The 56,314-nt window shown below is 72.8% G+C and carries 53 protein-coding genes; 22 read left to right on the top strand and 31 right to left on the bottom strand.

Translation table 11 applies throughout. The annotated features are described in order from the left end of the window. Window positions 1–82 precede the first annotated feature (82 nt). The gene (locus GA0074696_RS12620; RefSeq protein ID WP_088961291.1) at window positions 83–742 is read left to right on the top strand and encodes a C39 family peptidase; all 660 of its coding nucleotides are present in this window, start codon (window positions 83–85) and stop codon (window positions 740–742) included. A 66-nt stretch (window positions 743–808) separates the two neighbouring features. On the opposite strand, the gene GA0074696_RS12615 is transcribed toward GA0074696_RS12620, so the two are convergent. After that, window positions 809–1,465: a DedA family protein gene (locus GA0074696_RS12615; RefSeq protein ID WP_088961290.1), complete on the bottom strand. Its 657-nt coding sequence runs from the start codon at window positions 1,463–1,465 to the stop codon at window positions 809–811. Between the two features lie 125 nt (window positions 1,466–1,590). Next, entirely contained in the window at window positions 1,591–1,950 is a 360-nt protein-coding gene (locus GA0074696_RS12610; RefSeq protein WP_088961289.1) for a VOC family protein, read from the bottom strand. A gap of 160 nt (window positions 1,951–2,110) precedes the next feature. Here GA0074696_RS12610 and GA0074696_RS12605 point away from each other — a divergent pair, with 160 nt between their 5' ends. The 3 genes from GA0074696_RS12605 to GA0074696_RS12595 all read left to right on the top strand — a co-directional run bounded on the left by GA0074696_RS12605 (window position 2,111) and on the right by GA0074696_RS12595 (window position 5,697). Further along, on the top strand, window positions 2,111–4,960 hold the full coding sequence (locus GA0074696_RS12605; protein WP_088961288.1) for an aconitate hydratase: 2,850 nt from the start codon (window positions 2,111–2,113) through the stop codon (window positions 4,958–4,960). A gap of 120 nt (window positions 4,961–5,080) precedes the next feature. After that, window positions 5,081–5,326, top strand: coding sequence for a type II toxin-antitoxin system Phd/YefM family antitoxin (locus tag GA0074696_RS12600; RefSeq protein WP_088961287.1), 246 nt, complete (start codon window positions 5,081–5,083; stop codon window positions 5,324–5,326). Next, the gene (locus GA0074696_RS12595; protein WP_088961286.1) at window positions 5,323–5,697 is read left to right on the top strand and encodes a type II toxin-antitoxin system VapC family toxin; all 375 of its coding nucleotides are present in this window, start codon (window positions 5,323–5,325) and stop codon (window positions 5,695–5,697) included. The genes GA0074696_RS12600 and GA0074696_RS12595 overlap by 4 nt, the downstream gene beginning before the upstream one ends. A gap of 246 nt (window positions 5,698–5,943) precedes the next feature. Here the strand turns inward: GA0074696_RS12595 and GA0074696_RS12590 are convergent, their stop codons facing one another. From GA0074696_RS12590 to GA0074696_RS12560, 8 genes are all read right to left on the bottom strand, one after another. Next, on the bottom strand, window positions 5,944–6,546 hold the full coding sequence (locus tag GA0074696_RS12590; protein ID WP_088961285.1) for a GTP-binding protein: 603 nt from the start codon (window positions 6,544–6,546) through the stop codon (window positions 5,944–5,946). Continuing rightward, window positions 6,527–6,910 carry a DUF742 domain-containing protein gene (locus GA0074696_RS12585; protein ID WP_088961284.1) on the bottom strand — a complete coding sequence of 128 codons (384 nt, stop codon included), beginning with the start codon at window positions 6,908–6,910 and terminating at the stop codon, window positions 6,527–6,529. Before GA0074696_RS12585 ends, GA0074696_RS12590 begins: the two co-directional genes overlap by 20 nt. A gap of 5 nt (window positions 6,911–6,915) precedes the next feature. Then, the gene (locus GA0074696_RS12580; RefSeq protein WP_088961283.1) at window positions 6,916–7,338 is read right to left on the bottom strand and encodes a roadblock/LC7 domain-containing protein; all 423 of its coding nucleotides are present in this window, start codon (window positions 7,336–7,338) and stop codon (window positions 6,916–6,918) included. An 86-nt stretch (window positions 7,339–7,424) separates the two neighbouring features. After that, on the bottom strand, window positions 7,425–10,007 hold the full coding sequence (locus GA0074696_RS12575) for a sensor histidine kinase (RefSeq protein ID WP_088961282.1): 2,583 nt from the start codon (window positions 10,005–10,007) through the stop codon (window positions 7,425–7,427). Between the two features lie 90 nt (window positions 10,008–10,097). Then, a complete protein-coding gene (locus GA0074696_RS12570; protein ID WP_231925343.1) occupies window positions 10,098–11,711 on the bottom strand; it encodes a prenyltransferase/squalene oxidase repeat-containing protein in 1,614 nt (537 codons plus the stop codon). Then, entirely contained in the window at window positions 11,708–12,610 is a 903-nt protein-coding gene (locus GA0074696_RS31775) for a terpene synthase family protein (RefSeq protein WP_231925342.1), read from the bottom strand. The genes GA0074696_RS12570 and GA0074696_RS31775 overlap by 4 nt, the downstream gene beginning before the upstream one ends. 5 nt (window positions 12,611–12,615) lie before the next feature. Next, window positions 12,616–13,998 (bottom strand): cytochrome P450, encoded by a 1,383-nt coding sequence (locus GA0074696_RS12565; protein WP_088961280.1) that lies wholly within the window; start codon window positions 13,996–13,998, stop codon window positions 12,616–12,618. Between the two features lie 179 nt (window positions 13,999–14,177). Further along, window positions 14,178–15,098 carry a GNAT family N-acetyltransferase gene (locus tag GA0074696_RS12560; protein ID WP_088961279.1) on the bottom strand — a complete coding sequence of 307 codons (921 nt, stop codon included), beginning with the start codon at window positions 15,096–15,098 and terminating at the stop codon, window positions 14,178–14,180. 84 nt (window positions 15,099–15,182) lie between these two features. Here GA0074696_RS12560 and GA0074696_RS12555 point away from each other — a divergent pair, with 84 nt between their 5' ends. Further along, complete coding sequence (locus GA0074696_RS12555; protein ID WP_088961278.1) at window positions 15,183–15,431, top strand: DUF2630 family protein; 249 nt, start codon at window positions 15,183–15,185, stop codon at window positions 15,429–15,431. A gap of 82 nt (window positions 15,432–15,513) precedes the next feature. Here the strand turns inward: GA0074696_RS12555 and GA0074696_RS12550 are convergent, their stop codons facing one another. From GA0074696_RS12550 to GA0074696_RS12540, 3 genes are all read right to left on the bottom strand, one after another. Next, window positions 15,514–16,443 (bottom strand): serine protein kinase RIO, encoded by a 930-nt coding sequence (locus tag GA0074696_RS12550; protein WP_088961277.1) that lies wholly within the window; start codon window positions 16,441–16,443, stop codon window positions 15,514–15,516. 186 nt (window positions 16,444–16,629) lie between these two features. Continuing rightward, window positions 16,630–17,274, bottom strand: coding sequence for an HAD family hydrolase (locus GA0074696_RS12545; protein WP_088961276.1), 645 nt, complete (start codon window positions 17,272–17,274; stop codon window positions 16,630–16,632). Window positions 17,275–17,333: 59 nt separating this feature from the next. Then, window positions 17,334–18,206, bottom strand: coding sequence for a carbon-nitrogen hydrolase family protein (locus tag GA0074696_RS12540; RefSeq protein ID WP_088961275.1), 873 nt, complete (start codon window positions 18,204–18,206; stop codon window positions 17,334–17,336). A 104-nt stretch (window positions 18,207–18,310) separates the two neighbouring features. Here GA0074696_RS12540 and GA0074696_RS12535 point away from each other — a divergent pair, with 104 nt between their 5' ends. From GA0074696_RS12535 to mug, 6 genes are all read left to right on the top strand, one after another. Next, window positions 18,311–18,883 (top strand): TetR/AcrR family transcriptional regulator, encoded by a 573-nt coding sequence (locus tag GA0074696_RS12535; protein ID WP_088961274.1) that lies wholly within the window; start codon window positions 18,311–18,313, stop codon window positions 18,881–18,883. 108 nt (window positions 18,884–18,991) lie between these two features. Then, window positions 18,992–19,897 (top strand): TIGR04222 domain-containing membrane protein, encoded by a 906-nt coding sequence (locus GA0074696_RS12530; protein WP_088964521.1) that lies wholly within the window; start codon window positions 18,992–18,994, stop codon window positions 19,895–19,897. Then, window positions 19,894–20,712 carry a DUF692 domain-containing protein gene (locus GA0074696_RS12525; protein WP_088964520.1) on the top strand — a complete coding sequence of 273 codons (819 nt, stop codon included), beginning with the start codon at window positions 19,894–19,896 and terminating at the stop codon, window positions 20,710–20,712. Before GA0074696_RS12530 ends, GA0074696_RS12525 begins: the two co-directional genes overlap by 4 nt. After that, window positions 20,709–21,194, top strand: coding sequence for a hypothetical protein (locus GA0074696_RS12520; protein ID WP_088961273.1), 486 nt, complete (start codon window positions 20,709–20,711; stop codon window positions 21,192–21,194). Before GA0074696_RS12525 ends, GA0074696_RS12520 begins: the two co-directional genes overlap by 4 nt. A 47-nt stretch (window positions 21,195–21,241) precedes the next feature. Continuing rightward, window positions 21,242–22,003 carry an SDR family oxidoreductase gene (locus GA0074696_RS12515; RefSeq protein WP_088961272.1) on the top strand — a complete coding sequence of 254 codons (762 nt, stop codon included), beginning with the start codon at window positions 21,242–21,244 and terminating at the stop codon, window positions 22,001–22,003. A 194-nt stretch (window positions 22,004–22,197) separates the two neighbouring features. Beyond that, window positions 22,198–22,743: a G/U mismatch-specific DNA glycosylase gene (gene mug, locus GA0074696_RS12510; RefSeq protein ID WP_088961271.1), complete on the top strand. Its 546-nt coding sequence runs from the start codon at window positions 22,198–22,200 to the stop codon at window positions 22,741–22,743. A gap of 14 nt (window positions 22,744–22,757) precedes the next feature. On the opposite strand, the gene GA0074696_RS12505 is transcribed toward mug, so the two are convergent. From GA0074696_RS12505 to GA0074696_RS12495, 3 genes are all read right to left on the bottom strand, one after another. Then, window positions 22,758–24,737, bottom strand: coding sequence for an ABC transporter ATP-binding protein (locus GA0074696_RS12505; protein WP_172894624.1), 1,980 nt, complete (start codon window positions 24,735–24,737; stop codon window positions 22,758–22,760). A gap of 114 nt (window positions 24,738–24,851) precedes the next feature. After that, complete coding sequence (locus GA0074696_RS12500; RefSeq protein WP_088961269.1) at window positions 24,852–25,619, bottom strand: enoyl-CoA hydratase/isomerase family protein; 768 nt, start codon at window positions 25,617–25,619, stop codon at window positions 24,852–24,854. Between the two features lie 46 nt (window positions 25,620–25,665). After that, window positions 25,666–25,893 (bottom strand): helix-turn-helix domain-containing protein, encoded by a 228-nt coding sequence (locus tag GA0074696_RS12495; RefSeq protein WP_007462679.1) that lies wholly within the window; start codon window positions 25,891–25,893, stop codon window positions 25,666–25,668. Window positions 25,894–26,103: 210 nt separating this feature from the next. On the opposite strand from GA0074696_RS12495, the gene GA0074696_RS12490 reads away from it, so the two are divergent. Beyond that, window positions 26,104–26,706: a cadmium resistance transporter gene (locus GA0074696_RS12490; protein ID WP_231925341.1), complete on the top strand. Its 603-nt coding sequence runs from the start codon at window positions 26,104–26,106 to the stop codon at window positions 26,704–26,706. Window positions 26,707–26,798: 92 nt separating this feature from the next. On the opposite strand, the gene GA0074696_RS12485 is transcribed toward GA0074696_RS12490, so the two are convergent. Continuing rightward, window positions 26,799–28,403 (bottom strand): ABC-F family ATP-binding cassette domain-containing protein, encoded by a 1,605-nt coding sequence (locus tag GA0074696_RS12485; RefSeq protein ID WP_088961267.1) that lies wholly within the window; start codon window positions 28,401–28,403, stop codon window positions 26,799–26,801. A 244-nt stretch (window positions 28,404–28,647) separates the two neighbouring features. Between GA0074696_RS12485 and ypfJ the strand changes: the two genes are divergently transcribed. Then, window positions 28,648–29,562: a KPN_02809 family neutral zinc metallopeptidase gene (gene ypfJ, locus GA0074696_RS12480; protein WP_088964519.1), complete on the top strand. Its 915-nt coding sequence runs from the start codon at window positions 28,648–28,650 to the stop codon at window positions 29,560–29,562. Between the two features lie 113 nt (window positions 29,563–29,675). Here the strand turns inward: ypfJ and GA0074696_RS12475 are convergent, their stop codons facing one another. Beyond that, entirely contained in the window at window positions 29,676–30,362 is a 687-nt protein-coding gene (locus tag GA0074696_RS12475; protein ID WP_088961266.1) for a TMEM175 family protein, read from the bottom strand. A gap of 109 nt (window positions 30,363–30,471) precedes the next feature. Further along, complete coding sequence (locus GA0074696_RS12470) at window positions 30,472–31,131, bottom strand: acVLRF1 family peptidyl-tRNA hydrolase (RefSeq protein ID WP_088961265.1); 660 nt, start codon at window positions 31,129–31,131, stop codon at window positions 30,472–30,474. Between the two features lie 129 nt (window positions 31,132–31,260). Here GA0074696_RS12470 and GA0074696_RS12465 point away from each other — a divergent pair, with 129 nt between their 5' ends. After that, the gene (locus tag GA0074696_RS12465) at window positions 31,261–34,539 is read left to right on the top strand and encodes a penicillin acylase family protein (protein ID WP_088961264.1); all 3,279 of its coding nucleotides are present in this window, start codon (window positions 31,261–31,263) and stop codon (window positions 34,537–34,539) included. Window positions 34,540–34,549: 10 nt separating this feature from the next. Here GA0074696_RS12465 and GA0074696_RS12460 read toward each other — a convergent pair whose 3' ends face one another. Continuing rightward, entirely contained in the window at window positions 34,550–35,173 is a 624-nt protein-coding gene (locus GA0074696_RS12460; protein ID WP_088961263.1) for a LysE family transporter, read from the bottom strand. 329 nt (window positions 35,174–35,502) lie between these two features. Here GA0074696_RS12460 and GA0074696_RS12455 point away from each other — a divergent pair, with 329 nt between their 5' ends. Next, the gene (locus tag GA0074696_RS12455; RefSeq protein WP_407940607.1) at window positions 35,503–36,633 is read left to right on the top strand and encodes an IS30 family transposase; all 1,131 of its coding nucleotides are present in this window, start codon (window positions 35,503–35,505) and stop codon (window positions 36,631–36,633) included. 72 nt (window positions 36,634–36,705) lie between these two features. Here the strand turns inward: GA0074696_RS12455 and GA0074696_RS12450 are convergent, their stop codons facing one another. The 8 genes from GA0074696_RS12450 to GA0074696_RS12415 all read right to left on the bottom strand — a co-directional run bounded on the left by GA0074696_RS12450 (window position 36,706) and on the right by GA0074696_RS12415 (window position 43,495). Further along, window positions 36,706–37,140: a metal-sulfur cluster assembly factor gene (locus GA0074696_RS12450; RefSeq protein ID WP_088961261.1), complete on the bottom strand. Its 435-nt coding sequence runs from the start codon at window positions 37,138–37,140 to the stop codon at window positions 36,706–36,708. A gap of 76 nt (window positions 37,141–37,216) precedes the next feature. Then, on the bottom strand, window positions 37,217–37,690 hold the full coding sequence (gene sufU, locus GA0074696_RS12445) for a Fe-S cluster assembly sulfur transfer protein SufU (protein ID WP_088961260.1): 474 nt from the start codon (window positions 37,688–37,690) through the stop codon (window positions 37,217–37,219). Then, the gene (locus tag GA0074696_RS12440; RefSeq protein WP_088961259.1) at window positions 37,690–38,994 is read right to left on the bottom strand and encodes a cysteine desulfurase; all 1,305 of its coding nucleotides are present in this window, start codon (window positions 38,992–38,994) and stop codon (window positions 37,690–37,692) included. The genes sufU and GA0074696_RS12440 overlap by 1 nt, the downstream gene beginning before the upstream one ends. A 19-nt stretch (window positions 38,995–39,013) precedes the next feature. Continuing rightward, window positions 39,014–39,787, bottom strand: a complete 774-nt coding sequence (sufC, locus tag GA0074696_RS12435; protein ID WP_088961258.1) for a Fe-S cluster assembly ATPase SufC — start codon at window positions 39,785–39,787, stop codon at window positions 39,014–39,016. Beyond that, window positions 39,787–40,113, bottom strand: coding sequence for a non-heme iron oxygenase ferredoxin subunit (locus tag GA0074696_RS12430; protein WP_088961257.1), 327 nt, complete (start codon window positions 40,111–40,113; stop codon window positions 39,787–39,789). The genes sufC and GA0074696_RS12430 overlap by 1 nt, the downstream gene beginning before the upstream one ends. After that, window positions 40,113–41,255, bottom strand: a complete 1,143-nt coding sequence (gene sufD / locus GA0074696_RS12425) for a Fe-S cluster assembly protein SufD (protein ID WP_088961256.1) — start codon at window positions 41,253–41,255, stop codon at window positions 40,113–40,115. The genes GA0074696_RS12430 and sufD overlap by 1 nt, the downstream gene beginning before the upstream one ends. Window positions 41,256–41,345: 90 nt before the next feature. Next, window positions 41,346–42,776 carry a Fe-S cluster assembly protein SufB gene (gene sufB, locus GA0074696_RS12420; protein ID WP_088961255.1) on the bottom strand — a complete coding sequence of 477 codons (1,431 nt, stop codon included), beginning with the start codon at window positions 42,774–42,776 and terminating at the stop codon, window positions 41,346–41,348. After that, window positions 42,773–43,495 carry a helix-turn-helix transcriptional regulator gene (locus GA0074696_RS12415; protein ID WP_088964518.1) on the bottom strand — a complete coding sequence of 241 codons (723 nt, stop codon included), beginning with the start codon at window positions 43,493–43,495 and terminating at the stop codon, window positions 42,773–42,775. The genes sufB and GA0074696_RS12415 overlap by 4 nt, the downstream gene beginning before the upstream one ends. A 128-nt stretch (window positions 43,496–43,623) precedes the next feature. Here GA0074696_RS12415 and GA0074696_RS12410 point away from each other — a divergent pair, with 128 nt between their 5' ends. Both GA0074696_RS12410 and GA0074696_RS12405 read left to right on the top strand, forming a co-directional pair. Next, on the top strand, window positions 43,624–44,580 hold the full coding sequence (locus GA0074696_RS12410; RefSeq protein ID WP_172894270.1) for a COX15/CtaA family protein: 957 nt from the start codon (window positions 43,624–43,626) through the stop codon (window positions 44,578–44,580). 254 nt (window positions 44,581–44,834) lie between these two features. After that, window positions 44,835–45,677, top strand: a complete 843-nt coding sequence (locus tag GA0074696_RS12405; RefSeq protein ID WP_157745753.1) for an IS5 family transposase — start codon at window positions 44,835–44,837, stop codon at window positions 45,675–45,677. A gap of 136 nt (window positions 45,678–45,813) precedes the next feature. On the opposite strand, the gene GA0074696_RS12400 is transcribed toward GA0074696_RS12405, so the two are convergent. The 3 genes from GA0074696_RS12400 to GA0074696_RS12390 form a co-directional block, all read right to left on the bottom strand. Further along, entirely contained in the window at window positions 45,814–46,728 is a 915-nt protein-coding gene (locus tag GA0074696_RS12400) for an ATP-grasp domain-containing protein (RefSeq protein WP_088961253.1), read from the bottom strand. Between the two features lie 6 nt (window positions 46,729–46,734). After that, window positions 46,735–47,067, bottom strand: coding sequence for a hypothetical protein (locus GA0074696_RS12395; protein ID WP_088961252.1), 333 nt, complete (start codon window positions 47,065–47,067; stop codon window positions 46,735–46,737). Between the two features lie 271 nt (window positions 47,068–47,338). Continuing rightward, window positions 47,339–48,292 (bottom strand): heme o synthase, encoded by a 954-nt coding sequence (locus GA0074696_RS12390; RefSeq protein WP_088961251.1) that lies wholly within the window; start codon window positions 48,290–48,292, stop codon window positions 47,339–47,341. A gap of 265 nt (window positions 48,293–48,557) precedes the next feature. On the opposite strand from GA0074696_RS12390, the gene tkt reads away from it, so the two are divergent. From tkt to GA0074696_RS12365, 5 genes are all read left to right on the top strand, one after another. Further along, complete coding sequence (gene tkt, locus GA0074696_RS12385) at window positions 48,558–50,696, top strand: transketolase (protein ID WP_088961250.1); 2,139 nt, start codon at window positions 48,558–48,560, stop codon at window positions 50,694–50,696. A 14-nt stretch (window positions 50,697–50,710) separates the two neighbouring features. Beyond that, the gene (gene tal, locus GA0074696_RS12380) at window positions 50,711–51,916 is read left to right on the top strand and encodes a transaldolase (protein ID WP_088961249.1); all 1,206 of its coding nucleotides are present in this window, start codon (window positions 50,711–50,713) and stop codon (window positions 51,914–51,916) included. Between the two features lie 72 nt (window positions 51,917–51,988). Continuing rightward, complete coding sequence (locus GA0074696_RS12375) at window positions 51,989–53,638, top strand: glucose-6-phosphate isomerase (RefSeq protein ID WP_088961248.1); 1,650 nt, start codon at window positions 51,989–51,991, stop codon at window positions 53,636–53,638. A gap of 2 nt (window positions 53,639–53,640) precedes the next feature. Then, entirely contained in the window at window positions 53,641–55,191 is a 1,551-nt protein-coding gene (zwf, locus tag GA0074696_RS12370; protein ID WP_088961247.1) for a glucose-6-phosphate dehydrogenase, read from the top strand. Between the two features lie 61 nt (window positions 55,192–55,252). Beyond that, the gene (locus GA0074696_RS12365; protein ID WP_088961246.1) at window positions 55,253–56,269 is read left to right on the top strand and encodes a glucose-6-phosphate dehydrogenase assembly protein OpcA; all 1,017 of its coding nucleotides are present in this window, start codon (window positions 55,253–55,255) and stop codon (window positions 56,267–56,269) included. Window positions 56,270–56,314: the final 45 nt, after the last annotated feature.

Genomic DNA, 56,314 nt, shown 5'->3' with positions numbered 1-56,314 from the left:
CCTCTTCTTTGACTTCCTTGCAACGCGCCCTGCCGTCCCCCGGCGGTGTGCGTGTGTCCCCCGATCGAAAGGTGCACCCCTCATGCGTACCGATCTGATCCGCAAGACCGCCCTGACCTTCGCTGGTGTTGCCGCCACCGCCGGTGGGATCGCCGGCCCGGCCCTCGCCGCGCACGCCGCCCCCACCCAGGCCACCACCACCGTGCAGGCCGACCGCAAGTCGCACGGTGAGCGGGAGCTCAACGTGCGCTACCAGGCCCAGCCGAACTTCTACTACTGCGGCCCCGCCGCCACCCGCAACGCCCTCTCCGTACAGGGCAAGGACATCGACGTCGACGCCATGGCCAAGGAGATGGGCACCACCGAGGACGGCACCAACAGCATCAACGACATCACCCCGGTACTGAACAAGGAAACCGGCAAGAAGAACGCCTACCGCTCGGTGGAGATCCGCGACAGCAAGGCCGACCGCAAGCAGACCGACAAGCTGCGCACCGACATCGTCCGCACCATCGACGACGGCCGCGCCGTGGTCGCCAACATCGCCGGCACCACCACCGACACCGACGGCACCACCCACTCCTTCGAAGGCGGGCACTACATCAGCGTCATCGGCTACCGCGACGGCGGCAACACCGTCACCATCGCCGACTCCGCCAACCCCGAGCAGGCCTCCTACCGGATCACCGTCGACAACCTCGCCGACTGGATCGCCACCCGCGGCTACTCCGCCGCCTCCTGACCCACCAACGACAAGGGCCGGCCCCACCCGGGGCCGGCCCTTTCGTCGTCTCTGGTGGGACCGGGGTCAGCCGTCGCGGCCGGCCCGGACCGGCTCGGCCGGCTCCGACGCGGGGTCCTGGTCCAGGTGCCGGGCCCGGCGCCGCAGCCACCAGGTGCTGCCCAGCCCAGCCAGCACCGCGAGGACCAGGCCGGCCCAGGAGATGTCCTTGAGCCAGTGCTCGGCGGCCCGGCCGACGGTGTAGAGCAGGTAGGTCGTGCCGAAGGCCCAGACCAGGCCGCCGGCCGCGTTGGCGACCAGGAACCGGCGGTACGGCACGTGCAGCGCGCCCGCGAGGGGCCCGGCCAGGATGCGCAGCAACGCGACGAAGCGGCCGAAGAAGACCGCCCAGACGCCGTGCCGGGCGAAGCTCTGCTCGGCCCGGGCGAGCTGTGTGGGGCCGAGATGTCGGGGGAAGCGCCGCCCCAACCGGGCCAGCAGCGGACGGCCGCCGCGCCGGCCCACCGCGTACCCGATGGAGTCGCCGAGGATGGCGCCGAACGCGGCGGCGCCGGCCACCCACTCCGGCTCGACCACCCCGGCGGCGGCCAGCAGGGCCGAGCTGACCAGCACGATCTCGCCGGGGAGCGGGACACCCATGCTCTCGACACCGATCACCCCGGCGACGATCAGATAGACCGCGACCGGGGGCAGCGCGGAGAGCCAGTGCTGTACGTCGACCACCCGCCACCCCTTCCGATCCGACCTCGAACCCTACCCCCGCCGCCGTGGCCGGGTGGGGTGCTCGGCGGCTCGGCCGCCCCGCTCACCCCCGTGGGAACGGAACGGCCGGCGCGGACCGGCGGCGGTCAGCCGGGGATCGGGGCGACGAACTCCAGCCGGTTGCCGTGCGGGTCCTCGGTGTGGAAGCGCCGCATCCCGGGCAGCTCGTCGTCACCCCAGGTGACCGGGTGTCCGGCGGCGGCCAGCCGGGCGGCGAGGTCGTCCAGGTCGGGGCGGAGCAGGGCCGGGTGCGCCTTGCGGGCGGGGCGGAAGGTGTCCTCGACGCCCAGGTGCAGCTCCGCGCCGTACCCGGTGAACCAGCAACCACCGCGGGCGGCGAGGGCCGGCGGTTTGGGCTTCTCGACCAGGCCGAGCAGGCCGGCGTAAAAGGCCCGGGAGGCGTCCTCGGAGCCGCGTGGGCAGGCGAGCAGGACGTGATGGATCATGGTGGCACCTCCTCGTCCCGAACCTTGGCACGAGGTTGCGCGAATAGCAAGACGGACGTACGGTTTTGTTGATGACGAGAATCGGCGGTAAGTGTCACCTAACCTGGGCGGCGCTCCGGCCGGTGCGACAGACTGCTCAGGACTACTCACGGTCGCTGGTGTGAAGGAGTACGACGTGGCGAGCCTCGACACCTTCGGTGCGAAGACCCAGCTACGCGTCGGAGACGCGAGCTACGAGATTTTCAGGATTGACAAGGTGGCGGGCCACGACCGGCTGCCCTACAGCTTGAAGGTCCTGCTGGAGAACCTGCTGCGGACCGAGGACGGCGCGAACATCACCGCCGACCACATCCGCCAGCTCGGCGGCTGGGACTCGACCGCCGACCCCAGCGTGGAGATCCAGTTCACCCCGGCGCGGGTGCTCATGCAGGACTTCACCGGCGTGCCCTGCGTCGTGGACCTGGCCACCATGCGGGAGGCCGTCCGCGACCTCGGCGGCGACGCCACCAAGGTCAACCCGCTCGCCCCGGCCGAGCTGGTCATCGACCACTCCGTCATCGCCGACCTGTTCGGCCGCGAGGACGCCTTCGCGCGCAACGTCGAGCTGGAGTACGAGCGCAACAAGGAGCGCTACCAGTTCCTGCGCTGGGGCCAGACCGCGTTCAACGAGTTCAAGGTCGTCCCGCCGGGCACCGGCATCGTGCACCAGGTCAACATCGAGTACCTGGCCCGCACGGTGATGGAGCGCAACGGCCAGGCGTACCCGGACACCGTGGTCGGCACCGACTCGCACACCACCATGGTCAACGGCCTGGGCGTGCTGGGCTGGGGCGTCGGCGGCATCGAGGCCGAGGCCGCGATGCTCGGCCAGCCGGTCAGCATGCTGATCCCCCGGGTCGTCGGCTTCAAGCTGCACGGCGAGATGCCGGCCGGCACCACCGCCACCGACCTGGTGCTGACCATCACCGAGATGCTGCGCAAGCACGGCGTGGTCGGCAAGTTCGTCGAGTTCTACGGCCCCGGCGTGAGCGCCGTGCCGCTGGCCAACCGCGCCACCATCGGCAACATGTCCCCGGAGTACGGCTCCACCGTCGCGATCTTCCCGATCGACGCCGAGACCGTCCGCTACCTGGAGCTGACCGGCCGCGACGCCGCGCAGGTCGCACTCGTCGAGGCGTACGCCAAGGAGCAGGGCCTCTGGCACGACCCGAACCACGAGCCGGAGTACTCGGAGCGGCTGGAGCTCGACCTGGGCACCATCGAGCCGTCCCTGGCCGGCCCGAAGCGTCCGCAGGACCGGGTGCCGCTGGGCAGCGCCAAGACCCTGTTCCGCTCCGCGCTGACCGACTACGTCGCCGACGACTCCGGTGAGCGTGACCTCAAGCCGGGCGTCGCCCGCGAGCAGCTGCCGCGCGGCGCCAACGGCCCGGCCGACGAGGCCAGCGCCGAGTCCTTCCCGGCCAGCGACCCGCCGGCCAACGAGTTCAGCGACCCGGCCGACGAGCCGCGCGACCTGGAGACCGCCGCGGCCGGCGCCGGCGGGCGCGCCACCAACCCGGTCCGGGTGACCAGCGCCGACGGCGTCGAGTACGAGCTGGACCACGGCGCGGTGGTGATCGCCGCGATCACCTCCTGCACCAACACCTCCAACCCGCAGGTGATGATCGGCGCGGCGCTGCTCGCCCGCAACGCGGTCGACAAGGGCCTGGCCCGCAAGCCGTGGGTCAAGACAACCCTGGCGCCGGGCTCCAAGGTCGTCATGGACTACTACGACCGCGCCGGCCTCACGCCCTACCTGGACAAGCTCGGCTTCAACCTGGTCGGCTACGGCTGCACCACCTGCATCGGCAACTCCGGCCCGCTGCCGGAGGAGGTCTCCGCCGCGGTCAACGAGGGCGACCTCGCCGTCGTCTCGGTGCTCTCCGGCAACCGGAACTTCGAGGGCCGGATCAACCCGGACGTCAAGATGAACTACCTGGCGTCCCCGCCGCTGGTGGTCGCGTACGCGCTCGCCGGCACGATGGACATCGACCTGGCCAACGAGCCGCTCGGCGAGGACAGCCAGGGCAACCCCGTCTTCCTGCGCGACATCTGGCCGAACAGCGCCGAGATCCAGGACGTCATCGCCCAGGCGATCGGCGCCACCGGCTTCAGCGCCGCGTACGCCGACGTCTTCGCCGGCGACGAGCGCTGGCAGTCGCTGCCCACCCCGACCGGTGACACCTTCGCCTGGGCCGACGACTCCACCTACGTCCGCAAGCCCCCGTACTTCGAGGGGATGCGGCAGGAGCCGAGCCCGGTCACCGACATCGCCGACGCCCGGGTGCTGGCCAAGCTGGGTGACTCGGTGACCACCGACCACATCTCGCCGGCCGGCTCGATCAAGGCCGACTCCCCCGCCGGTAAGTACCTCGCCGAGCACGGCGTGCCGCGCCACGAGTTCAACTCGTACGGCTCGCGCCGGGGCAACCACGAGGTGATGATCCGGGGCACCTTCGCCAACATCCGGCTGCGCAACCAGCTGGTCCCGGGCGTCGAGGGCGGCTTCACGGTCAACCACCTGACCGGCGAGCAGACCTCGATCTACGACGCCTCGATGGCGTACCAGGAGGCGGGCGTCCCGCTGGTCATCCTGGCCGGCAAGGAGTACGGCTCCGGCTCGTCGCGCGACTGGGCAGCCAAGGGCACCATGCTGCTCGGCGTCAAGGCGGTCATCGCCGAGTCGTACGAGCGGATCCACCGCTCCAACCTGATCGGCATGGGCGTGCTGCCGCTGCAGTTCCCGGTGGACACCACCGCGGAGTCGCTCGGCCTCGCCGGGACGGAGACCTTCTCCGTCACCGGCGTGACCGCGCTCAACGACGGCGACACCCCGCGCACCGTGAAGGTCACCACCGACACCGGCGTGGAGTTCGACGCCGTGGTCCGGATCGACACCCCGGGTGAGGCGGACTACTACCGGCACGGCGGCATCCTGCAGTACGTGCTGCGCCGGATGATCGCGAGCTGACGTCGTACCGCCGAAGGGCCGTTCCCCGCACTCGCGGGGAACGGCCCTTCGCCGACTCCGCTGGCGGGTGCTCGCCCTCAAGCCGGCAGCGGGCTAGCCTGTCAGCTAGGGAGGTGTCCGGTGTCAGGTGAGGCTGCGGAACAGTTCAACATTCATGACGCCGAGACGAACCTGTCGCGGATCATCGAGCGGGTGGAGCACGGCGAAGAGATCGTCATCAGCCGTGCCGGCACTCCGGTCGCCAAGGTCATCCCGCTACGCGCGAGGCGCCGCAGTGGGCGGGGATCACTGCGCGGCCGGGTGACGCTGCCCGCAGACTGGGACTCCGACGAGGTGAACGAGGCGATCGCCCGGGACTTCGGATGAGGCTGCTGCTGGACACCCACGTGGTGCTGTGGTGGCTCACCGACGACCCCACCTTCTCGGACGAGCTCAAGGACCGCATCGACGTGGAGTCCGAGGTTTACGCCAGCCCGGTCACGGTCTGGGAAATCGCCATCAAGCAGTCACTGGGGAAGCTTCCCGGTCCAGTCGACCTCGCCGAGCAAGTCCGGGACGCGGACTTGCGGGAGCTGCCCATCCGCCACCACCACGCCGTGGCCGCCGGGCGGCTCCCACCGATCCACCGCGATCCGTTCGACCGCATGCTGATCGCGCAGGCGCAGTGCGAGGGGCTCACCCTGATGACGCGTGATGCACACATTCAGAAGTACGACGTGCCTGTCCTGGTGGCTTGACTCGGCGACGGCCGGCCGCGCTCGCGGCGGACCCCTCGACCAGCACGAACAGCTCACGCTTGGTGGTCGCGAGACCCCGGGTTCGAGCTGGTAGCCCTCGATCCAGGTCCACCCGTGGGATGGATGCCGGTCGCACATCTCGCGAATCACGCGGACGATGATCGGTGCCACGAACTGTGGAGAGCGTGTCGCCGTATCCGGTAGCTGGACACCGCGACACGCCGCAAAAGGTGTCGATCGCGCGGGTCAGTCCTCCCGGCGGCGGGCCTCCCGGGTCTTCATGGCGTGCTCCATGAGCGTGACCAGCACGTCCCGGCTGGACTCCCGCTGCCGGGCGTCGCAGAGCAGCACCGGCACGCCCGGGTCCAGGTTGAGCGCGGCCTGCACCTCGTCCAGCTGGTAGCGCCGGGCGTCCTCGAAGCAGTTCACCGCCACCACGAACGGGGTGCCCCGCTCCTCGAAGTAGTCGATCGAGGGGAAGCAGTCGGCCAGCCGGCGGGTGTCCGCCAGCACCACCGCCCCGATCGCGCCCAGGGCCAGCTCGTCCCAGACGAACCAGAACCGGTCCTGACCGGGGGTGCCGAAGAGGTAGAGCACCAGGTCGTCGCTGATGGTGATCCGGCCGAAGTCCATCGCCACCGTAGTGGTGGTCTTGTCCTCCACGCCGGACAGGTCGTCGACCCCGATGCCCGTCTCGGTCAGCACCTCCTCGGTCCGCAGCGGCCTGGTCTCGCTCACCGAGCCGACCATGGTGGTCTTGCCCGCGCCGAAGCCGCCGGCGATCAGAATCTTGATCGCGGTGGGCAGCGGCGGCGCTCCCGCCGGCCGGTCAGAGTGCCCGTAGTCCATTGATCACCGCCTTAAAGACGCTCTCGTCAGGTAGGCCGGCGCCGCCGCGCGGCGGCCGCACCATCACCAGTTCGCGGGCCACCAGGTCGCCCAGGAGGACCCGGACAGTCCCCACCGGCAGGTCCAGATGGGCGGCGACCTCCGCCACGGACTGCATCCGCTGGCAGAGCGCGACGATCGCCAGGTGCTCCGGGCCCAGGCCGGACTCCGCGCCGGCGTCGGCGCGGGTCGCCGTCACCAGGGAGATGAGGTCGAACGTGCCGGTGACCGGGCGGGCCCGGCCGCGGGTGACCGCGTACGGCCGGACCACCGGCCCGGCGTGGTCGTCCACCCACCTGTCCTCGGAACCGCCCTCGGCCCTCATCGCCGCTACTTCCCGCCGGCCGGCTGGTCGAGCCCCCGGGTCGGCGACGCGACGAACTTGCCCACCCGGGTTACCAGCATCGCCATCTCGTAGGCGATCAGGCCGACGTCGGCGTCCTCGGCGGCGAGCACCGCCAGGCAGGCGTTGCGCCCGGCCGCCGTGACGAACAGGAACGACGACTGCATCTCGATGATGGTCTGCTGGACCTGCCCGCCGCCGAACCGCTTGCCCGCGCCCCGGGCCAGGCTCTGGATCCCGGCCGCCATCGCCGCCAGGTGCTCACCGTCGTCCCGGCTCAGCCCCCGCGACGAGGCCATCAGCAGGCCGTCGGAGGAGAGCGCCACGGCGTGTTCGGCCTGCTTCACCCGGCCGACCAGATCGTCCAGCAGCCACGTCAGGTCGGCACTCGAAGCCGTCTTCTGCCCCACTCGTCGTCCTCTTCTCCCCCGGCTGGTGTCGCCGTACGTCGGTGTTGCCGTGTCCCGTCGCGCGGTCGCTTCTCCTCGCGCCGCCGTCAGGTCGCCTGACCGTCCCCGTTCTCCGGCCCGTCGCCGGGCCGCGCACCGGTGGCGGCACCTCCCAGCAGGCGGGCGGCATCGGTCCGGCCACGCCGGGTGCCCGTCTGGTAGGAGCTCATCATCCTGCGCACCTGCTCCGGCGGGCGCGCGGCCTGCTCGTCGGCGTCGCCGTCCTCCGCCGCCTGCTCGCCGCGCAGCTCCGGCACGATGTTCGCCTGCCGTACCCGCACCGGCAGGCCGGAATCCGTCACCCGGTCGTCCGTGCCGGCGGGCGCCCGGTCGTCCGTGCCGGCGGGCGTCCGGTCCTCGGTGGCCGCGTTCGGCACGGCCGCGTCGCCCGGCGTCGGGACGGACGCGGGCCGCTGCGGCGCGGCGGGCCGGGCCACCGTGGCCGGCAGGCCGGTCGGCACGGTGGGACCGGTCAGGGCACCCTGGCCAGGCCGGGTCCGCGACCGGCTGGGTAGCCCCGACGCGGACGGCGACGGCACGATCCCAGCCCGGACCGGCACCGGCGGAGTGTCCACCGGATCGCCGTCCGCGGCGGTGTCGCTGTCGGCTGCCGGGACCCCGACCGTTGGCGCGCCCTCGCCGGCGGCGACCGGCGGGACCGACCCGGTGCCGACCGGCGGGATCGACCCGGTGTGGACCGGCGGGACCGACCCGGTGCCGACCGGGAAGCCGCCGGAGGTGTTCGGGTCCTGGCCGGTCTCCACCAGGTCCAGGGGGATCAGCACCACCGCCGTGGTGCCGCCGTACGCGGACTCCTTGAGCTGCACCTTCACGCCGTGCCGCTCGGTCAGCCGGCTGACCACGTACAGGCCGAGCCGGGAGGCGTTGGCCAGGTTCAGCTCGGAGCGGTCCACGATGCGGTGGTTGGCGGCGGCCAGATCCTCCTCGGTCATGCCGAGGCCCCGGTCCTCGATCTCGATGGCGAAGCCGTTGGCCACCAGCTGGCCCCGCACCTCCACCGAGGTGTGCGGCGGCGAGAAGCTGAGCCCGTTCTCGACCAGCTCGGCCAGCAGGTGGATGACGTCACCGACCGCCCGGCCGGCGAGCGAGACGGAACCCAGCGGCAGCACGTTGACCCGGGTGTAGTCCTCGACCTCGGCGACCGCGCCGCGTACCACGTCCACCATGGGCACGTTGCGCCGCCAGGCACGACCGGGGGTCGAGCCGGAGAGCACGATCAGGTTCTCGGCGTTGCGCCGCATCCGGGTGGCCAGGTGGTCCACCCGGAACAGGTCCTCCAGCTCCTCGGCGTCGTGCTCCCGGCGCTCCATCGAGTCGAGCAGGGTGAGCTGACGGTGGACCAGCGCCTGGGTGCGCCGGGCCAGGCTGAGGAACACCTCGCGGACGTTGCGGCGCAGCTCGGCCTGCTCCACCGCGGTGCGCACGGCGGTCTCCTGCACCACGTTGAAGGCCTTGCCCACCTGGCCGATCTCGTCGTCGCCGAACTCCAGCGGCGGTGCCTCCGTGGCGACGTCGACCTGCTCGCCGTGGCCGAGCCGCTCCACCACCCCGGGCAGCCGCTCGTTGGCCAGCCGGAAGGCGGCCTCGCGCAGTCGTTCCAGCTGGCGGACCAGGGCGCGGGCGGTGGTGATCGAGACGACCACCGAGGCGATGACGGCGATCAGGCCGAGGCCGGCGGCGAGCACCATCCGGATGATCACCCAGATCGCCACCGGGGTGGCCCGCTCGACCAGCGCGTCGCCGCTGGCCAGGACCGCGGCCTCCTGCTCCTGCAACGCCGGAGCGATGGCGCTCTGCCAGTCGTCGGCATCCACGGGCAGGGGCGCGTTCGGGCGGCCGTCGCGGACCAGGCGGTCCTCCAGGGACCGCAGCCGGACGAAGGCCTCCCCCTCGGTCATCCGGGCGTACCGTTCGCGGTCGGCGTCGGGCAGCTCGGCCAGCGCCTCGCCGGCGAGGAACCGTTGCGCGCCGACCAGCCGGGCGAACTGGGCGTACTCCCGGTCGTTGATCCGGCCGGCGGCGGCCACCCCGGCGAACAGGGCGTCCTCCTGGGACATCAGTTCGCGCACCCGGACCAGCTGGGTGAGGGTGGCGGTGTCCTTGGCGATCTGCTCGTCGTCGAGTTTGCCCAGCGACGCGTACACCCGGAAGAGCGAGTCGAGGACCCCGGTGTACGCCTCGGCGGCGCCGGCCCGATCGACGGCGCGGGTGGCCACCGCGTCCCGCACCGGGCCCAGCGCGTCGAGCCGGGTGACCACCTCGTCGATCCGCGTCACCAGCTCGTCGCTGGAGGCGAGCCGGGCCCGCGAGCTGCGGGCCGCCTCGGCGAACTCCGCGGCGCGTTCCTCGCTGCGCCGGCGCTGCTCGCGCAGCTGCTGCGCCTGCTCCTGGCTGGGCCGGCCGAGATAGGCCACCGACATCCGGCGTTCCTGCTGCAGCTCGGTGCGCAGCGACTCGCTCGGCTCGGCGACCTGCGCGTCGAGCGTCTGCACGCCGAGCACGTTGAGACCGTCGCGCAGGGTCACCCAGGCCGCGAAAGCCCAGAGGGCGGCCAGCGAGACCAGCAGGGCCACAACCTTGGTGCGCAGACTTGCACTGCGGGAACCCATCACACCCGTCCCTCGCCGGTCCTGATTCACGTTTCGGATTGGCCGAAAGCGCGACGCCGGCCCCGGCGCACGCTAGCAGTGTCCGGAAGTTCACTCAAGCAGTGCAGACCAGGCGTCTGTCGGGGTATGGGCGCCGCCGCGCAGCCGGTCGCCAGCCGCCTTGCGCGCGGCGATCACGGCCGCCCGTACGATCTGTCCAGGATGGTACAGGTCCTTGTCGTGCCACAGTGGAGGGGAGTCGCGCTCACCGTCCAGCACGGACAGTCGACCGGCCGCTGCCGCCACGGCCGCGTCGAGGGAGGGCGAGGGCCGCCCCGCCAGGAGCACGAGCAGGCCGTACGCGGTCTCCTCCGCCGTGCCGGCCCACCGCCCCCAGGAGCCGTCGGGCTGCTGGCTGTCGAGCACCCAGCCGACCGCCCGCTCCACCGCCGGCCGAGCCGACGGACCGCCGTGGTCGCGCAGGGCGAGCACCGCACAGCAGGTGGCGTAGTAGGGCGAGGCGTGCCAGCGGTCGGACCACCGGCCGTCGGCCTCCTGCCGGTCGAGCAGCCAGCCGGTGAGCCGGTGCACCACCGCCGCCGCCCGGCGGCCACCGTCGCCGAGTTGCCGGCCCAGCGCCTCCAGCACGTGCGCGTTGGTGGTCACCGACGCGCCGTTCTCCCCCTGCCAGGTGCAGAAGTGCTCCCCGGTGTCGTACCCGGCCAGGCACCCCGGGTCGGCCGGCTGGCCCAGCCGCGCCAGCGCGTACAGGGTGACCGCGGTGGTGTCGGCGTCGGTGGGCAGGCCCGGCCCGGTGGCGGCGCCGTCCGGGCCCAGCGCGGCCCGCAGCTCGGCGAGGATCCCGGCCGGCACCGACCGGGGTACGCCGACCCGGGCCAGCGTGGCGAGCACCCAGGAGCGTTCGAAGACGGTGATCGGGGTGGCGCAGGGCACCGGCCCCCCGTGGTCGGCGATCGCCTGGCGCAGGTAGTCCACGCTCGCCGGTGGGCTCCCGTCCGGGCCGCCGAGCCAGGCGGCGGTGGCGGCCGGGGAGGCGCCGACCGCGCCCGACCCGGTGGGGGTCACGGTGGGCAGCCGCCGCGCCGCCGGGCCGAGGACCTCCAACGCGTGCAGCAGCTTCGGCGGCATCGGGCGGCCGGACCGGGCGAGCAGGCGTACCCGGTCGAGGCGCTGCGAGTCCATGCCGGGCGGCAGCGGCGGCGGGCCGACCGCGCGCCACTCGGCGAGCGCCGCCGGCGGCTCGGCCAGCCGGTCCGCGATCCGCTCGACCAGCGCCGGGACGATCAGGTCCGCGGCCGGCAGGTCCGGCACGGGGTACGTCGCCGGGCCGGCCGCCCGGTCGTACAGCAGGCGCAGCGCCCGGCCGACGGCGTTGCGCACGCCGTCGCGGGACCAGCCGACGGGGGCGTCCCGCTCCAGCGCGGCCAGCAGCCCCTCGACGGCGCTCAGCGTGGGCACCAGCGCGTAGCCCTCCGGCCCGCCCCAGCCGCCGTCCGGGCGCTGCCCGGCGAGCAGGAAGCGGATCCGTTCGGCGTGCTGCGGCAGCCATGGCGCCAGGGAGACCACCCGACCGGTCTCGTACGGCGACGCCGACGTGCGGCCCGCCGGACGGACGGTCAGCCCGGCGACCAGCTCGCCCGCCGCCACCGCGTGGCCGGGATCCTCCGGCGGTGCAGCGTCCCGGGCCAGAGCCTCCGTGCTCACGCCACCCCCCAGAAGTCGGTCGACCGGTAGAAGCCGCTGGTGTAGCCGAGCTGTCGGGTCAGGTGGGCCGCCTCCCGCGGGCAGTCGGCGCGCAGCTCGTCGAGCAGCTCGGTGGCCCGCGCGACCAGGCCGGTCAGCTCCCGCTCGACCACGGCCCGGTCCGCCACCAGCATGATCGCGTTGAGGTCGCCCCAGCGCAGGTCCCGCTCGTAGGTGGCCAGGTCGTTGACCAACCGCAGGGCGCGTTGCACCGCGTCGCTGGCGGCGACCAGCCGATCGAGCCGGTCGGGTGCGTCCGGGCCGCCGGTGGAGATCCAGTGCCCCACGTTGACCACGGTGCAGGCCAGGTTGTCGGCGTTGGCCAGGTAGTCGGCGAGCGACGGCAGCGGCAGCAGGCCGTCGCGGCCGGCCGTACGCCAGTGCCATTCCCGCCGCATCGCCTCCAGCGTCCGGCGCACCGCCTCCCGCCAGGCCCCGCCCAGCGTCGCGAAGGCCGGCGCGGCGGCCAGCTCGGCGCGGAGTCCGGCGAGGAACCGGCCCAGCGGGTCGTCGCCGACCACGGGCGCGCCGTGGGCGACCGCGAGCTGCCGGCGCACCAGCTGGTCGAGTTCGGCGGCGGAGGTGGCCTCGTGGTCCACCTGCCAGTCGAGCGCGAAGCCCCACAGCACCGCCCGGTTGGTCGGCCGCAGCTCGGCGGCGTCGCACCAGGGCGCGCTGAACGCGATGGCCAGGGCGACACTGCTGGTCAGGGTCGCGTCGAAGGGCCCGGCGGCGAAGAGGTCCGGGTGCGCGGCCAGACAGCGTTGCAGGTCCCGCTGACCCTGCGCCGCGAGGGCACAGACCCGTCCGTGCTCGGCGGCCGCCCGCAGCTCGTCGGTGGTCGGTACGACCGGCGCCACCACGGTCAGGCCAGGGCCGGTTGCCGGTGCGGGGTGAGCATCAGCGGCACCCGCTCCCGGGGGCGCAGCGACGCGGCGAGCTGCGGGTTGGGCATCCCCGGCTCGCAGAGCCGGTACCGGAACCGGCTGAACAGGGTCGCCACGATCAGCGGCGCCTCCAGCTGGAAGAGGTACTGGCCGATGCACTGGTGGGCGCCGCCGCCGAACGGGTAGTAGGCGTACCGGTGGGCGCGCCGGGGCGCGTCGGGGGCGAAGCGTTCCGGGTCGAACACCTCGGGTCGGTCCCAGTACCGGGCCAGCCGCTGGGTGACGTACGGGCTGAGGACGATCGTCCCGCCGGCGGAGATTCTGGTGCCGCCGATGACGTCGTCGGCGATCGCGGTGCGCGGCACCAGCCAGCCGGACGGGTACGCGCGGACCAGCTCGTCGAGCACCATCCGGGTGTAGTGCAGCTCGCCGAGCTGCTCGCGGCTGATCACGTCACCGGGGCCGACCACCCGGTCGATCTCCTCGTAGAGCCGGGCGGCGATGTCCGGCAGCTGCTCAAGCAGCGGGAAGAGCCAGGTGAGCACCACGTAGGTGGTCTCGGTGGTGGTGGCGAAGATGGACACCAGGTCGTCACGGACCCGCTGCTCGTCCAGCTTGCGGCCGTCGGGGTCGCGGGCCCGGGCCAGCGCGGCGAGGATGTCGTCGCCGCCGTCGGACCGGGCGCGCTCGGCGCGGACCAGTGGCAGCAGGATGTCGTCGATGTTCCGCACGGCCCGACGGAACGCCCGGTCGCCGGGCATCGGCACGGCGTCGGGCAGGAACGGGGCGAGCAGCCGGAACCGCAGCGCGGTCGCCACGGTGTCCTGCTCGGCGACCACCCGCACGCCGTCGGCGACGGGGATCTTGTCGCCGAAGAAGACCCGGATGACCGCTTGGCAGATGATCCGGGAGATCTCGGTGGCGGCGTCGACCGGCGCGCCGGCCCGTGCCGGGCCGGCCAGTTCGTCGACCGCCTCGCTGATCGCCCGGCTCAGGTCGTCCACCGCCGCGTCGATCCGCTTGGCGGTGAAGTGCGGCTGGAGCCGCCGGCGGCTCGCCTCCCACTGCGGACCCTCGGACAGGATGCCGTCGCCGGCCAGCTTGCGCACGGACTTCCACATCATGCTGTCGCCGGCCCGGGTGTAGTTCGCGGCGTTGTCGCGCAGCACGTGCTGGACGTGGGCTGGCTCGGTGACCAGGTACGGCCGGATGGTGCCCAGGTTCAGCCGGACGACCTGCCCGGGCGCCGCGTCGGCGAGGCCGACCAGGGTGCCCAGCGGGTCGCGGAGCAGCCCGGGCAACGTGCGGCGCAGGCTCGCGACGTGCGGCTCGCGGGATACCGGGGTCGTCGACTCAGTCATGGCTCACCTGCGGGTCCTCCTCCGGTGCCGCACCGCCTTGCGCTGCGTGCTGCCATGGTGATGGCGCGTGACGGTTGCGGTGAGCATGTCACTGATGAAAAGGCTTTTCCAGATCTTGCGTCCGGAGAAATTCTCACAGTCAACGAAGGTCGTCCACTGTGCACAGTCGCGTCCGGACGCTAGGCCGACAGATCGCGCAGGTAGCGCCACTCCGCGGCGACCGACCGGTAACCTAATCCGCGGTTCAGCGTAAGCATCGGCACGTTACCGGCGTCGTTGCTGGTGTACGCGTGCCGGAGCCCGGCCGCCCGGGCCCGGCTCAGCGAGCGGTGCTTGACCGCGCGGGCCAGCCCCCGGCCCCGGTGCCCGCGCCGGGTGCCGGTCATCCCCGACCGGTAGCGGGTCCGGCCGTCGGTCAGCGCGAAGCCGAACGCGAGCACCTCCCCGTCCCGGACGGCCACCGTGGTCAGGTCCCGGTCCAGGTCGGGGCGCTCCCAGTAGGCGGTCCGCCAGTCGGCGTAGCTGATCTCGTCCATCGTCACCTCGCCCGGCTCGTCCCGGGAGGCGTCGAGATCGGCCAGGTAGAGCGGGTGCGGGTCGGGCAACTCGGCCGCGGCGAGCAGCCGCACCCCGGCCGGCAGCGCCGGGGCCGGGGGCAGCTCCGCCTCGGCCAGGTCCAGCAGCAGGAACTCGGCCCGCCGTCCGCGCCGGTAGCCGCGCCGCTCGGCGAAGCCGGTGCTGGCCGGGTCGTCGGCCACCTTCGCGTACGCGGCCAACGCCCCCAGCCCGGCGAGCCGCCGCTCGGCGGCGACGAGCAGGGCCCTGCCCGCACCCCCGCCGCGCCACCGCGGGTGCACCGAGAGGTTGACGAAGCCCAGCCCTGGATCCGCGCTCTCGTGCAGCAGCCCGGTCCGCGCCTCGCCGATCACTCTCCCGGCGCTCTCGGCGACCAGCACGCCGAACCGCTCGGCGGCCGGCGCGCCGGTGAGGCGCCAGCCCAGCCACTCCTCGGTGATCATCTGGTACGGCGCGGCGGCGGCCAGCACCTCGGCGACCGCCGGCACGTCGGCGGGTCGCAGCGGGCGTACGACAGGGGCCATGGTGGCCGAACCTACCCCGACGCGGCGCCGTCCGGGGGGTGCGAATCCGGGCGCGCCGGGGCGCCCTGTGCCAGGCTCAGGGGCATGGACGACACCACCATCCTGAACCGGATCTCGGAACTCGTCGACGAGGAGCACCGGCTGCGCTCCGCGGCGCAGGCCAACGAGTCCGGCACCGACGACGAGGCGCGCGAGCGGCTGCGCGCGTTGGAGGAGTCCCTGGACCAGTGCTGGGACCTGCTGCGCCGCCGCCGGGCGGCCCGGAGCGCGCACGGCGACCCGGAAGCCCAGGGCGAGCGGCCGATCCCGGAGGTCGAGCGCTACCTCCAGTAGCGCGCCGCGCCGGGCGGCGACGCCCGGCGGACGAGGCGGGTACGCCCCGGACGGTCACCGGACCGTCCGGGGCGTACCCGGATCAGCGGATCCCCGCCTCGCGTAGCAGCAGGCCGGTCAGCTCGGCCGGGTCGACCTCGGCCGCCGGGATCCCCCGCGCGGCGAACCAGGCGCCCACCACCTTCACGTCCCGGGCCAGGAACTCCGGCCCCTGCGGGTTGGCCACCACGTCGACCACCTGCGGCAGGTCGATGATGACGAGCCGCCCCCGGTGCACCAGCAGGTTGTACGGCGACAGGTCGCCGTGGGCGTACCCGGCGCGGGCCAGCACGACCAGCGCGTCCACCATCTGCTCCCACAGCGAGCGCAGCTCGCCCGCCTCGGGGCGCAACTGGGCCAGCCGGGGTGCCGCCGCACCCTCGTCGGCGTCGCCGACGAACTCCAGCATCAGCTCGGTGCCGATCAACTGGACCGGGTAGGGCACGGCGATCCGCCCGGACTCCGCGCCGATCTCCCAGAGCCGGCTGAGGGCGGCGAACTCGGCCGCGGCCCACTGCCCGGCGATCATCTGCCGGCCGAACGCGGTACGCCCGGCCATCGCCCGGTTCTCCCGGGACCGCCGCACCCGACGCCCCTCCAGGTAGCCGGCATCGCGGTGGAAGAGCCGGTGCTGGGCGTCCCGGTAGCGCTTGACCGCCAGCAGGCAGGACCGGTCGGTGTCCGGCACCGCGCGGCGGACGAGGTGGACGTCCGCCTCCTTGCCGGTCTTGAGCACACCGAGCTCGGTGTCCCGGGCGGCCAGTTCGGTGACCAGCCACTCGGGGTGAGGTTCGGGACCGTGGACGGCCTCGTCCCAGGAGGACCAGCGGTCCTCGGGCTCGGGCTCGTCGTCGGGCTCGACGAGGGCCGGCTCGACGTGCCGGCCCTGCTTCAGGAAGTGTGGTTCGTCGTCGTCGAAGCGGCTCTTGCCGCGGCCACGGCGCTGTGGCGCCGGGAGGTCGTGTTCGCGCACGGAAGTGGTGATCCCTTGATCGAGGCTGATGGAGGCAGGTGGAACGACCCTGCAAAGACGGCCATGACCGACCTCCTTCTCCTCGACCGGGCTCGACCCGGCTGCGCACCCGCGCGGCACCATGCTGACCGGCGCCCGATCCGGCGGCAACCGAATTACCGGACCCCGCCCGGCCCCGCCCGTGCCTCAGGCGGCGAGCACCGTGGCGACGGCCGCGATCAGCGAGTCGACGGTGCGGGTCGGGGCGAACCGGTTGTCCGGCCAGGTACGCCCCCGGTGCAGCCAGACGCTGGGCAGGCCGACGGCGGCGGCCCCGCCGATGTCCGCCTCGGGGCTGTCCCCCACCACCCACGCCCCGCGCAGCGGCATCCGGGCCCGCTGGGCGGCCAGCGCGAAGATCCGCGGATTGGGCTTGCTGACCCCGGCCTCCTCCGAGATCACCCAGTCGGCGACGTACCGGTCCAGCCCGGTCCCCCGGATCTTGGCGTCCTGCTGGCGGACCGAGCCGTTGGTGACCACCACCGGCACCCAGCCGGCGTCGTCGGCGATCCGCAGCGCGCAGGCGACCAGCGGGTCGAGGCGGGTGTTCGCCACCACCCCGTCGTGCAGCTCCTCGACCAGGTCGATCGAGGGGATGCGCAGCGCGTACCGGTCACGGATGGCGTCGGCGATATCCCACCGGTCGGTGAGCCCGTCGGCGTCGATGGAGAGCAGCCAGTCGATGTCGGTGTGGGGCGCGCCGATGCTGTCCAGGAACCGCTCACCCCAGGCACGGAACGGACCTGCCCGGTCGAGCAGGGTGTTGTCCAGGTCGAGCAGGAGCAGCGGCACGCGGGCACCTTACGGGAGAGGGGTCGCCGTCGACATGGCCGGGCGGTCGACGACGTCCGTCAGGCCGGCAGCACCGTTCGGGGGAGCCCCTGGTCGGCGGGCCGGTCGGCGAGCATCGAGTGGGCCGAGCGGGTGGCCGCGAGCGCGGCCGGATCCAGGGTGGCGACCAGCACGGCCGCACCGTCGTCGGCGCCGCGCACCAGCGGCCGCCCCTCCGGGTCGTAGACCGCCGCGCCACCGTTGAACCGCCACGGGTCGGCGCCGCCGACGGCGTTGGCGAAGACGACGTACATGGTGTTGTCCAGGGCCCGCGCGGCGTAGTAGAGGTCGCGCCGGTGCGCCGACCCGGCGAGGTAGCCGCTCGGGCAGAGGTAGCCGTGCGCGCCGTCGGCCGCGGCGGCCCGGGCGTGCTCCGGGAAGCACCCGTCGTAGCAGATGCCCAGTCCGAGCCGCCAGTCGTCGACCAGCAGGGTGGCACCCCGCCGGCCGGCGTCGAACAGCTCCCGCTCGCCGCCCCAGAGCTGCTGCTTGTCGTACCCGTCCCGGATCGCGCCGGTCGGGTCGACGACCAGGGCGGAGATGGTCCGGCGGCCGTCCGGGTGGCGGACCGCGGCGCCGACGACCAGGGTGATCCGGCCGTCGCGGGCGGCGGCCCGCAGCGGGTCGAGCCGGGGGTCGTCGACCGCGCCGTCGCCCGTCGCGGCCACGTCCGTGCCGGTGGGATCGGCGGCCAGCGTCGGCGGATGGTAGGCCGGCAGGAACAGCTCCGGCAGCACGGCGACCCGGGCGCCGTCACCGGCGGCCCGGGCGGCCAGGCCGGCGGCGACCCGCGCGTTGCCGGGCAGGTCGCCGGGGACCGGGTCGGCCTGCACGGCGGCGACGGTCAGCGGGGCGGACGGAAGGGGGGCGGAGGCGACCGGGGGCGTCGTCACCCGCCGATCCTAACCGGATCGCCGCGCCGGCCCGTCCCACCACGCAAGATCCCAAGCCGTACGTACGGTTTGCGTAACGCAGGGTCAGCTGGGACGATCGACCCGTGCCCAGAGTAAGTCAGGACCAGCTCGACGCGCGCCGACAGGAGATCCTTGCCGCGGCGCGGGCCTGTTTCGCCCGGCACGGCTACGAGGGAGCCACCGTGCGCCGGCTGGAGGAGGCCACCCGGCTGTCCCGGGGCGCCATCTTCCACCACTTCCGGGACAAGGACTCGCTCTTCCTCGCCGTCGCCGAGGACGACGCGGCGGCCATGGTGGAGACCGTGGCCCGCAACGGCCTCGTCCAGGTCATGCGGGACCTGCTGGCCCGGGCGATCTCCCCCGACACCACCGGCTGGCTGGGCAGCCAGCTGGAGGTCTCCCGCCGGCTGCGCACCGACCCGGCGTTCGCCCGCCGCTGGGCCGAGCGCTCGGCCGCCATCGCCGAGGCCACTCGGGACCGGCTGGTCCGGCAGCGGGAGGCCGGGGTGCTCCGCGAGGACGTCCCGATCGACGTGCTGGCCCAGTTCCTGGAGTTGGCGTACGACGGCCTGGTGCTGCACCTGGCGATGGGCCGGCCGGCCGGCGACCTGGGCCCGGTGCTGGACCTGGTCGAGGAGGCCGTACGCCGGCGCTGACCGCCGGACGTTTCGGCTTGGTAACTCGGCCCGCACGGCGGTCGGCGCGTGGCGGCCCTGCTCCACAATGAGGCCGCGATCCCCTCGCGTGACAGGAGCAGAGCCATGATGCTGGCGGCCGACACCTGGGGCATTTCCGGCCCGACGTTCCTCCGGTTCTATCTGCTGGCGGCCCTGGTGGTCGTCGTCGGCTCGATCGTGTACCGGTCCCGGATCCTCGCCGGGCAGCCGGCGGCCGGGACCGGCCAGCTCGGGCCGCAGCAGGTCGCGTACCTCAACGGCGGCGACCAGCTCGCGATCTGGACGGCGCTGGGCGGCCTGCGCGGCTGCGGCGCGGTCGGGGTGCGTCCCGACCGGCGCCTCACCACCGGGGGCCCCCTGCCCAGCGGCGTCACCCCGCTCGACCAGGCGGTTCACCACGCCGCCCGCAACCACCTGCACACCCGGGAGCTGGCCCGCGAGCAGCGGGTGTCCCGCGCCCTCACCGAGCTGCGCGAGGGCCTGCAACGGCAGGGCCTGGCGCTGCACCCCGAGCAGCGCACGGCGGCCCGGCGCGGCGCGTGGCTGGTGCTCGCCCTGATGGCGCTCGGCGCGGCCCGGATCGCCGCCGGGCTGGCCAACGACCGACCGGTCGGCTTCCTGCTGCTCGCCGTCCTCGCCCTGATCGTCCCGCTGGTGCTGCTCTCCCGGGTGCCGTGGCGGACCCGGGCGGCCGACGCCACGCTGCGCGAGCTGCGCCAGAGCAACATCCACCTCTCCCCCGCGTCCGCACCCGCCTACGCCACCTACGGCGCGGCCGGGGCGGCCATGGGGGTCGCGCTGTTCGGCACCGCCTCGCTCTGGGCCCTGGACCCGGGCTTCGCCGAGCAGGCGGAGATCCAGCGGCAGGCGCTGAACAGCAGCGGTGGCACTGGCGGCGGCTCCTGTGGCGGCGGCAGTTCCTGCGGTGGCGGCGGCAGCTCCTGCGGCGGCGGTGGTGGTGGGTGCGGCGGCGGCGGTGGGTGCGGCGGATGACCGGTCCGAGCGGGGTGGGCATCGGCTGGCGGCCGGAGATCGCCGGATTCGTCGCCGAGCTGCCCGGACTGCGCTTCGTCGAGGTGGTGGCCGAGTCGATCCCGTCGACGGGTTCGCTCCCGCCGGGGCTGGCCGAGCTGCGCGGGCGCGACGTCACGGTCGTACCGCACGGGGTGCGGCTCTCCCTCGGCGGCGCGGAACCGGTCGACCCGGCCCGGGTGACCCACCTGGCCCGGGTCGCCGAACTCCTCGACGCGCCGCTGGTCAGCGAGCACATCGCGTTCGTCCGGGCCGGCGGCCTGGAGGCCGGCCACCTGCTGCCGCTGCCGCGCAGCCGGGAGGCGGTGGCCGCGGTGGCGGCCAACGTCCGGCGGGCGCAGGAGCAGCTGCCGGTGCCGATCGCCCTGGAGCCGATCGCCGCGCTCTTCGACTGGCCCGACGACGAGCTGGACGAGGCGGACTTCCTCACCGAGATCCTGGACGCCACCGGGGCCACGCTGCTGCTCGACGTCGCCAACGTGCACGCCAACGCCCGCAACCGGGGCGACGACCCGCTCGCCCTGCTCGACCGGCTCCCGCTGGACCGGGTCGCCTACGTGCACGTGGCCGGCGGTGCCGAGCGGGGCGGCTTCTACCACGACACGCACACCGACCCGGTGCCGCCGGAGGTGCTCGACCTGGTCGGCGCGCTCTGTGAGCGCCGCCGGCCCCCGGCGCTGCTGCTGGAACGCGACGGGCACTACCCGCCCGCGCCCGCCCTGCGGGCCGAGCTGGACGCGCTCGCCGCCGCCTCCGGATTCCCGGTGGTCACGTGAGCGACCGGACGGTCTCCGGTCCGCCCGGCGCAGCGCCGGGCGGCGAACTCGGCGCCCGGCAGGCGGCGCTGGTGGCGGCGCTGGTCGCCGGGGCGCCGCTGCCGGCCGGCTTCGCGCCCGGGCCGGTGCGGGCCGCCCGGGTCGCCCTGCTCGGCAAGCGCGCCGGCGAGGTGGCCCGGCACTGGCCGCTGCTCGCCGCCGCCCTCGGCGACGCCTGGTGGACCACCTTCCGCGAGTGGGCGGCCGACCGCCCCACCAACGGCGCGCTGCGCGACGGCTGGGACCTGGCCCGCACGCTGCGCGAGCGGGGCACGCTGCCCCCGCTCGGCGCCGAGGAGCTGGTCGCCCGCGAGGCGGGCAGCCGCTACGACGGCCACCACGCGCCGCGACCCCGCCGGCTGCCGGCCGTCGCCCGCGCCGGCGGCGCCGTCGCGGTGCAGCTCGCCGGTCGGGTACGCCTGCTGCGCCCCGCCCGGCGCTGACCGCCCACCCGGTGCGTCCGGTAGGCGGGTACGGCAGGATCGGCAGCATGGATCTCGGACTCACCGACCGGGTGTACGTGCTGACCGGCGCCTCCCGGGGCCTGGGCTTCGCCGCCGCCGAGTGCCTCGTGGCCGACGGCGCACGGGTGGTCCTCTCGGCCCGTGCCCCCGAGCGCGTCGCCGAGGCCGTCGAGCGGCTCGGCGGTCCCCGGCACGCCATCGGGCTCACCGCCGACCTGGCCGACCCGGAGACGCCGCAGCGGCTCGTGGTGGCGGCGCGGGAGCACTTCGGCCGGCTGGACGGCGCGCTGGTCTCGGTCGGCGGCCCGCCCCGCGGCACCGCCGCCCAGGCGACCGACGAACAGTGGCGACAGTCCTTCGAGACGGTCTTCCTCGGCAGCGTCCGCGCCGCCCGTACGGTGGCCGGCGCGCTCACCGACGGCGGCGCGATCGGGCTGGTGCTCTCCACCTCGGCCCGCGGCCCGGTGCCGGGCCTCGGCATCTCCAACGGCCTGCGCCCCGGCCTGGCCGGGGTGGCCAAGGACATGGCCGACGAGTACGGCCCGCGGGGCGTGCGGGTGCTCGGCCTGCTGCCCGGACGGATCATGACCGACCGCAACCGGGAACTCTTCGCCGCCACCGGGGACGCCGAGGCGGCCCGGGCCGAGGCGGAGGCCGGCATCCCGCTGCGCCGGATCGGTGATCCGGCGGAGTTCGGGCGGGTCGCCGCGTTCCTGCTCTCCCCCGCCGCGAGCTACGTCACCGGTGTCACCGTGCCGGTCGACGGCGGCGCGCTGCGCGGCCTGTGAGCCCCGCCGACCGCTCCGACGACCCGGCCGGTGCCCGGCCGGGCCGGCCGGTTGCCCGGGCCGGGTCCGGGCCACGGGGCCATCAGTCCGGCCGGCGGCCGGGGCCGTCCGCCGCCCGGCCGCCCGCCGGCGCGACGCCAGCGGCGTCCGATGCGACGCGGGAAGCCTCCGGCGCGCCGCGGGGGGCCTCCGGCATGGGGCGGCCGACGAAGGACGAGTTGGCCGCCGCGGTCGACCGGACCCTCCCGGATCTGATCGCGCCCGGGTTGGACGTGCTCTTCGTCGGCATCAATCCCGGGCTCTGGTCGGCGGCCACCGGCTGGCACTTCGCCCGACCCGGCAACCGCTTCTGGCCGGCGCTGCACCGGGGCGGCTTCACCCCCCGCCAGCTGCACCCGAGCGAACAGGACCAGCTCCCCGGCCTCGGCCTGGGCATCACCAACATGGTGGCCCGGGCCAGCGCCCGCGCCGACGAGCTGACCCCGGCGGAGCTGGTGGCCGGTGCGGAGATCCTGACCGGCAAGGTCGCCCACTACCGGCCGGCGTGGGTGGCGGTGGTCGGGGTGACCGCGTACCGGATCGGGTTCGGCCGGCCGAAGGCCGATTTCGGCCCGCAGCCGGAGACGCTGGCCGGCGCCCGGCTCTGGGTGCTGCCGAACCCGAGCGGCCTGAACGCGCACTTCACCCCGGAGACGCTCGGGGCGGCGTTCGGGGAGCTGCGGGCGGCCGCCGCCGGCTAGTTGGCCGCCAGCGGCTAGTTGGCCGCCGCCGGCGGCATCGCCTCCTGGGCGACGTACGTGCCCAGCGGCACCGTGGTGATCACCGGCTCGGGCTCCGTCGCCGCATAGGGCGCCGGCGAGTCGGCGACCGCGAACTGGGTGCGGTACAGCTCGGCGTAGAGCCCGCCGACCGCGACCAGCTCCTCGTGCCGGCCCCGCTCCACGATCCGGCCGTCGTCGAGGACCAGGATCTGGTCGGCGTCGCGGACCGTGGAGAGCCGGTGCGCGATGACCAGTGCGGTACGCCCGGTCAGCGCGACCGCCAGCGCCCGCTGCACCGCGGCCTCGCTCTCCGAGTCCAGGTGGGCGGTGGCCTCGTCGAGGATCACGATCGACGGCGCCTTGAGCAGCAGCCGGGCGATGGCGATGCGCTGCTTCTCGCCGCCGGAGAAGCGGTAGCCGCGCTCACCGACCATCGTCTCCAGCCCCTCGGGCAGCGCCCGGACCAGGTCGGCGACCTGCGCGCCGGCCAGCGCCGCCCAGATCTCGTCGTCGGTGGCGTCCGGCTTGGCGTAGCGCAGGTTCTCGGCGATCGTCTCGTGGAACAGGTGCGAGTCCTGGGTGACCACGCCGATCTCGTCGCGCAGCGAGGCGAGGGTGGCGTCGCGGACGTCCACGCCGCCGACCCGCACCTCGCCGTCGGTGACGTCGTAGATCCGGGAGATCAGCATGGACAGCGTCGACTTGCCGGCGCCGGAGGGCCCGACCAGGGCCACCATCTGGCCCGGCTCGACGGTGAACGACACACCCTTGAGCACCGGCTCGTTGACCGTGCGGTCCAGGGTGGCGACCTCCTCCAGCGAGGCCAGCGACACCTCGGCGGCGGCCGGGTAGCGGAACCGCACGTCGCGGAACTCGACCCGCCCGTTGCCGCGCGGCACCGGCACCGCGTCCGGCTTCTCCTCGATGCCGGGGCGCAGGTCCAGCACCTCGAAGACCCGGTCGAAGGAGACCAGCGCGCTCATCACGTCCACCCGGACGTTGGACAGCGCGGTCAGCGGGCCGTAGAGGCGGGTGAGCAGCAGCGCGAGGGTGACCACCGTGCCGGCGCTGACCCCGCCGGTGACCGCCAGCCAGCCGCCGAGCCCGTAGGTCAGCGCCTGGGCCAGCGAGGCGACCAGCAGCATCGCCACGAAGAACGTCCGCGAGTACATGGCCGACTGGATGCCGATGTCGCGGACCCGCTCGGCCCGGCCGGCGAAGCGGCGGGCCTCGATCTCGGGCGAGCCGAAGAGCTTGACCAGCAGCGCCCCGGCCACGCCGAACCGCTCGGTCATCGTCGCGTTCATCTTGGCGTCGAGGTTGTACGACTCCCGGGTGATCTCGGCCAGCCGCTTCCCGACCCGCCGGGCCGGGATGATGAAGATCGGCAGCAGGATCAGCGAGAGCGTGGTGATCTGCCAGGAGAGGGTGAACATCACCCCGGCGGTCAGCACCAGCTGGATGACGTTGCTGACCACCCCGGAGAGGGTCGAGGTGAACGCCCGCTGGGCGCCCATCACGTCGTTGTTGAGCCGGCTGACCAGGGCCCCGGTCTGGGTGCGGGTGAAGAACTGCAACGGCATCCGCTGCACGTGGTCGTAGACCCGGGTGCGCAGGTCGAGGATGATCCCCTCGCCGATGCGGGCCGAGTACCACCGCTGGGCGAGGGAGAAGAGGGCGTCGGCGACCGCCAGCGCGGCGATCACCAGCGCCAGGCGGACCACGATCGCCCCGGCCTCGGCGCCGCCCCGGGTGATGGCGTTGATGACCTTTCCGGCCAGCACCGGGGTGGCCACCCCGATGATCGCGGCGATCACCACCGTGACCAGGAAGACGACGATGTCCCGCCGGTACGGCTCCGCGAAGGCGACGATCCGCCGGGCGGTGCCCCGCTTCAGCCGGTGCGCGGAGACCTCGTCACTGCTGCGCATCGACCGGAGCATGCTCCACCCGGTCATGCCCCCACCGGACATCGGGTTGGACATCGGTCACCTCCGGGTTCTGCGGCAGCGCGCACCGTCGGGTTCGATTCTCCCGACGACTACGACAACCTCAGTAGTAACCCGGATCTTCCCGAACGGTCCTTACTATTCTCCCCGTCCGGCGAGGTCGCGCAGGCGGCGGGTCTGCGCCTCCCGCTCGGCGCGCTGCTGGTCGGCGTGCGAGCGGCCGGCCGCGCCGGCGAGCAACGCCTTGATCTCGACCACCGCGTCGCGGTTGTTGGCCAGCAGCCCGGCGGTGAGGTCGCGTACCGCGCCGTCCAGGTCGGCGGTGGGCACGACGAGCGTGGCCAGCCCGATCCGGTCCGCCTCGGCGGCGTCCATCCGCCGGCCAGTCGCGCAGATCTCCAGGGCCCGCGAGTATCCGACCAGCTCGACGAGGCGCTTCGTCCCGGCGAGGTCGGGCACCAGGCCCAGGGTCACCTCGGCCATGGAGAGCTTGGCGTCCTCGGTGAGCACCCGGAGGTCACAGGCGAGCGCCAACTGGAAGCCGGCGCCGATGGCGTGCCCCTGCACGGCCGCGACGGAGATCACGTCGGGGCGGTGCAGCCAGCTGAAGCCGCCCTGGAACTCGGCGATCCGGTCGGCGCACTCCTGCTCGGGCAGGGTCGCCAGCTCGGCGAACGAACCCGGCCCGGACGCGCCGGCCACCGACAGGTCGAGGCCGGCGGAGAAGGACCGCCCCTCGCCGCGCACCACGACGACGCGTACGTCGCCGGGGAGATCCCGCGAGAAGTCGCTCATCGCGCGCCACATCGCCGGGGTCTGGGCGTTGAGCACGTCGGGCCGGCACAACGTCACCGTCGCGACCGGCCCGTCGCAGTCGAGTCGCACCCCGGTCGTCTCGGCGGTCACCGGGCGGCCCGGAACACGACGCTGATGGACGACGCTGATGGACGGGTCACGCCTTCTTGCGGCGCCGGGCGCCGCCGCGCTGCCGCAGCTGGACGCCGGACTCGGTGAGCACCCGGTGGATGAACCCGTAGGAACGTCCGGTCGAGGCCGCGAGCGCGCGGATGCTCTCACCCGAGGTGTACCGCTTTACCAGGTCCTTGGCGAGCGTCTGACGCTCGGCTCCGACGATCCGGCGACCCTTCTCAGTGCTGGTGGCTGTGCCAGTGGCTGCCATGCTGATTCCTCACGTCCCAGACTGTGCGGTTCGGATACGGTCCCACCTATTAGACCGCCTCGAACGATCATGCGCCAGATATCAACTCTTCGCCAACCGACACGCTATGCGATGTCAGCTTCCCGATAGAGTGATCCTTCCGACCGGCCCCACAACACGTGTACGGCTGGGCCGTTCGGAGCCCGCCGCGCGGCCCGTACCCTGCCTGGCGTGACCGACCTGCTCGCCGCCGCGGCCGGCGCGGCCCTGGTGTTCGCCGCGACCAACGTGGACGACATCGTCGTGCTCACCGTGCTCTTCGTGGCCGCCCGCGCCACCGGCCGGCCCCGGCCCTGGCGGATCGTGGCGGGCCAGTACCTGGGCATCGGCGCGCTGGTCGCGACCGCGCTGGTGGTCGCGGCGGGGCTGCTGGTGGTGCCCGACCCGTGGACCGGCCTGCTCGGCCTGCTGCCGATCGGCCTCGGGGTCCGGGCCCTGCTGGCGCGCACCGACGACGAGGCGCCACCGGCCATCGTCGGCGGCGCGCTCGGGGTGGCCGGCGTGACCATCGCCAACGGCGCGGACAACATCGCCGTCTACGTGCCGGTGTTCCGCTCCCTGGAGCCGGCGGCCGGACTGGTCTGGTTGGTGGTCTTCGCCGCCCTGGTGGCGCTCTGGTGCGCGGTCGCGGCCCTGCTCGGCGGGCATCCGCGGGTGGTCCGGCTGGTCGGCCGGGCCGGCCACTGGCTGGTACCGGCGATCTTCGTCGGCGTCGGCCTGGTCATCCTGGTCACCTCCGGGGTGCTGACCCGCGTGGCCGACCTGGCCACCTGAGCCCGGCTGACGGCCCCGCCGCGGACCCGCGCCACCGGGCCCGGGCCGCGGACCCGCCCGGCAGGGCGCGGGTCCGCGGGGCGCCGCGGGCGTCAGGCCAACTCGACCAGTTCGAGCAGGTCGTCGCTCCAGGCGTCCTCGTCGCCGTCGGGCAGCAGGATCGCCCGGTCCGGCTTGAGCGCGAGCACCGCGCCCGGGTCGTGGGTGACCAGCACGATCGCGCCCGGGTAGTTGGCGATGGCGTCGAGCACCTGCTCCCGGCTGACCGGGTCCAGGTTGTTGGTCGGCTCGTCCAGCAGCAGCACGTTGGCCCCGGAACAGACCAGGGTGGAGAGGGCGAGCCGGGTCTTCTCGCCGCCGGAGAGCACCCCGGCCGGCTTGTCCACGTCGTCCCCCGAGAAGAGGAACGCACCGAGGATCTTGCGCAGGTCGGTGTCGGACTGCTCGATGGCGGCGGCCCGCATGTTCTCCAGCACGGTCCGCTCGACGTCCAGGGTCTCGTGTTCCTGGGCGTAGTAGCCCAGCCGCAGGCCGTGCCCGGCGTGCACCTCGCCGGTGTCCGGCTTGAGCAGGCCGCCGAGCATCCGCAGCAGGGTGGTCTTGCCGGCGCCGTTGAGCCCGAGGATGGCGACCCGGGAACCACGGTCCACCGCGACGTTCACGTCGGTGAAGATCTCCAGTGAGCCGTACGACTTGGAGAGGCCGGTCGCGGTCAGCGGGGTCTTGCCGCACGGCGCCGGGGTGGGGAAGCGCACCTTCGCCACCTTGTCGGAGACGCGTACCTCCTCCAGGCCGGAGATCAGCTTCTCGGCGCGACGGGCCATGTTCTGCGCGGCGACGGTCTTGGTGGCCTTGGCCCGCATCTTGTCGGCCTGGGCCATCAGGGCGCCGGCCTTCTTCTCGGCGTTGGCCCGCTCGCGGCGGCGGCGCCGCTCGTCGGTCTCCCGCGCCTCCAGGTACGCCTTCCAGCCCAGGTTGTAGACGTCCACCACCGAGCGGGTGGCGTCGAGGAACCACACCTTGTTGACCACCGACTCCAGCAGCGCGCCGTCGTGGGAGATGACGATCAGGCCGCCCTTGTGGTTGGCGAGGAAGTTGCGCAACCAGGTGATCGAGTCGGCGTCGAGGTGGTTGGTCGGCTCGTCGAGCAGCAGGATGCCGCCGCCGTTCTCGCCGGCGTCACGGAACAGGATCCGGGCCAGCTCGATGCGGCGGCGCTGGCCGCCGGAGAGGGTGCCGATGGTCTGGGCGAGCGCCCGGTCGGGCAGCCCGAGGTTGGCGCAGATCCGGGCCGCCTCGGCCTCGGCGGCGTACCCGCCGAGGGCGGCGAACTGGTCCTCCAGCGCGCCGTAGCGGCGGACCAGCTTGTCGTCGGCGTCGTCGGCGAGCTTCTCCTCGATCTCCTTCATCTGGGCCATCAGCACGTCCAGCCCGCGGGCGGAGAGCACCCGGTCCCGCCCGGTGACCTCCAGGTCGCCGGTACGCGGGTCCTGCGGCAGGTAGCCGATCGCGCTGCGCCGGTCGATCTGGCCGGCGTACGGCTGCCCCTCCCCCGCCAGCACCTTCAGCGTGGTGGTCTTGCCGGCGCCGTTGCGGCCCACCAGGCCGATCCGGTCACCGGGCTGCACCCGCAGGGTGGTGTCGGACAGCAGGATCCGGGCGCCGGCACGCAACTCCAGGCCGGTGGCAGTGATCATTTCCGGTACTCGCTCTCGGGGGTCTGGAAGGGCTGACTCAGGGCACGCGAAACGGCCGGCGGGCCCGATGGACCGTCGGCGCGGGGCGGTTCAGCCTTCGCAGAGCAGCACGAGGCAAGTGTACCGGGCCGGCTTCCGCGCCCTCCCCGGATTACCGAGCAAGATCATCGGGTACCGAAACGCCGTCCGGACCCGGTCCGGTACCGCAACCAGCAAACGTGATGAATCGGTGATCGGGGTCAACATGGAGCTGAACGAGAACGCGCAGGTCGACACCAGTCAGGTGGACGATCGGCGAGGGTCCGGCGGGGGCGGCGGGATGGGCATCCCCATCCCGATCGGCGGCGGTCGCGGAGGGATCGTCGGCATCATCATCGCCGTACTGGTCGCGCTGGTCGGCGGCGGCTTCGGGCTGAACGCCGCGACCAACGGCGGCGGCGGTGAGCAGGGCGACAACACGTCGCTGCAGCAGAAGTGCTCGGCCGACGACGCGCTCCAGCAGCTGGACTGCCGCAACACCGCGTACGTCAACTCGATCCAGGCGTACTGGCAGGCCGCGCTGCCGGAGAAGTTCGGCGAGCAGTACCGGCCGTCGAAGACGGTCTTCTTCAGCCAGGGCGTGAACACCGGCTGCGGCCAGGCCGACTCCGGCGTCGGCCCGTTCTACTGCCCGGCCGACGACCTGGTCTACATCGACCTGACCTTCTACCGGGTGCTGGCCGACCAGCTCGGCGCGCAGGGCGAGTTCGCCCAGCCGTACGTGCTGGCCCACGAGTACGGCCACCACGTGCAGGACCTGCTCGGCACCGAGGCGCAGATGCGCCGCCAGCAGCAGCGCGACCCGGACAACGCCAACGCGCTGTCGGTGAAGCTGGAGCTGCAGGCCGACTGCTACGCGGGCGCCTGGGCGAAGAACGCCACCGGCACCGCCGACGCGAAGGGCCAGAAGATCTTCAAGAGCGTCACCGAGCAGGACATCGCGCAGGCGATCGACACCGCCGAGAAGATCGGCGACGACGCCATCTCGGAGCGGGCGAACCGCCCGGTGAACCCGGAGGAGTTCACCCACGGCTCGTCCGCGCAGCGCAAGGAGTGGTTCAGCCGCGGCTACGACAGCGGCGACCCGAAGTCCTGCGACACCTTCGGCGGCAGCCGCTGAGCGCCCCGGTCCAAAGTGCCCGGCGGCGGCCGGTGGGTCCCCACCCACCGGCCGCCGTGGCGTTTCCGGGTCACCGGTTCCGGCCGCGTCCGGCCGGAATGGCTGTCGTCGAGTCAGGTTCGCCGTCGACCCGGCAGCCGCCGGTGACTGCGCCGCTTGAGTCCCTGGCTCGTGACGGCGTGATAGATGATCATGACGATGATCCCGATCAGGCCCACCACGGGGTCGACGAACCAGCCGAGTGCCGCGCTGCTGCCGTAGAGGAAAATGCCGGTGACGGGGCGGGCCCGCTGGGCGTGCAGGTGCTCGGTGGAGATGTCGGGTGCCAGCAGTGCGGGGTGGCGTTCCAGGTAGGCGAAGAAGGCCAGCCAGGGTACCGACATCAGCGCGGCGGACAATGCGTACAGGACCACCGCCACCCGCTGGTCGGCGGCGCCCGCATGGGCGAATGCCGACGCGAGCACCGCGGTGGGAAACGGGATGATCACGGCGCCGAGCAGCAGGGCGAGGTTGATCCAGTTGAGCGCGAGGTTCGTCCGGCCGACCAGTAGCAGCAACGCGTGGTGGTTCAGCCAGAGCACACCGATGTAGACGAACGAGATGACGAAGGCGAGGTAGGCCGCCTTCTCGTGCAGCAGAGCGTCCAGCAGCCCACCGGATTCGTACGCCGGTGGGCGAAGTTCCAGCACCAGGACGGTGATGACGATCGCGAACACCCCGTCGCTGAACGCCGTCATCCGGTCGGTGTCGGTCGTCGTCGTGCCCTGCGCCGCCGGCACGGCCCCCTCGCGTGCGGCCATTGCCGCAGGCTAGCGGCCGGAACGCAACGACTTGGTCGCGCCACACCGAGCAGGTCCTGCCCCGGGTTGCTGACAACCCTCGGCCGGAGGAATGACGGGCCGCAGCGGCTCAGGCGGCGTCGGGTGCGGCGTCGCGGACCAGGATCCGCACCGCGCGGGCCCCGGCGATCGCGGCGACCAGCACCGCGTGCCGGGGCTCGGGGACGTCGAGCAGCCGCTCGGCCCGCAGCGCGGCGAGCGGGGCCAGCCGCCGGTCGGCGAGCACGGTGTCGACGGCCCGCCGATCGCCGCCGCAGACCAGCGCGCGCAGCGTCGCCGCCTCCGGCAGCAGCAGCCGTACGGCCAGCTCCGCCGCGTCGCCGAGGGCCGCCTTCGCCTGGTTGTCCCGCCGCCGGGCGAAGCGCTGCTGGGACCACCCGCCCGCGGCGGTGCGGCCCTGCACGTAGCGGGTGTCCACCTTGGAGACCACCAGCTTCTCCCCCACCGCGACGCCGACCGCCACCGCGCCCTTGCGGGCCAGCAGCAGGCCGATCCGGCGCGGCTCGGCCGCGGCGGCCACGAATTCGGGTACGTCCCGGGTGGGCGGCGCTCCGGGCGGGGTGTGCAGCTCGGCGGTCGCGCCGTCCGGGGCGGCGAGCAGCAGCCCGTACCCGACATCGGTGGTGGTGGGCGGGCCGTGCCGGTCGGCGAAGCCCTCGACCCAGCGGGCGACGCGGGTCGGGTCGACCTCGACCCACCGGCCACCCCCGGCTGCGGGTCGACTGGTCATGGCCGAACGGTACCGAATTGCGGGACCCCGGGCGGCGCCCGGCTCAGGGGCTTTCACGGGCATCGATGAACGCTTACCATCCGGTAACCGAATGTTTCTCGGATCCACCCCTCCGTCCGGGAGGTACCCATGCAGCCACGCGGTCCCGTCCCACCGCACCCCGCCCGCCGCGCCGCCGCCCGCCGGCTGACCGCCGCCGCCGCGGCGACGGTCACCGTGGCGGCCCTGCTCACCGTCTCCCCCACCGCCCCCGCCGCCGCCGCGCCCACCGCCGCGCCCACCGCCGCCACCGCCACCACCAGCGGTTTCGCCGCCGGCGACCACTGTCTCGGCGAGTGCTCGGACATCCTGCCGCCGGGGCAGAACGGCAACGCCACCCTCGTCGAGGTGCTCGCCAACCAGACCCTCGGCACCCTGCCCCGGCACGCCGGTGACCAGCTCGGCCGGTACGCCGACCTGGTCTACGGCTACGCGGGGCTGCGCGAGGACCAGCTCGGCGCGTTCTTCAACGACGCCGGCTTCGGCGTCCCGGCCGATCAGGTCGAGCGCAGCTACTCGCCGCGCGCCGACGTGACCATCGTGCGCGACCGGGCGACCGGCGTCCCGCACGTCACCGGCAGCACCCGCGGCGGCACCATGTTCGGGGCCGGCTACGCCGGCGCCGAGGACCGGCTGTTCACCATCGACCTGCTGCGCCACGTCGGGCGGGGCACCCTCACCCCGTTCGCCGGGGGCGCGCCCGGCAACCGGGCGCTGGAGCAGAGCGTCTGGCGCAACTCGCCGTACACCGAGGCGGACCTGGCGGCGCAGGTGGAGGCGCTGCGGCACAAGGGTCCCCGGGGCGAGCAGCTCTACAGCGACGTGCAGGAGTACATCGCCGGTATCAACGCCTACATCGGGCACTGCATGGCGCACCGCAACTGCCCCGGCGAGTACGTGCTCACCGGACACCTGGACGCGGTCACCAACGCCGGCGGGCCCGAGCCGTTCCGGACGACCGACCTGATCGCCATCGCCGGCGTGGTGGGCGGGCTGTTCGGCGGCGGGGGCGGCAACGAGATGCAGTCGGCGCTGGTCCGGCTGGCCGCGCGGGCCCGCTACGGCGTGGTCGAGGGCGACCGGGTCTGGACCGCCTTCCGCAGCCAGGAGAACCCGGAGACGGTGCTGACCCTGCACGACGGGCAGAGCTTCCCGTACGGCGACGCCCCCGCGAACGCGGCCAGCGTGGTGCTGCCGGACGGCGGCTCGGCCCGGGTGGAACCCATCGTCAGCGACGCCACCGGCGGGGCCACCGACGCCGCCGTCGGCGGACCGTCCGAGCTGGCCGCCGCGCTCTCCGGGCTGACCATCGGCCGGGCCAGCCGGGGCATGTCGAACGCCGCGGTGATCTCGGCCGAACACTCCGCCACCGGCCACCCGATCGCCGTGTTCGGGCCGCAGACCGGCTACTTCTCCCCCCAGTTGCTGATGGTGCAGGAGTTGCAGGGGCCGGGGATCAGCGCGCGCGGCGCCGCCTTCGCCGGGCTCAACCTCTACGTGCTGCTGGGCCGGGGCCAGGACTACGCCTGGAGCGCCACCTCGTCGGCCCACGACATCACCGACACCTACGCCCTGCCGCTGTGCACGGTGGACGGCAGCGCACCCACCCTGGCCAGCAACCACTACCGCTACCGGGGCCGGTGCCAGCCGATGGAGGAACTCTCGCACGTCAACGCCTGGCGGCCCACCCTCGCCGACGGCACCGCCGCCGGGTCGTACCGGCTGGTCGCCCGGCGCACCGCGCTCGGCCTGGTCGCCTGGCGGGGCACCGTGGGCGGCCAGCCGCACGCCTTCACCCACCTGCGCTCCACCTACCGGCACGAGGCGGACTCGGCGATCGGCTTCCAGATGTTCAACGACCCGGCCGCGATGGGCGACGCCGCAGCGTTCCGCGAGTCCGCCGGCACCATCGGGTACGCGTTCAACTGGTTCTACCTGAACTCGACCCAGTCGGCGTACGCCAACTCGGGGCTCAACCCGGTGCGCGCGGCCGGGTCCGACCCGAACCTGCCGATGAAGGCCGATCCGGCGTACGAGTGGCGCGACTTCGACCCGGCCGCCAACACCGCCGCGTACCAGCCCCCGGCCGAGCATCCGTACTCGGCGAACCAGGACTACTACGTGAGCTGGAACAACAAGCAGGCCAAGGACTTCGGGGCCGCCGACGGCAACTTCAGCTTCGGCCCGGTGCACCGGGTGAACCTGCTGGACCGGCCGATCCGGGCGGCGCTGGCGGACGGGCGCACCTTCGACCGGGCCACACTGACCTCGCTGGTCGAGCGGGCCGGCCTGACCGACCTGCGCGGCGCCGAGGTGCTCGACGAGCTGATCCGGGTGCTGGAGAGCCAGCCGGTCACCGACACCGACCTGGCCGCCGTGGTGGGCGAGCTGCGGGCCTGGCGCGCCGACGGCGCACTGCGGGTCGAGACGGCCCCCGGCGCCAAGGTGTACCGGCACGCGGACGCCATCCGGATCTTCGACGCCTGGTGGCCGCTGCTGGTCAACGGCCAGTTCAAGGCACCTCTCGGCCCGGAGCTGTACCAGGCGCTGGTCAACGCCATGCAGATCAACGAGTCGCCGTCCGGGCAGCAGCGCGGCGACGAGTCCACCCTGCCCACCTCGGCCAACGAGGCGCAGGGGCACAAGGGCTCGTCGTTCCAGTACGGCTGGTGGGGGTACGTCGACGCCGACCTGCGCGCCGTGCTGGGCGAGCCGGTGCCCGGCGGGTCGGACCGCCGGTACTGCGGCGGCGGCGACCTGGCCGCCTGCCGGCAGATCCTGCTGGACACGCTGCGCAGCGCCGCCGCCCGACCGGCGACCGAGGTCTATCCCGGCGACGCGAGCTGCGCGGCCGGCGACCAGTGGTGCGCCGACGCCATCGTGCAGTCCCCGCTCGGCGGGCTGAAGCAGCCCGTCGTCGCCTGGCAGAACCGGCCGACCTACCAGCAGGTCGTGTCGTTCCCGGCCCACCGCGGCGACGACCTGACCAACCTGGCCGCCGGCCGCCCGGTCACCGCCTCCAGCAGCCAGCTCTTCTTCCCGGCCAGCCGGGCGGTGGACGGCGATCCGGGCACCCGGTGGTCGAGCGGCTGGTCGGACGACCAGTCGATCACCGTGGACCTCGGTGCGGTCCGGCCGGTGGCCCGCGCGGTGCTGCGCTGGGAGGCGGCGCACGCCCGGTCGTACCGGATCGACGTCTCCACCGACGGCGCCGCCTGGCGGACGGTCTGGTCCACCACCGTCGGGGACGGTGGCACCGACAACGACCGGTTCGCCGCGACAAGTGCGCGCTACGTGCGGATGGTCGGGCTGACCCGGGCCACCTCCTACGGCTTCTCGCTCTGGGAACTGGAGGTGTACCCGCACTGAGTTGGCCGGCTCACCAGAGCATCCGCAGCGCCAGCAGCACGATCAGCGCGCTGGCCAGCAGCGCGGTGACCAGCCGGCCACGGTCGGAGGTGAGCAGCCGGCCCAGCAGCGAGCCGCCGCCGGCCACCAGCAGTTGCCAGCTCGCCGAGGCGGCGAACGCCGCGGCCACGAAGGCCACCTGGCCGGCGGGCGTCCACCCACCGGACGCGTGCCGGCCGATCACCAGGGCCACGAAGTAGACGATGGTCATGGGGTTGAGCAGGGTGAGCGCCAGCAGCCCGGCGAACGCCCGGCCCGGCGTGGCCAGCCCCCGCTCGGCCCGCGCCGGCCCGGCCGGGCGACGGTGCCGGCGCAGCGCCCCCACGGCGAGCTGCCCGGCGAGGAAGAGCAGGATCACGACGGCCGACCAGCGCAGCGGGGTCGCCACCGGGCGCACCAGGCCGGCGAGCGCCGCGCCGCCGAGCACGGCCAGCGCGGCGTAGAGGCCGTCCGCCGCGGCCACCCCGAGGGCGGCGGCGGCGCCGACCCGCAACGAGGTACGGGCGGTGAGCCCGATGACCACGATGGCGATCGCCCCGACCGGCACCGCCACCCCGTAGCCGGCGAGCAGGCCGGCGAGCAGCGCGTCACCCATGGCGGCGGGTACCGGGTCGCAGCCGCCGCGGCACCGGCCGCTGTCGCCCGGCGGCGATGGCCGCGGCGACAGGGACGGTGCGGGACGACCTCGACTCGATCACGCAGCGATTGTCGCCGGACGCCGTCCGGCCACGCCACCGGTTATCCGTCGGCGCGTGCGGCCGCAGGCACGACAAAGGCCCCGACCTGCCTGGGTTCTAGGGATCGTTGCAATGCCTGACCTGATCAGGGGTTGCAGTGTTCGAGATCCGTGGGGATCGTCGGCCGCAGGGTCGTAAGAAGCTTCGCGCGGAGCGCCAGGCATATTTGGATCTTGTGACGCGGGGTGTGAGTACGAGTGAAGCGTGTCGGCTGGTCGGGATCAATCGCAAGACTGGTCACCGCTGGCGCTACGGGCGCTTGAGCCAGGCGAAGGCCGGGCAGCAGGACGTATCTCGTCCTGCTGCCCGGCCTTCGGCCGTGTCGGGCCGCTATCTGTCACAGGACGAGCGGATCGTGATCGCTGACCAGCTGTGCGAGGGTGCCTCTCAGGCGGCGATCGCCTCTGAGTTGCGACGGTCGCCGGGCACGATCAGCCGGGAGACCCGCCGCAACCGGCATCCGGACAGCGGCGACTACCAGCCCTACGCGGCCCAGCAACGCGCCGACAGTCGGCGGCCTCGCCCGAAGCTCGGCAAGATCGCCGCCTGCCCGCAGTTACGTTCCCTGGTGCAGGGCATGCTCGACTGCAAGCACAGCCCGGAACAGATCAGCCGTCGGCTGCGCCGCGACTTTCCCGAGCGAAGCGAGCTGCACGTGTCACACGAAACGATCTACCAGGCGCTCTACGTCCAGGGCCGCGGCGAGTTGCGCCGGGAACTGAGCGCCGCGCTGCGCACCGGCCGGGTGGTGCGACGCCCGCGCCGTCAGCCCGGGCAGCGCCAGCCCCGTTTCACTCATCCGATGGTGATGATCAGCGAGCGGCCCGCCGAGGCCGACGACCGTGCCGTCCCGGGTCATTGGGAAGGCGACCTGATCATCGGCAAGGACAACGGCTCCGCGATCGGCACCCTCGTCGAACGCGCCACCCGCTACGTCCTGCTCGTGCACCTGGGCGCCGGCCGCAGCGCCAACCTGGTCCGTGACGGCCTGCTCGCCGCCATGGCCACCCTGCCGCACCACCTGAAACGGTCTCTGACCTGGGACCAAGGCGCGGAAATGGCCATGCACCACGAGTTCAGCATCGCCGCGGACATGCCGGTCTACTTCTGCAACCCGCACTCACCCTGGCAACGCGGCTCCAACGAGAACACCAACGGACTGCTGCGCCAATACTTCCCCAAAGGCACCGACCTGGCCGTCCACACCCGCGAACACCTCGCCGCCGTCGCCGCCGAACTCAACGCCCGCCCACGCAAAACGCTCGGCTGGGACAACCCAGCCGAGCGCCTCGCTAAGCTCCTAGCCGTCACCAGCTAGACCTCGTGTTGCAACGACCCCTCGAAACCGCCCCTGAGGTCGAGGCCTTTCGTCCGGCCAGCCGGCGCGGGGTCAGACGTTGAAGCCGAGGGAGCGGAGCTGGTCGCGCCCCTCATCGGTGATCTTGTCGGGGCCCCACGGCGGCAGCCAGACCCAGTTGATCCGGATGTCGTTGACCAGTCCCCCGCCGGGGCCGGTGGTCAGCGCCTGCCGGGCCTGGTCCTCGATCACGTCGGTCAGCGGGCAGGCCGCCGAGGTGAGCGTCATGTCCAGCGTCGCGACGTTCTCGTCGTCGACGTGCACGCCGTACACCAGGCCGAGGTCGACCACGTTGATGCCGAGCTCCGGGTCGACGACGTCCTTCATCGCCTCCTCGATGTCGGCGACGGCGGCCTTGCCGCCCGCCTGCGTCGCGGCGCCGTCGGTCGCCACAGCGCCGGTCGCCGGCGTCGTGGCGGCGTCACCGGCCTCAGGCGTCGCCGCGGTGGCGGTGTCCTCGCTACTCATGCCCTCACTCCGCTTCGCTCCGTGACGCCATGAGGCACCATCAGACTGCAACGATCATTCGCTCGCTGACGCTCGCTCATGCCTTCACCTCCGTCGGGCTCACGCCCACGCCGGCGCGTGCCGCGGCGTCCTTGAACGCCATCCACGGCAGCAGCGCGCACTTGACCCGGGCGGGGTAGCGGGCGACGCCCGCGAAAGCCACCCCGTCACCGAGTACGTCCTCGTCCGGCGTGACCTGGCCACGCCCGGACATCAACTCGACGAACGCCTCGTGCACGGCGAACGCCTCACCCGCACCCCGGCCGCGCAGCAGCTCGTGCAGCACGCTCGCCGACGCCTGGCTGATCGAGCAGCCCATCCCGTCGTACGAGATGTCGTCGAGGGTGTCGCCGTCGGTGGCCACCCGGACGGTGATCTCGTCACCGCAGGTCGGGTTGACGTGGTGCGCCTCGGCGACCCGGGCGTCCGGGTCGGCCTCGCGCAGGCCACGGCCGTGCGGGTGCTTGTAGTGGTCCAGGATGATCTCCTGGTAGAGCTGGTCGAGCTGCATCAGTCGAACACCTTCCGCGCCTGCTCGAGCCCCGCCACCAGGGCGTCGATCTCCTCCGTGGTGGTGTACAGGTAGAACGACGCCCGCGTCATGGCCGGCACGCCGAACCGGGTGCACACCGGCTTCGCGCAGTGGTGCCCCACCCGCACCTGCACGCCGAGCGAGTCGAGGACCTGCCCCACGTCGTGCGGGTGGATGTCACCGAGCGCGAACGAGATCGTCCCGCCCCGGCCGACGGGCACCGTCGGGCCGAAGACGCGCAGCCCCGGCACGGTGGCGAGGGCGTCCAGCGCGTACGCCGTCAGCTCCTTCTCGTGCCACTGGATGGCGCGCATCCCGACGCCGGTGAGGTAGTCGACCGCCGCGCCGAGCGCGACCGCCTCGGCGATCGGCGGGGTGCCGGCCTCGAACCGGGCCGGCGGCGCGGCGAACGTCGAGCGCGCCATCGACACCGTCTCGATCATCGAGCCGCCGCCGAGCACCGGGGGCATCGCGGCGAGCAGCTCGCCCCGGCCCCAGAGCACGCCGACGCCGGTCGGGCCGCACATCTTGTGGCCGGTGAAGACGATGAAGTCGGCGTCGTAGTCGACCACGTCCATCGGCATGTGCGGCACCGACTGCGAGCAGTCGAGCAGCAGCAGCGCCCCCACCTCACGGACCCGCTGGGTGATCCGGGAGGTGGCGTTGACCGTGCCGAGGATGTTGGAGACGTGCACCAGCGAGACGATCTTCGTCCGCTCGGTGACCAGCTCCTCCAGCCCCGACTCGTCCAGCCGCCCGTTGTCGGTGACCGGGAACCAGCGCAGGGTCGCGCCGGTGCGCTCGCAGAGCAGCTGCCACGGGACGATGTTCGAGTGGTGCTCCATCTCGGAGATCACCACCTCGTCGCCCGGGCCGAGGCGGAACCGGGGGTCGGCGTCGGGTCGCAGCGAGGCGTTGGAGAACGCGTACGCCACGATGTTGATCGCCTCGGTGGAGTTCTTGGTGAACACCACCTCGTCCACGCTCGGCGCGTTGATGAACGCGGCGACCTTCGCCCGCGCCCCCTCGTACGCCTCGGTCGCCTCGGTGCCCAGGGTGTGCACCGAGCGCGACACGTTGGCGTTGTGCACCGCGTAGTGCTCGGCGAGCACGTCGAGCACCTGACGCGGCTTGTGCGAGGTGTTGGCGCTGTCGAGATAGACCAGCCGGTGCCCGTTGATCTCCCGGTCCAGGATCGGGAAGTCGGCGCGCACTCCTGCCACGTCGAAGCGTGGCACGTCGTCGTACTGCGGCATCCCGGACGGGATCGCGATGGTGGTCATCTCAGCGGCCCCTGTCGTGTCAGGCCCGCGCCGAACCGGCCCCGGCGGCGTACCGCTCGTAGCCCTCGGCCTCGAGCTTGTCGGCCAGCTCCGGCCCGCCCTGCTCGACGATCCGGCCGGCGACGAAGACGTGCACGAAGTCCGGCTTGATGTAGCGCAGGATGCGGGTGTAGTGGGTGATCAGCAGCACGCCGGTGTCGCCGGTGTCGCGGACCCGGTTGACGCCCTCGCTGACCACGCGCAGCGCGTCCACGTCGAGGCCGGAGTCGGTCTCGTCGAGGATGGCGATCTTCGGCTTGAGCAGCTCCAGCTGCACGATCTCGTGCCGCTTCTTCTCACCGCCGGAGAAGCCCTCGTTGACGTTGCGCTGGGCGAACGCCGGGTCCATCTGGAGGCGCTCCATGGCGCCGCGCAGCTCGCCGCCCCAGGTGCGCAGCTTCGGCGCCTCGCCGTCGATGGCGGTCTTGGCGGTACGCAGGAAGTTGGCGACCGAGACGCCGGGGACCTCGACCGGGTACTGCATGGCCAGGAAGAGCCCGGCGCGGGCCCGCTCGTCGACGGACATGGCCAGCACGTCCTCGCCGTCGAGGGTCACCGAGCCGCTGGTGATCTCATACTTGGGGTGGCCGGCGATCGAGTACGCCAGGGTGGACTTGCCGGAACCGTTCGGCCCCATGATCGCGTGGGTCTCGCCCGAGCGGACGGTCAGGTCGACACCGGCCAGGATCGGCTTGAGCTCACCCTCGGGCAGCTTGACCGACACCTTCAGGTCGCGGATCTCCAGGGTGCTCATTATCGGGTCACTCCATTGCTCGGCGTCAGGCTGACGTAGATGTCGCCGTCGCGGACTTCGACGGGATAGACGGGAACGGGTTCGGTGGCGGGGAGCCCGGTGGGCTCACCCGTCCGTAGGTCGAAACGGGATCCGTGCAGCCAGCATTCCAGCGTGCACCCGTCGACCTCGCCCTCGGAGAGGGCCACCGCGGCGTGCGAGCACTCGTCGTACACGGCGTAGAAGTTGTCGTCCTCGCCGTGCACAATGGCGATCTGGGTGCCGTCCACGTCGGCGCTGATCGCGGTGCCCTTCGGCACGTCCTCGGTCGAGCAGATCTTGATCATCACGCCCCGGCCTTGGTGAGGCGGGCCTCGATCGTGTCGCCGAGCCGCTCGCGCAGTTCCTCGACCGGGATCTTGTTGATCAGCTCGGCGAAGAAGCCGCGCACCACCAGGCGACGGGCCTCGCCCTCCGGGATGCCCCGGGCCATCAGGTAGAACAGCTGCTCGTCGTCGAAGCGGCCGGTCGCGCTCGCGTGGCCGGCGCCGGCGATCTCCCCGGTCTCGATCTCCAGGTTGGGTACGGAGTCGGCCCGCGCGCCGTCGGAGAGCAGCAGGTTCCGGTTGATCTCGTACGTGTCGGTGCCGGTCGCCTCGGCGCGGATCAGCACGTCGCCCACCCAGACGGTGTGCGCGTCGTCGCCCTGCAGGGCGCCCCGGTAGCCGACGTAGCTACGGCAGTCCGGCACGTTGTGGTCGACCAGCTGGCGGTGCTCCAGGTGCTGGCCGCCGTCGGCGAAGTAGACGCCGTACAGCTCGGCCTCGCCGCCCCGGCCGGTGTACTCCACCGAGGTGTACTGCCGGACCAGGTCGCCGCCGAGGCTGACCTGGATGTGCGTCACCTTGGCGTCCCGGCCCAGCTTGACCTTGAGGTGCTGGGCCTGCACCGCGTCGGCGGCCCAGTCGGCGACGGTGACCAGGATCAGCTTCGCGCCCTCGGCCACCGACACCTCGACGTTGTCGGCCAGGGTGGCCGAGCCGACGTGCTCCAGCACCAGGGTGACCTCGGCGAACCGGCCCACGTCGACGAAGGTGTGTCCGAAGGCCAGCTGATCGGCGCCGTCGCCGACCACCCGCAGGGTCACCGGCGCGCCGACCACGGCGTCCCGGGCGACCTCCACCAGCAGCGCGTCCCCCGCGCCGCCGTACGCCAGGGCGCTGACCCGGTCGACCGGGGTGAGCACGCTGCCCACCCGCGGGTCGTCCGCGCCGATCCGCCCGACGGTGACGCCCTCGGGCAGGTCGCCGTACTCGTGCCGGACCGTGGCGGTGGCGGCCTGCGCCCCGCCGACCAGCCCGCGCAGGCGCTTGAGCGGGGTGAAGCGCCACTCCTCCTCCAGGCCGGTGAGGGCCGGGAAGTCGGCGACGTCGTACGAGCGGAGCGCCTGCGTCTTGGTGCTGGGCGGCGCGGAAGCCTGGGTAGTCATCTCTTCCTTGGTCTGTCTGTTCCGGAACGACGAGGTCGGGGCCTGGTGCGGCGGGCCGGGGTTGCCGGCCCGCCACGCGGGGCGGCGGCGTCAGCCGACCGCGCCCTCCATCTGCAGCTCGATCAGGCGGTTGAGCTCCAGGGCGTACTCCATCGGGAGCTCCTTGGCGATCGGCTCGATGAAGCCGCGCACGATCATCGCCATCGCCTCGTCCTCGCTCAGACCGCGGCTCATCAGGTAGAAGAGCTGGTCGTCGCTGATCTTGGAGACGGTCGCCTCGTGCCCCATCGCCACGTCGTCCTCGCGGATGTCGACGTAGGGGTAGGTGTCCGAGCGGGAGATGGTGTCGACCAGCAGCGCGTCGCACTTGACCGTGCTCCGGCTGTGGTGCGAGCCCTCCAGCACCTGGACCAGACCCCGGTACGAGGTGCGGCCGCCGCCCCGGGCGATCGACTTGGACACGATGGTGGAGGAGGTGTGCGGCGCGGCGTGCACCATCTTGGCGCCGGCGTCCTGGTGCTGGCCCTCGCCGGCCATCGCCACCGAGAGCACCTCGCCCTTGGCGTGCTCGCCGGTCATGTAGACCGCCGGGTACTTCATGGTCACCTTGGAGCCGATGTTGCCGTCGACCCACTCCATGGTCGCGCCCTCGTGGCAGACGGCGCGCTTGGTGACCAGGTTGTAGACGTTGTTCGACCAGTTCTGGATGGTCGTGTAGCGGCAGCGCGCGTTCTTCTTGACGATGATCTCCACCACCGCGCTGTGCAGCGAGTCGGAGGAGTACATCGGCGCGGTGCAGCCCTCGACGTAGTGCACGTAGGCGCCCTCGTCGACGATGATCAGCGTGCGCTCGAACTGGCCCATGTTCTCCGTGTTGATCCGGAAGTAGGCCTGCAGCGGGATATCCACGTGCACGCCCTTCGGCACGTAGATGAACGAGCCACCGGACCACACGGAGGTGTTCAGCGCGGCGAACTTGTTGTCGCCGACCGGGATCACCGTGCCGAAGTACTCCTTGAAGACGTCCTCGTGCTCCTTGAGGGCGGTGTCGGTGTCCAGGAAGAGGACACCCTGCTCCTCGAGGTCCTCACGGATCTTGTGGTAGACCACCTCGGACTCGTACTGCGCCGCGACACCGGCGACTAGCCGCTGCTTCTCCGCCTCCGGGATGCCCAGCCGGTCGTAGGTGTTCTTGATGTCCTCCGGCAGGTCCTCCCAGCTGGTGGCCTGCTTCTCGGTGGAGCGCACGAAGTACTTGATGTTGTCGAAGTCGATCCCGGTGAGGTCGGCACCCCAGGCCGGCATCGGCTTGCGGCCGAACAGCCGCAGCCCCTTCAGGCGCAGGTCGAGCATCCAGGCCGGCTCGTTCTTCTTGGCCGAGATGTCCCGCACCACCGCCTCGTTGATGCCGCGCTGCGCGCCGGCGCCGGCGACGTCGGAGTCGGACCAGCCGTACTCGTAGCGACCGAGGGCGGCGAGCTGCTCTTCCTGGGTCAGGGGCTGGACGATCTGCTCGGTCATCTATCTGTCCTCACAGTGGTGACGGTGTTACCGGACTGGGCACGCGGCTGGGCCGGGATGTGCGTGGTGCACACCCCGTCGCCGTGCGCGATGGTGGCCAGGCGCTGCACGTGGGTGCCGACCAGACGGGAGATCACCGCGGTCTCGGCCTCGCACAGCTGGGGGAACTCGGCGGCCACGTGCGCCACCGGGCAGTGGTGCTGACAGAGCTGGCCGCCGGAGGCGATCGTGGACGCGTTGGCAGCGTATCCCTCGGCGGTGAGGGCGCTCGCGAGCGCCTCCGCCCGCGCGAGCGGGTCGTCCCCGGCGTCCTCCATGGCGGCCCGGCAGCGGGCCTCCAACGCGTCGACCTGGTCGGCGGCGAACGCCGCGACCGCCTCCGGCCCGCCGTTGCCGGCGATCCAGCGCAGCGCCGCGGTGGCCATGTTGTCGTAGTGGTGGGTGCCGCAGCGGACCCGGGCGGCCTCGGTCAGCAGGAAGACCTTCGCCGGACGACCGCGCCCGCGGCTGCCGCGCACGGCCTGCTCGCGGGCGACCACGTCACCGTCGGCGAGCATCGCGTCGAGGTGCCGGCGGATCGCGGCCGGGCTGAGCCCCAGCGCCGAGCCGAGCTGGGCGGCGGTGGTCGCCCCCCGCTCCAGCAGCAGCTGGGTGACCCGGTCCCGGGTGGAGAGGTCGGTGGACGCGGCGGTACCGGCGACCGGTGCGGTCGCCGACAGGTGCTCAGGGAGCGCCGCCACGTTTTTCACAACGCCAACGTTACGTAATTCGCCGGAGCCCCGCAAACCCGGCCCCCGGTGATCCCTGACACCGGGCCGGCGGAGTCACCCGATCGTGCTCCACTACGGTGCGTAGGATTCGCTCCGTGAAGCGATCCGTCCGGTTCCCGGTCTCCACCGCTCTGCTGCGCCGCCTCGCGTACGCCTCGATCGTGGCGAACGTGGCCATCGTCGTGACCGGTGGGGCCGTCCGGCTCACCGCCTCCGGACTCGGCTGCCCGACCTGGCCGCGGTGCACGGACGAGTCGTACCACACCACCGCCGAGATGGGCGTGCACGGGGTGATCGAGTTCGGCAACCGGCTGCTCACCTTCGCCGTCGGCCTCATCGCGCTGGCCACCGTGCTGGCGGTGCTGGCGTACCGGCCGCGCCGAAAGGGGCTGCTGGGGCTGGCGGTGGCAGTGTTCCTCGGCATCCCCGCGCAGGCCGTGATCGGCGGGATCACCGTGCTGACCAACCTCAACCCGTGGGTGGTCGGGCTGCACTTCCTCGCCTCGACGGCGGTCATCGCGGCCGCGTACGCGCTCTGGCGGCGGATCAAGGACCCGGACGGCCCCGCGGTCGCCGTGGTGCCCGGCCCGCTGCGCACCCTCGCGGCGCTCACCACGGTGGTCAGCGTCGCGGTGCTGGTCGTGGGCACCTGGGTGACCGGCAGCGGCCCACACGCCGGCGACGGCGGTGCGGCCCGCAACGGCCTCGACCCGGAACAGATCTCCCAGGTGCACGCCGACGCGGTGTTCCTGCTGCTCGGGCTCTCGGTGGCGCTGATCTTCGCGTTCCGGGGGGTCGGCGCCGCCGGCCCGGCCCGGGCCGCCGTGGTGCTGGTCGCGGTGGAGCTGGGTCAGGGCGTGATCGGCTTCGTGCAGTACTTCACCGACCTGCCGGCGCTGCTGGTCGGCGCGCACATGCTCGGCTCCTGCCTGGTGCTGCTGGCCACCCTGTCGGTGCTCTGGTCGACCCGCGAACGCCGCCCGGCCCCCGTCCCGGCCACCACCTCCACCGCCCGCATCCCCACCCCCGCCTGACGGCCCGCATCGCCCCCCTGAGGGCGCTCTTAGTGGGCGTTTTAATCTTGTCTGCATGTGATTGACGGCATTCGGCCCGCCGATGCCGAGGTTAGCAGCGCGGTCGACTCATGGCTATGGACACCATTTGCCCCGGCTGATGCCGCATCGATATGCCAGCTTCGTTCCGCAGAACGTGTCTGGTTCAGGAAAGCTCTCGTATCGTCGGACTCCAGGTGCGATCCACCGCGCCTCGTCCACAGTAGACCTACGGCATGGCCGAGCGACCCGCCTACCCCTCTGACCTGTCCGACGCCCGCTGGGCGCTGATCGCGCCACGGCTGACCGCCTGGCGCCAGGCCCGCACCGACGCCGGCGTCGGCGGACGTATCGCCACCCACGACCTGCGGGAAATCTTCAACGCCATCCTCTACGTCAACCGCACCGGCATCGCCTGGCGCTACCTGCCGCATGACTTCCCGCCCTGGCAGACCGTCTACGGCTACTTCACCGCCTGGACCGGCGACGGCATCTTCACCCAGCTCAACTACGACCTCACCGCACTGGCCCGCGCCAGGGCCGGACGCACCACGCAACCGTCGGCCTGCGTCATCGACACCCAGAGCGTGAAGACCTCCACCAACGCATCTGCCGCCACGCAGGGCATCGACGCCGGCAAGAAGATCGTCGGACGCAAACGCGGCATCGTCACCGACACCCTCGGCCTGCTCCTCGCCGTCATCGTCACCGCCGCCAGCGCCAGCGCCAGCGACAACACCATCGGTATCGACCTGCTGGAACAGGCCAAAGCCACCCACCCAGCCCTCACCAAAACCTGGGTCGACGCCGGCTTCAAGAACAAGGTCATCGAACACGGCGCCACCCTCGGCATCGACGTCGAGGTCGTCGCCAAAGACCCACACGTCAAAGGGTTCTCCGTGGTCAAACGCCGTTGGGTCGTCGAACGAACCCTGGGCTGGATCATGCTCCACCGGCGCTTGGCCCGCGACTACGAAGCCCTGCCCGGGAACTCCGCCAACATGATCCGCATCGCCATGATCGACAACCTCGCCAGACGACTCACCAATGAAACCACCCCAACCTGGCGAGACACCTAAAAGCGCATCACTCACAAATTACGTGAATCAGACGCCCTCTTACAGAGAAAGAGTGGCTATTCCGGCTCGGATAGCCACTCTTTCTCTGTATTTGCTGGGGACGAGGGGGTTGGGGGCGGGGTGGGGTGGGGTGGGGTTAGTGGGGCAGGTGGGTGAGGATGGCGTCGGCGAGGCGGTCGGGGGCGCCGTCGGCGTACCCGAGGAAGAGCGACGGCTCGGTCAGCTCCAGCTCCACCAGGACGGGCGCGCCGTCCGGCCCGGGGATCAGGTCCACCCGGGCGTAGAGCAGGCGCTCGGACCCGCCCGGCACCTCGGCCAGGACCCGCTCCGCGACGGCCAGTTGGTCGGCACCGGCGGTGCGGGCGCTGATCTCCTCGGGCTTGTAGAGCCCTTCCACGCCGAGATCCGGACCGTCCAGCATCGCGCCCTTGCGGATCGCGTGGCTGAACGCCAGCCCCCGCGGGCCGGCCACGAACAGCAGCGCCGTCTCACCGGCCGTGTCCACGGCGTGGAGATACGGCTGCACCATGGTCAGCCGGCCGGCGTCCGACAGCCGCCGCACGTGCGCGGCGGCCAGCTCGCGGTGCCCCGGGTCGGCCAGGTCATAGCGGCCGGTGTCCTGGCTGCCGGCGCTGACCGCAGGCTTGATGACGTACTCGCCGGCGTCGGCGGGCGGTCGCCAGGACTCCCCCGGCGCCACCCAGGAGGTCGGCACGACCGGCACGCCGGCCGCCGACAACTCGCCCAGGTAGCGCTTGTCGGTGTTCCAGCGGACCACGTCGGCGGGGTTGACCAGGGCCGGCACGCTCTGCGCCCAGGCGACGAACTCGTCGCGGCGCAGCGCGTAGTCCCAGGGTGAGCGGAGCACGACCAGGTCGTACCCGGCCCAGTCGACCCGCGGGTCGTCCCAGACGGCCACCTCGGCGGTGACGCCGCGGGCGGCGAGCGGGGCGAGTACGAGTCGGTCGTCCGGGTCGAGGTCGGCGAGCCGGTCACAGGTGACGAGAGCGACCCGGGGTTCCCCCCGGGTCGACTGGTGGTGGTTGGTCAATTTATGTCAACGGGCCATCGTGCGCCGGGCCATCGACCGCCAGAGGTCGTTGCTCGGACGCATCTGGTCCATCAGTTCACGCTCCCAGGCGTTCTCGACGGTGACTCCCGCCTTGGCGCACGCCTGCCGCGCGACGACGGTGTCGTCCGCGAACTGGTCGGCCCACGCCCCGTCCTCGCCGACGAGGACGATCCGTGCGCCACGCTTGCCGACGTACTCGATGACCGCCTTGGCGCCACCGTGGCCGGCGGCGAACGACTTGATGCCCGAGACCAGCCCGTTGGGGGCCTGCTCGGCGGTCTGCTCAGCCGTCAGCGTCGAATCGGAACCATCTGCCATGACGGGAAGCCTAAGCAGACATGCCCCCGAACGTGCGAGAAGGATGAACTATTTGTGATGCCAATTACCTACGGGTTTAAGGAAGACCACAGGTAATTCGCCCGCACTTGTCGGATAAATGAAGGCGAATCGGGCGGCCCGGATCGCCCCAATGAGTCCGAGTTGAGGCGATGGAACTCAGACCGAAAACCGACTCAGGAAATTCATGGTCCGGACCGCGACGAACCAGCCCGGCAGCCCGCCCGGTGCCGCTCAACGGCCGCCCGGGGGGTCAGATCAGCGCGTCGAGGGCGACGGCGGCGAAGAGGATGGTCAGGTAGGTCGTCGACCAGTGGAACAGCCGCATCGGCTTGACGGCCTCGCCCCGGGTCACCCGGCGGCAGAGCCGGTGCGCCTCGACCACGAAGATCCCGCCCACCACCAGGGTCGGCACACCGTAGATCGGGCTCATCCCCATCGGCCACAGCGCCAGCGAGAGCAGCACGGTGATCCACGCGAAGGTCAGGATCTCGGCGTTGACCCGGCGGGCCGAGGCCACCACCGGCAGCATCGGGATGCCCGCCCGGGCGTAGTCGTCCTTGTACTTCATCGCCAGGGGATAGAAGTGCGGCATCTGCCAGAAGAAGACCACGCCGAAGAGCACCCACGCCTGCGGCGCCAGCGAGCCGGTCACCGCCGCCCAGCCGATCAGCACCGGGGCCGCCCCGCAGGCGCCGCCCCAGACGGTGTTCGTCGGGGTGGTCCGCTTGAGCCAGAGCGTGTAGACGACGTCGTAGTAGACGATCGCCGCCAGGGTCAGCCCGGCCGCCAGCAGGTTGGTGAAGGCGGCCATCAGGACCACCGACACCACCGCCAGCACCAGGCCGAAGACGAGCGCGTTGCGCGGCGAGACGGTGTGCGCCGGCAGCGGGCGGCGCTTCGTCCGCCGCATCAGCTGGTCGATGTCCCGGTCGATGTAGCAGTTGATCACGCTCGCCGCGCCGGCCGCGAGCGAGCCGCCGACCAGGACCACGGCCACCAGCCACAACGACGGCAGGCCGCCGTCGGCGAGCATCATCGCCGGCACCGTGGTGACCAGCAGCAGCTCGACGATGCGGGGCTTGGTCAGCGCGACGTACGCGGCGACGACCGCCCGGACGTCGCGGCGGGCCGGCTCCGCGACCACCGTGCGCACCGGCGGCTGCCCGGCAGAGTTGCTGACGGGGCGCTCGGTGATCATGCTCACGGATTGCCACCTTCCGGCATCGGCAGGGGTGATCAGGTCGGCGGGACCCGGGGAGGGTCCACACACCGACCCACAGACTACGCGTCGTCGTTTTGGCTGCCCGGGCGACCCGAGAACGGTGCGGGCCGTCACACCGACGGGGTGAACGGCCAGACGGGTCCGACCCGTACCCAACAGGGTGGAGTGATCCCCGGGCGGACGTTTAGGGCCGCTCGATAGGGTCATCAGTGAGGGTTCCGCCCATCTGCCGAGGAGCACAACCATCGTGGCTGCCAACCGACCCGAGCACCCCGCACTCAACTGGACCGACCTCGACCGCCGGGCCGTCGACACCGTCCGCGTGCTGGCCATGGACGCCGTGGAGAAATCCGGCAACGGCCACCCGGGCACCGCGATGAGCCTCGCGCCCGCGGCGTACCTGCTCTTCAACCGGGTGATGCGCCACAACCCGGCCGACCCGAACTGGCCCGGCCGGGACCGCTTCGTCCTCTCCGCCGGGCACTCCAGCCTGACCCTCTACATCCAGCTCTTCCTCTCCGGCTACCCCCTCGCCCTGGAGGACCTGCAGTCGCTGCGGCAGTGGGGCTCGCTCACCCCCGGGCACCCGGAGCACGGGCACACCCCCGGCGTGGAGACCACCACCGGCCCGCTCGGCCAGGGCCTGGGCAACGCGGTCGGCATGGCGATGGCCGCCCGCCGCGAGCGGGGCCTGTTCGACCCGGAGAGCGAGCCGGGCGGCTCGGTCTTCGACCACGACATCTGGTGCATCGCCTCCGACGGGGACATCGAGGAGGGCATCAGCCACGAGGTCAGCTCCCTCGCCGGGCACCAGCAGCTCGGCAACCTCACGGTGATCTACGACGACAACGAGATCTCCATCGAGGACGACACCCGGATCGCCAAGAGCGAGGACGTGGCGGCCCGCTACGAGGCGTATGGCTGGCACGTGCAGACCGTCGACTGGCGGACGGGCGACGCCGACCAGGGCGACTACCACGAGGACGTGGCGGCGCTCCACCAGGCGCTGCTGGCCGCCAAGGCGGAGACCGGGCGTCCCTCCTTCATCGCGCTGCGCACCATCATCGGCTGGCCCGCGCCCAACAAGAAGAACACCGGCAAGATCCACGGTTCGGCGCTCGGCGCCGACGAGGTGGCCGCCACCAAGCAGCTGCTCGGCTTCGACCCGGCGCAGAGCTTCGAGGTCGATGAGGAGGTGCTGGGCCACGCCCGCCAGGTGATGGGCCGCGGCGAGGCCGCCCAGCGGGAGTGGACGACCGCGTTCGACGCCTGGTCGCAGGCCAACCCCGAGCGCAAGGCGCTCCGGGAGCGGATGGCCGGCCGGGTGCTGCCGCAGGGCTGGACCGAGGCCCTGCCGACCTTCCCCGCCGACGCCAAGGGCGTCGCCACCCGGGCCGCCTCCGGCAAGGTGCTGGAGGCGCTCGCCCCGGTGCTGCCGGAGCTCTGGGGCGGCTCGGCCGACCTGGCGGAGAGCAACAACACCACCATGAAGGGCGAGCCGTCGTTCATCCCGGCCACCCACGCCACCAAGGACTTCCCGGGCCACGAGTACGGCCGCACGCTGCACTTCGGCATCCGTGAGCACGCCATGGGAGCGATCCTCAACGGCATCGCCCTGCACGGCGGCACCCGCCCGTACGGCGGCACCTTCCTGGTGTTCAGCGACTACATGCGCCCCTCTGTCCGGCTGGCGGCGCTGATGAAGCTGCCGGTGGTCTACGTCTGGACGCACGACTCGATCGGCCTGGGCGAGGACGGCCCGACCCACCAGCCGGTGGAGCACCTGACCGCGCTGCGGGCCATCCCCGGCCTGGACGTGGTCCGCCCGGCGGACGCCAACGAGACCGTCTGGGCCTGGCGGCAGGCGCTGGAGCACACCGACCGGCCGACCGCGCTGGCGCTGAGCCGTCAGGCGCTGCCGACGCTGGACCGGGCGACGCTGGGCAGCGCCGAGGGCGTCGCCAAGGGCGGCTACGTGCTGGCCGAGGCGTCCACCGGCAAGCCGCAGGTGATCATCGTCGGCACCGGCTCGGAGGTGCAGCTCTGCCTCACCGCCCGGGAGCGGCTGGAGGCGGACGGCACCCCCACCCGGGTCGTCTCGATGCCCTGCCAGGAGTGGTTCTACGAGCAGGACGAGGCGTACCGGGAGTCGGTGCTGCCGCGCGGGGTAAAGGCACGGGTGAGCGTGGAGGCGGGGATCGCCATGTCCTGGCGCGGGATCGTCGGCGAGTGCGGCGAGAGCGTCAGCCTGGAGCACTACGGCGCGAGCGCCCCGCACACCGTGCTCTTCGAGCAGTTCGGGTTCACCCCCGACCGGATCGTGGCCGCCGCGCACGCGGCGCTGACCCGGGTGGGCGACATCACCGGTTTCACGACCGGCAACTGAGGGGAGCGGACGGCATGACGGACAGGCTGGGTGAGCTCAGCGCCGCGGGTGTGGCGATCTGGCTCGACGATCTTTCCCGGACGCGACTGAGCTCCGGCGGGCTGGACCAGCTGCGCCGGGAGAAGCACCTGGTCGGGGTGACGTCCAACCCGACCATCTTCGCCAAGGCGCTGAGCGACGCGGACGAGTACAACTGGCAACTGAAGGACCTCGCCATCCGTGGGGTGGACGTCGAGGAATCCGTCCGCATGCTGACCACGTACGACGTGCGGTGGGCCTGTGACGTGATGCGGCCGGCGTACGACGCGAGCGGGGGTGTCGACGGCCGGGTCTCCATCGAGGTGGACCCGCGGCTGGCCCACGAGGCGGAGAAGACGGTCGCCGAGGCCGGGGCGCTGTGGTGGCTGATCGACCGACCCAACCTCTTCATCAAGATCCCGGCCACCGAGGCGGGGCTGCCGGCGATCACCGCGACCCTCGCTCAGGGGATCAGCGTGAACGTGACGCTGATCTTCGGCCTGGACCGCTACTCGCAGGTGATGGAGGCGTTCCTGGCCGGTCTGGAGCAGGCGAAGGCGAACGGCCACGACCTGTCCAAGATCGGGTCGGTGGCGTCGTTCTTCGTCTCCCGGGTCGACACCGAGGTCGACAAGCGATTGGATCGCATGGCCGGCGAGGCCGCGGACGCGGCAGGCAAAGAGCGCGCGCTGGGACTGAAGGGCCGGGCGGCGGTCGCCAACGCCCGGCTGGCGTACGAGCGCTACGGCAAGGTCTTCTCCTCCGACCGGTGGCAGGTCCTGGCCGACGCGGGCGCCCACCCGCAGCGGCCGCTGTGGGCGTCCACCTCGACGAAGAACCCGGACTACCGGGATGTCATCTACGTCGAGGAGCTGATCGCCCCCGGCACGGTCAACACCATGCCGGAGTCGGTCATCCACGCCTACGCCGACCACGGCGAGACCCGGGGCGGCGACACCATCACCGGGGCGTACGACGAGGCCCGCAAGGTCTTCACCGACCTGGAGTCGGTGGGCGTCGACATGTCCGACGTGATCCTCACCCTGGAGCGGGAGGGCGTGGAGAAGTTCGAGGCCAGCTGGCTGGAGCTGCTCGACGGGGTGCGCAGGTCGCTCACCGCCGCCGCGCAGGGCACCGGCGCCCCCAACAAGGCCGCCAAGGGCAGCGCGCAGGCCGCCGAGCAGGCCGGGGGCAACGCGTGACGGAAAGCGTCGGACGCGTCGCGGGGACCGGCCCCGCGACGCTCCACGCCGCCACCCGGCCCGGGTGGCGACATGGGTGACCTGCTGGCCGGCCCGGCGGATGTCGCCGCCGGGCTGGCCGTGCACGGCGCGGACGCGGTCGACAAGTCCGCGCCCGCGTCCGTGCGGGACGCGCTGGCCGGCCGGGACGTCCCGGCCCGGCTGGCCGCCGGGGACCCCGGACTCTGGGGGCCGGCCGTCCAGGAGGAGGCGAAGACCCGCCTCGGCTGGCTGGACACCCACCGCCGCAGCCGGGAGCTGCTCCCGCAGCTCGCCGAGCTGGCGGCGGAACTGGCCGACCTGGACCATGTGGTGCTGGCCGGGATGGGCGGTTCCTCGCTCGCCGCCGAGACCATCACGCGCACCCTGGGCCGGCCGCTGACCGTGCTCGACACCACCGACCCGGGCCGGGTCCGGGCGGCGTTGGCCGACCGGCTGGAGCGCACGGTGGTCGTGGTGGCCAGCAAGTCCGGCACGACGGTGGAGACCGACAGCCACCGCCGGGCGTACTGGCAGGCGTTCCTGGACGCCGGGATGACCGAGGCCGAGGCGGCCCGGCACTTCGTGGTGGTCACCGACCCGGGCTCCCCGCTGGAGGCGACCGCCGACGAGATGGGCGTGGTGGTCCTGCCGGCCGACCCGCAGGTGGGCGGGCGGTACGCGGCGCTGACCGCGTTCGGCCTGGTCCCCGCCGCGCTGGCCGGGGTGGAGGTCACCGAGCTGCTGGACGACGCCGAGGCGGTGTCGGCCGCGCTGGGCGCCGACCGGGACAATCCGGGCCTGGCGCTCGGGGCGGCGATCGCCGCGGCGGCCACCACCGGCCGGGACAAGGTCGCCCTGGTCCCCGACGGCACCGGCCTGGACGGCCTGGGCGACTGGATCGAGCAGCTGCTCGCCGAGTCGACCGGCAAGGCCGGGCTCGGCGTCCTGCCCGTGGTGGTGGAGTCCCCGCAGGCGCCGGGGGCGACCGGACCGGACGTGCTGACCGTCAGCCACGGTGGCGCGCTGGCCGCCGGGGACGTCCCCGGCGGCGGCTGCGAACCCGACCTGGCGGTGAACGGCCCCCTCGGGGCCCAGTTCCTGACCTGGGAGTACGCGACCGCGGTCGCGGCGGTGGTGCTCGGCGTCGACCCGTTCGACCAGCCGGACGTCGCCGCGAGCAAGGACATCACCCGGCGGATCCTGGAATCCGGACCGCCGGCGCAGGCGCCCTCGTCCACCGAGGGCGCGATCGAGGTGTACGCCCCGCCGGGCACGCCCGCCGATCTCACCGGCGCGCTGCGCCACCTGGTGGACGGCGCCGGTGACGCGGGCTACCTCGCCGTGACGGCGTACCTGGACCGGGTGGACGACGCGGCGGCGGCACGGCTGCGGCCGCTGCTGGCACAGGCCGCCGGGCGGCCGGTCACCTTCGGCTGGGGCCCCCGGTACCTGCACTCCACCGGGCAGTACCACAAGGGCGGCCCGCCGGTCGGCAGCTACCTTCAGCTCACCGGCGCGGTGCACGTTGATCTCCCGGTACCGGGTCGGCCGTACTCCTTCGGGGAGCTGCAGGCGGCGCAGGCCGCCGGCGACCGGCAGGCGCTGGCCGACCGGGGCCGACCCGTGCTACGCCTGCACCTGACCGACAGGTCGGCGGGCCTGGCCCAGCTGCTGGAAGCGATCGGACGATGGCGGGCGTGACGATGGACTACATGGACCAGACGGAGCGAGGAGGCGGCGTGAACCCGCTGCGCGACGTGCAGGACCGGCGACTGCCCCGGATCCCGGAGCCCTGCGCTCTGGTGATCTTCGGAGTCACCGGTGACCTGGCGCGCAAGAAGTTGCTGCCAGCGGTCTACGACCTGGCCAACCGGGGCCTGCTGCCGCCCGGGTTCATGGTGCTGGGCTTCGCCCGGCGGGACTGGGGCGACGGCGACTTCGAGTCGCTGGCCCACGACGCGGCCAAGAAGCACGCCCGTACCCCCTGGCGGGAGGAGGTCTGGTCGCGGCTCGCCGGCAACATCAAGTTTGTCGGTGGCTCGTTCGACGACGACGCCGCCTTCGACCACCTCGCCGCCACCCTCGACGACCTGCGGGACAGCCACGGCATCCACGGCAACGCCGCGTTCTACTTCTCCATCCCGCCGACGGCCTTCCCGGTGGTGCTCAAGCAACTGGCCCGCACCGGGATGGCCGACAACGCCAAGTCCGGCGGCTGGCGCCGGGTGGTGGTGGAGAAGCCGTTCGGCAACGACCTGCCGTCGGCCAAGGAGCTCAACGACCTGGTCGACGACGTCTTCACCCGTCAGGACGTCTTCCGGATCGACCACTACCTGGGCAAGGAGACGGTCCAGAACATCCTCGCCCTGCGGTTCGCCAACAACCTGTTCGAGCCGCTGTGGAACTCCAAGTACGTCGACTCGGTGCAGATCACCATGGCCGAGGACGTCGGCATCGGCACCCGGGCCGGCTTCTACGACTCCGTCGGCACCGCCCGGGACGTGCTCCAGAACCACCTCCTCCAGCTCCTCGCCCTGGTGGCGATGGAGGAACCGACCAGCTTCGACGCCGACGAGATCCGGACCGAGAAGCTGAAGGTGCTCAAGGCGATCACCCTGCCCAAGGACATCTCCCGGGGCACCGTGCGCGGGCAGTACCTGCCCGGCTGGGTCGGCGGCGAGCGGGCGCTCGGCTACCTGGAGGAGGAGGGCGTCCCGGAGGACTCGACCACCGAGACGTACGTCGCCGTGGAGCTGGGCATCCAGAACCGCCGCTGGGCGGGGGTGCCGTTCTACATCCGGGCCGGCAAGCGACTGCCCCGCCGGGTCACCGAGGTGGCGGTCGTGTTCAAGAAGGCGCCGCACCTGCCGTTCAACGCGGCCGACATGGAGTCGCTCGGCCCCAACCAGCTCGTCATCCGGGTGCAGCCCGACGAGGGCGTGGTGCTGAAGTTCGGCTCCAAGGTGCCGGGCACGACCATGGAGGTCCGGGACATCGCAATGGACTTCCAGTACGGCGAGGCGTTCACCGAGTCCAGCCCCGAGGCGTACGAGCGGCTGGTGCTGGACGTGCTGATCGGCGACCGGACGCTCTTCCCGGACGCCGCCGAGGTGGAGCAGAGCTGGCAGGTGGTGGACCCGCTGGAGCACGCCTGGGCGGGCACCAAGCCGGAGCCGTACCGGGCCGGCGAGTGGGGGCCCCGGGCGGCCGACGAGATGCTGGCGCGCGAGGGCCGCGCCTGGCGGCGGGCATGAGCGCGCGGATGATCGGACACAGCGGCGTGCGCGGGCACAGCCAGCGGACCGGGAGGCTCCAGTGATCGGCCTGTGGGACACCACCGGGAACGAGGTGGTCAAGGCGCTCGCCGCCGAGCGGCGCAGCGCGGGCGGGGTGGCCAGCGGCATGGCGCTGACCCTCATCGTGGTGGTGGACGAGAAGCGGGTCCGCGAGGCGGAGGCGGCGGCGACCATCGCCGCGGCGGCCCACCCGTGCCGGCTGCTGGTGGTCGTACGCACCGACGTGGAACGGGAGCGCAACCGGCTGGACGCGGAGATCGTCGTCGGCGGGCGGCTCGGCCCGGGCGAGGCGGTGGTGACCCGGATGTACGGCCGGCTGGCCCTGCACGCCGAGTCCGTGGTGATGCCGCTGCTGGTGCCGGACGTGCCGGTGGTGACCTGGTGGCACGGTGAGCCGCCGGCCGAGATCGCCACCGACTTCCTCGGCGTGGTCGCCGACCGGCGGATCACCGACACCGCGCAGGCGGCCGACCCGGTTGCCGCGCTGCGCCAGCGGGCCCGGGACTACGCCCCCGGCGACACCGACCTGGCGTGGACCCGGATCACCCCGTGGCGCACCCTGGTCGCCGGGGCGTTCGACACCACCGAGGCCCGGGTCACCGCGGCGACCGTGGTGGCGCCCCGCACCGACCCGACCGCGGCGCTGATGCGCGGCTGGCTGACCGCCCGGCTCGGCATCGACCCGGTGTGGGAGCACACCGACGAGTACCCGCGCATGCGCGAGGTGCAGCTGCGCTGCGCCAACGGCGACGAGCTGACGCTGACCCGCGACGACAACATGGCGGTGTTCCGCCGTACCGGTCAGGAGGACCGGACCCTGCCGCTGGTGCGCCGCCCGCTCGGCGACGAGCTGGCCGAGGAGCTGCGCCGGCTCGACGCCGACCAGGTGTACGCCGAGGCGCTGGGCGCGGCGGCCGGCATCTCCGGCCTGGACCAGCGGCCCGCCGGGCGGGTGCACGTCTGGAAGGACCCGGCGACCGCGCAGCGGGCCGAGGCCGGGGTCACCGCCCACGCCGGCACCAGCGCGACCCCCTGACCGCTGTCCCCGGGGAGCCGGCTAGGTTCCCCGGGGCGTGGGAGG

It is taken from the genome of Micromonospora purpureochromogenes, from assembly GCF_900091515.1.
GTDB lineage: Bacteria > Actinomycetota > Actinomycetes > Mycobacteriales > Micromonosporaceae > Micromonospora > Micromonospora purpureochromogenes.
The sequence above is the reverse complement of the archived record's forward strand: the minus strand, read 5'-3'. Positions and strand labels throughout refer to the sequence as shown.

What these genes read in the sequence shown, in the direction of transcription:
- GA0074696_RS12590 (WP_088961285.1), bottom strand. Translation starts at nt 6,546, where the DNA reads ATGGACTACGGGCACTCTGACCGGCCGGCGGGAGCGCCGCCGCTGCCC.
- sufB (WP_088961255.1), bottom strand. Translation starts at nt 42,776, where the DNA reads ATGACCGAGCAGATCGTCCAGCCCCTGACCCAGGAAGAGCAGCTCGCC.
- sufC (WP_088961258.1), bottom strand. Translation starts at nt 39,787, where the DNA reads ATGAGCACCCTGGAGATCCGCGACCTGAAGGTGTCGGTCAAGCTGCCC.
- tal (WP_088961249.1), top strand. Translation starts at nt 50,711, where the DNA reads ATGACGGACAGGCTGGGTGAGCTCAGCGCCGCGGGTGTGGCGATCTGG.
- GA0074696_RS12375 (WP_088961248.1), top strand. Translation starts at nt 51,989, where the DNA reads ATGGGTGACCTGCTGGCCGGCCCGGCGGATGTCGCCGCCGGGCTGGCC.
- GA0074696_RS12505 (WP_172894624.1), bottom strand. Translation starts at nt 24,737, where the DNA reads ATGTCCGGTGGGGGCATGACCGGGTGGAGCATGCTCCGGTCGATGCGC.
- GA0074696_RS12530 (WP_088964521.1), top strand. Translation starts at nt 18,992, where the DNA reads ATGCTGGCGGCCGACACCTGGGGCATTTCCGGCCCGACGTTCCTCCGG.
- ypfJ (WP_088964519.1), top strand. Translation starts at nt 28,648, where the DNA reads ATGGAGCTGAACGAGAACGCGCAGGTCGACACCAGTCAGGTGGACGAT.
- mug (WP_088961271.1), top strand. Translation starts at nt 22,198, where the DNA reads ATGGGGCGGCCGACGAAGGACGAGTTGGCCGCCGCGGTCGACCGGACC.
- GA0074696_RS12405 (WP_157745753.1), top strand. Translation starts at nt 44,835, where the DNA reads ATGGCCGAGCGACCCGCCTACCCCTCTGACCTGTCCGACGCCCGCTGG.
- GA0074696_RS12525 (WP_088964520.1), top strand. Translation starts at nt 19,894, where the DNA reads ATGACCGGTCCGAGCGGGGTGGGCATCGGCTGGCGGCCGGAGATCGCC.
- GA0074696_RS12565 (WP_088961280.1), bottom strand. Translation starts at nt 13,998, where the DNA reads ATGACTGAGTCGACGACCCCGGTATCCCGCGAGCCGCACGTCGCGAGC.
- GA0074696_RS12620 (WP_088961291.1), top strand. Translation starts at nt 83, where the DNA reads ATGCGTACCGATCTGATCCGCAAGACCGCCCTGACCTTCGCTGGTGTT.
- GA0074696_RS12395 (WP_088961252.1), bottom strand. Translation starts at nt 47,067, where the DNA reads ATGGCAGATGGTTCCGATTCGACGCTGACGGCTGAGCAGACCGCCGAG.
- sufD (WP_088961256.1), bottom strand. Translation starts at nt 41,255, where the DNA reads ATGACTACCCAGGCTTCCGCGCCGCCCAGCACCAAGACGCAGGCGCTC.
- GA0074696_RS12470 (WP_088961265.1), bottom strand. Translation starts at nt 31,131, where the DNA reads ATGACCAGTCGACCCGCAGCCGGGGGTGGCCGGTGGGTCGAGGTCGAC.
- GA0074696_RS12515 (WP_088961272.1), top strand. Translation starts at nt 21,242, where the DNA reads ATGGATCTCGGACTCACCGACCGGGTGTACGTGCTGACCGGCGCCTCC.
- GA0074696_RS12485 (WP_088961267.1), bottom strand. Translation starts at nt 28,403, where the DNA reads ATGATCACTGCCACCGGCCTGGAGTTGCGTGCCGGCGCCCGGATCCTG.
- GA0074696_RS12450 (WP_088961261.1), bottom strand. Translation starts at nt 37,140, where the DNA reads ATGAGTAGCGAGGACACCGCCACCGCGGCGACGCCTGAGGCCGGTGAC.
- GA0074696_RS12495 (WP_007462679.1), bottom strand. Translation starts at nt 25,893, where the DNA reads ATGGCAGCCACTGGCACAGCCACCAGCACTGAGAAGGGTCGCCGGATC.
- GA0074696_RS12430 (WP_088961257.1), bottom strand. Translation starts at nt 40,113, where the DNA reads ATGATCAAGATCTGCTCGACCGAGGACGTGCCGAAGGGCACCGCGATC.
- GA0074696_RS12460 (WP_088961263.1), bottom strand. Translation starts at nt 35,173, where the DNA reads ATGGGTGACGCGCTGCTCGCCGGCCTGCTCGCCGGCTACGGGGTGGCG.
- GA0074696_RS12610 (WP_088961289.1), bottom strand. Translation starts at nt 1,950, where the DNA reads ATGATCCATCACGTCCTGCTCGCCTGCCCACGCGGCTCCGAGGACGCC.
- zwf (WP_088961247.1), top strand. Translation starts at nt 53,641, where the DNA reads ATGGACTACATGGACCAGACGGAGCGAGGAGGCGGCGTGAACCCGCTG.
- sufU (WP_088961260.1), bottom strand. Translation starts at nt 37,690, where the DNA reads ATGCAGCTCGACCAGCTCTACCAGGAGATCATCCTGGACCACTACAAG.
- GA0074696_RS12560 (WP_088961279.1), bottom strand. Translation starts at nt 15,098, where the DNA reads ATGGCCCCTGTCGTACGCCCGCTGCGACCCGCCGACGTGCCGGCGGTC.
- GA0074696_RS12585 (WP_088961284.1), bottom strand. Translation starts at nt 6,910, where the DNA reads ATGAGGGCCGAGGGCGGTTCCGAGGACAGGTGGGTGGACGACCACGCC.
- GA0074696_RS12440 (WP_088961259.1), bottom strand. Translation starts at nt 38,994, where the DNA reads ATGACCACCATCGCGATCCCGTCCGGGATGCCGCAGTACGACGACGTG.
- GA0074696_RS12465 (WP_088961264.1), top strand. Translation starts at nt 31,261, where the DNA reads ATGCAGCCACGCGGTCCCGTCCCACCGCACCCCGCCCGCCGCGCCGCC.
- GA0074696_RS12595 (WP_088961286.1), top strand. Translation starts at nt 5,323, where the DNA reads ATGAGGCTGCTGCTGGACACCCACGTGGTGCTGTGGTGGCTCACCGAC.
- GA0074696_RS12555 (WP_088961278.1), top strand. Translation starts at nt 15,183, where the DNA reads ATGGACGACACCACCATCCTGAACCGGATCTCGGAACTCGTCGACGAG.
- GA0074696_RS12475 (WP_088961266.1), bottom strand. Translation starts at nt 30,362, where the DNA reads ATGGCCGCACGCGAGGGGGCCGTGCCGGCGGCGCAGGGCACGACGACG.
- GA0074696_RS12575 (WP_088961282.1), bottom strand. Translation starts at nt 10,007, where the DNA reads ATGGGTTCCCGCAGTGCAAGTCTGCGCACCAAGGTTGTGGCCCTGCTG.